We start from the raw sequence: 56906 nt of genomic DNA, 5'->3' as shown, positions 1-56906 counted from the left end.
CGTGCCCGCCGAGGCGTCCGCGAACTGCGTGGTGGTGGCCGCCAAGCGCGGCGGCGAGACCACGCTGGCGGCAGGGGTGGTGCTGGCCACCACCCGGCTGGACGTCAACAAGGCGGTGCGCGGTCATCTCGGCGCGCGAAAGGCCTCGTTCGCGCCGATGGACACCGCCGTCGGCGAGAGCGGCATGGAGTACGGCGGCATCACCCCCGTCGGCCTGCCCGCGCACTGGCCGCTGCTGATCGACGCCGCCGTCGCGGCCACCCCGTGGGTGCTGATCGGCAGCGGACGGCGGCGCGGCAAGCTGATCCTGCCCGGTGCGGCACTGGCCGCGCTGCCCGGGGCGCAGGTGCTGGACGGGCTGGCGGGCTGAACCTCTCGGGCCGTGGGAACACCGGACGGGCGGCGGAGGTTGGAGGGGATGGTCCCGCCGGGCGGTGCCCGGGCGGACGGGCCACGCACCGCACCAGGGGTGCGGACGTCCCACACGAGGAGTGAGAACGAGATGACCACGGACCGGGCTGTCCTGGCCGGCGGCTGCTTCTGGGGAATGCAGGAGCTGATCCGCAAACTCCCCGGCGTCCAGTCGACCCGCACCGGCTACACCGGCGGAGAGAACGCGCACGCCACCTACCGCAACCACCCCGGCCACGCCGAGGCGCTGGAGATCGTCTACGACCCGGCGCGGATCAGCTACCGCACGCTGCTGGAGTACTTCTTCCAGATCCACGACCCGAGCACCGTGGACCGGCAGGGCAACGACATCGGCAGCAGCTACCGCTCCGCGATCTTCTACGGCGACGAGAAGCAGCGGGCCACCGCGCTCGACACCATCGCCGACGTCGACGCGAGCGGCCTGTGGCCCGGGAAGGTGGTCACCGAGGTGACGCCGCTGGGCGACTTCTGGGAGGCCGAGCCCGAGCACCAGGACTACCTCCAGCACTACCCCAACGGCTACACCTGCCACTACCCGCGGCCGGGGTGGAGGCTACCGGTACGCGACGGCGCCGGCGCGGGCGCCTGACGGCGGGTCGGTGGCCGGGGTGGGGGCTGCTGCGGATAGGGGATGGCGCCTGACGGCGGGTCGGAGCGGGCGGTGATGGTCGGTGGCCGGGGTGGAGGCTGCCGGTACGCGACGGCGCCGGCGCGGGCGCCTGACGGCGGGTCGGAGGGGGCGGTGATGGCCGTCGGGTGGGGAGCGGGTCGGTGGCCGGGGTGGGGGCTGCTGCGGATAGGCGATGGCGCCTGACGGCGGGTCGGAGCGGGCGGTGATGGTCGGCGGCTGGGGTGGGGGCTGCTGCCGGTACGCGACGACGCGGGCGCCTGACGGCGGGTCGGAGGGGGCGGTGATGGTCGTCGGGCCGGGAGCGGGTCGGTGGTGGTGGTTCCTGAGGTCCGGGTGGAAGCTGCCTGGACGCGACGGCGTGTGGCGGGGGGCGGTTGGTGGCCGTCGGGCGGGGGCTGGGGGAGGCGGTGATGGCCGTCGGGCTGGGTGGGTGGGGCCGGGGTGGTGTCAGGTTTCGGCGTGGGTGCGCAGGAGGGTGTCCAGGGAGTCGATGATCCAGTCCCAGGACGCCTGTGGGTCGACCGGGGTGTGGGCGAAGCCTCCGGCGGTCTCCAGTTCGATGTAGCCGTGGAAGGCGCCGCCGAGGAGGCGTACCGCGTGGGTCTGGGCAGGTTCCGGCAGGTGGTAGCCGCGCAGGATTGCCCTGGTCAGTTGGGCGTGCCGGGGGGCAGCGCTGGCCGCCGCGGTCTCGGGGTCCAGTCGGAGTCGGGTGGCCTGGTAGCGGCCCGGGTGTTCGGTGGCGTAGCCGCGGTAGGCCTCGGCGAAGGCGGCCAGCGCGTCGCGGCCCGCCCGTCCGGCGATCGCGTCGGCGGCGCGGTCGGCGAGTTCGGTCAGGGCGAGCAGGGCGATCCGCACTTTCAGGTCGTGCGAGCTCTTCACGTGCGAGTACAGGCTGGCCACTTTGACGTCGAAGCGTCGCGCCAGCTCCGTCACCGTGACCTGTTCGAAGCCCACCTCGTCGGCCAGTTCCGCGCCCGCCTTGGTGAGGACTTCCGCGGACAGTCCCGCACGTGCCACCTGGACCCGCCTCCTGCTGTTCGATCATCCAGCTACCTAAGCAGCTTAGGCGAAATGGCGTTGTGTCTCGTGAGCGGACCGACCGGCCCCGTGATCGGCGCCGGGCGCCAGGTGGGTGGATAACGAGTTGACCGACTTTGCGGGATCCGGCCCCCGGGCCGACGGGCCGTCACCATAATCCTGGCTGTGACGGAGTTCATCGAGCTGGGTCTTCAGGACGGTACGTCGGTCAGGTTGCGGGTGTTCCCCGTGGACGCCGAGCGGGAGCGGCCTCCGGGTGCGCGGAGGCCGCCGGACCTGGCGGGCGGGGAGGCGGTGTCCTCCGGGGCGGGGCGGCGGACCGCCGCGCTCGCGCAGGACGCGCTGCGGACGGCGCTGCGACCGCTGGTGCCGCTGCTGCAGGAGGTGCACGACACGGTGACGGCCGTGCCCTCGCGCCCGCAGGAGGTGGCGGTGGAGTTCGGCGTGCAGTTCGGCGCCGACCTGAAGCTCGGCATTGTCGGCGGTACGGCCGAGGCCAGCCTGACCATCTCCGCGACCTGGAAGCTCCCCACGGCCGATCCCGCCCAGGCGCTACCGGCGCAGCCCGGAGCCGCGCAGGTCGGCGGGAACTGAGCACAGTGCGCAAGTGGTTCAGCAGCGGCCGCGCCGCCGAGGCCGACCTGCTGGCCTCGCACGTCTCGGTGCTCACCGAGGCCGGCGACCAGTCCGGTGCGGGCCTGTACCTGCGGGACGGGCTGGTGCTGACCTGCGCGCACGTCGTCAACGACGCGCTGGGGCGCGGCCAGTTCCAGCAGGACCACCCGGGTGCCGGGTCGGTGCGGATCGAGCTGGGCCGACGGGAGTTCGAGGCGCGCTGCCGCCAGTGGATCCCGCCGCGCGACGCGGACGGTGCGCAGGTGTCGCCGTGGGCCGAGTCCTGGGAGGGCGACCTCGCGCTGCTGGAGATCCTCGGGCCCGAGCCGCCCGGCACCGTCCAGCAGTACTGGCAGCAGCCGGGCCGGGACCAGCAGGTCCGGGCCTGGTTCAGCGCGGAGTCCGGCGCGAGCTTCGTGGACAGCACGATCTCGTCGGTGGAGCCGTCCGTCGCCTACCTCGACCGGTGGGGCACCGGGCCGCGAATCGGTCCGGGCTACAGCGGCGGCCCGCTCTGGTCGGGCGGTACGGAGGCGGTCGTCGGACTGATCCTCGGGCGGCTGCGGGGCGACGGCTTCATCAACCGGGCGTTCACCATCCCCTGGCGCACCATTCACCGCGAACTGGCCGACCGGCTCGGCGAGGCCGCGGCGGACAAGCTCCTGCCCGCACCGGCCGGAGGCACGCGGCCCGCGCACGGCCGGCCGTCGGACCCGAGCGCCCGCCGGACGGCGCAGCGCACCCTGAAGACCCTGATCAGCGGGCACCTGAAGGACAGCGTGCGGGCTCAGCACGCCAGGGCGGTGGCCGACGCGTGCGGGCTGACCGTCCTGGAGGGCGCCGGAGCCGCGCCGGATCCGGACGAGTTCGCCGAGGTGCTGCTCCACACGCCCCGCGGCCTGGCCGCGTTCGTCGAGTCGCTGCGTGACTCGCAGGACGCGACGGCCGACCTGCTGCTCGCCAAGATGCCCCTCCTCGGGGTGAGCGCGCTGCTCTCGCCCGAGGAGTACGCGTGGCTGTTCCAGCAGATCGGCGAGCCCGTCGCGGGTCTCCCGATCGGCCTGGCCGGCGTGGAGCCGCTGGCGGGGGTCCCGCTGCCGGAGGACCTCCGGCTGCCCCTCGAAGCGAACACCGAGGCGCTCGAACGGGAACGGTTGCCGAGGCTGATCGCGCACCTGGAGGGCCTGTACCGGCACTCCTCCCGGCTGGTTCCGCAACTGCTCCGGTTCACCGAGTACCGGGCTGCCCAACTCGCCGCCGACCGCCCGGAGGCGGCGGAGGAACTCAGGGACTGGGGCAGCCGCGTCCTGCGCCGCCTGGGCATCCCCGAGGCGGCGCTGCACGAGCACCGCGCCCTCGCCGAGCAGTGGGCCGAGCGGCGGGCCGAACAGTGGAGCGCGGGGCGGGTGGCCGTCAGCCTGAGCCTGTACGAGCGGCCCAACAACGGGGCGCCGGGCCGCTACCTGTGCCACGTGTGGGCGGCGGAGCCCGACGGGAGCCTGCGGCTGGCCACGGACGTCGCCCCGGAGCCCATGCCGCCCGACGCGATCGCCCGGCGGATCCGCTCGATCGCCGCCGTCCGGGGCACCGACGCGGTGATCGAATTCTTCCTCGACGACCACGAGCTGGCACTGCCCGTCGACACCTGGGACGGGGCCGACCCGGCAAGCACCGCCGGCCTGACCTCGGAGCCGCTCGGCCTGCGCCGCCGGGTGCTGGTCCGGCTCGGCCGCACCCTGAGCGGCGTCGATCTGGCCGAACGCACCGGCTCGCTGGCCAACCGCTGGGAGTACCGCGAGACGCCGCCCGCCCTCCACCTCGACGAGACCTGCACGGCCGACCACCAGGTCCAGTCCGTGCTCTTCCGCGACCTGACGGCCGCCCGCGTCCTGGTCCGCACGCCCGGCGCCGCCGTCCGGCAGCGCCACGCGGCGCTCTGCCTGCACGCCGGTATCCCGACGGTCCTGTGGGACCGGGCCGACCCCGAGGCGCTGCCCGCCGACCACTACGACCCGCTCGACCCCGACGGGCCGCACGACACGCTCGCCGAACGGGTCCGCCAGTACCGCGCGCTCGTACGCGGCGACGACACCGCGTACCCCCTGCGGCCGGTCCTCGCGCAGGAACGCCCCGACTGGCCCGCACCGATCGTGCCCGAACTCTTCGACCCCGAGGAGGAACCGGCCTGATGACGACCGACGATGCCGCGCCGGCGGCAGCGACCACGGACCGGCGCACGCCGGGCGGACGAGGGAGAACGGCTCGATGAGCTCGACGAGTGAGGACACCGGCCGGACCTCCTGGGGCCTGTTCCGGGGCGACGGCGTCAGCCGGCCCGTCGCCCGGATGCCCGAGGCCCCGCCCTGGCGGCGCTTCGGGGCCGCGACCGCCACCGACGGCCCGCCGGTCCACCCCTACCGGCTCGGCCCCGCCGAGGCCGACATCGTCAACGCGGCCCTGCACCTGCGCCGCCCGCTGCTGGTCACCGGCAAGCCGGGCACCGGGAAGTCCTCGCTGGCGTACGCGCTCGCCCACGAACTGGGGCTGGGCGAGGTCCTGCACTGGCCGATCAACTCGCGCTCCACCCTGCAGGCCGCGCTGTACCGCTACGACGCGATCGGGCGGCTGCGGGAGAGCGCCCGCCCGGCCGCCGAGGGCGCCGGGGCCGACGCCGACCCGGGCGAGTTCGTCCACCTCGGCCCGGTCGGCACCGCGCTGGTGCCCGGCGAGCTGCCGCGGGTGCTGCTGGTCGACGAACTCGACAAGGGCGACATCGACCTGCCCAACGACCTGCTCACCGTCTTCGAGAACGGCTTCTTCGACATCCCCGAACTCGCCCGCAGCCGCGAGGACGCCGCCAACGGCACGGCCGGCGCCGAGGTGACCGTCCGGACCGCCGACCCGGACGGCCCGCCCGCCCTGGTCCGCGCCGGACGGATCACCTGCACCGAGTTCCCCGTCGTGGTGATCACCAGCAACGGCGAGCGCGAGTTCCCGCCGGCCTTCCTGCGCCGCTGCCTCCGCCTCGACCTGCCCGAACCCGACCGCGACCGGCTCCTCGACATCATCGGCACCCACCTCGGCAGCGAGGCACTGGGCAGCGCCGAGGCCCTGCTCGACGACTTCCTGGCCCGCCGCGCCGAGGGCGAACTCGCCACCGACCAACTGCTCAACGCGGTCTTCCTGCGCCACGGCGGGGCCCCCGCCGACCGCGACCACGTGCACCGCGCGGTCCTGCGCAGCCTCGGCGAGGGCAGCTGACCCGATGACCGGGGGCGGAGGCGGGGACCGGGACACGGCACGGCGGGCGCTCGACGCGATTGCCGCGGCCGGCTTCACGCTGGACACGGACACCCTGCTCGACGTGCTCTGGCTCGCCGACCGCCTCCCCGCGCCCACCCGAACCGAACCCGACTCCCAGCCGCCGGCGCCCCCGGCCCCGCACCCCCTGCCCGCCGACCCCGCGCCGGTGCTCCCGCCCGCCGGACCCGCACCCGACGGCCCCGCGCAGCCCGACCGTCCGGCGCCCGGACCCGCCGCACCCGCCCCCGACCGCACCACCTCGCGCCGCACCCCGCACGGCCCGCCGACCGCCATGCCGCTGCACGCCGCCCGGCAGCCCACCGCGCCCGCATGCACCGCGCCCGGCGGCAGCCAGGCGATCCGCGTCCCCGAGCCGAAGGAACTCGACCAGGAACGCCTGCTCGCCCGCAGCCTGCGCCCGCTGCGCCTGCACCGGCCCAGCCGGCACGAACTGCGCCTCGACGAGACCGCCTCGGCCGAAGCGGTCGCCGAGACCCGGCTGCCCACCGTGGTGCTGCGCCCCGAGCGGGAACGCCGGCTGCGGTGCGTGCTGGTGGTCGACGACGGGGTGTCGATGCTGCTGTGGCGCCGCCTGGCCACCGAACTCACCGACCTGTTCCAGCACACCGGCGCGTTCCGGCAGGTGAAGGTGCTCGGGCTGCGCTCGCGCGGGCCAGGCCCGGTCGCGCTGCGGCCCAGACCGTTCACCTCCGCCCCCGGCACCGTCCCGCCCCGCGCGGTCACCGACCCCACCGGGCAGACCCTGATGGTGGTGGTCAGCGACGGCGCCGGGCTGGCCTGGCGCGACGGCCGGATGCAGCGCGTCCTGGACGACTGGGGCCGGGCCGGGCCGCTGGCCGTGGTCCATACGCTGCCCCGCCGGCTGTGGGCCGGCACCGGGCTGGCGGCCCGCCACCACACCGTCCGGGTCGAACGGCAGGGCTCACCCAACTCCGCCTGGCGGGTGCGCGACCCGCTGCTTCCGCAGGCCACCGACCGCCGGCCCGGCGACCGGGTGCCCGTGCCCGTCCTGGAGCTCACCCCCGCCGCGCTGTCCGACTGGGCCCGGCTCGCCGCCGGCACCCGCGCCGAGCAGGAGATCCCGCTCTGGCAGCCGCGCGACCCCAACGCCGCGCCCGGGCCCCGCACGAGGCGGCCGGCCGACCCGCTGGCCCGGTTCCGGCGCTTCACCGCCGCCGCCTCGCCCGCCGCGCACCGGCTCGCCGCGCACGTCGCCGGGCTCGCCCCGGTCAGCGTCCCCGTGATGCGACTGGTGCAGTCCGCCCTCGACCCGGCGGGCCGGGCCGGCACCCTGCCACTCGCCGAGGTCTTCCTCGGCGGCCTGCTCCGCCCGGTCGCCGCGCCGGGCCCGAACGGCGCCGAACTCCCGCCCAACCAGCGGATGTTCGACCTGGCGGAGGAAGTCAAACAGGAACTCTTCGAGGCCGTCCCCGCCGTCGGCCTGCTGACCGTCGCCCGCGACGTCTCGCACCGGGTCGCCGCCCTCCTCGGGCGCTCGCCGGACTTCCCCGCCTGGCTCGCCGACACCCGCCTCCCCAGCGACGTCGCCCCGGCCGGCGTCCCGTTCGCCCGGATCGGGCCCAGCCTGCTGCGCCACCTCGGGGTCACCCTGGAACCCGCCGGGCCGGCTGCCCCGGCCGGCCTTGACCGTGCAATGCAGCAGGCGGACGTCCGGCCCGCCGCCGGCCGGACCTCGCTGCCCGACGACGCTGACGCCTGGGAGGCGGCCGTCCCGGAGTCGCGCAGCGGAGTCGCCTTCGCCGGGTCGGGCGCCGGACGGTACATCCTGACGTACGGCGCGCACGGCCTGACGGCGTGGCAGTCCGGTACCGGGCGGACGGTGCTGATGCCGAGCGGCAGCCGCGGGATCACCCAGGTCGCCACCGCGATGCTGGACGGCCAGCCGTGGGCGCTGGTCGGCATGGCGGACGGATCCATCGGGATGTGGGACGTCGCCGAGGGACGGCTGCGGTCCACGCTGACCGGCCACACCGGCCCGGTGACCCACCTGGTGCCGACCGAGCTCGACGGCCGGCCGCACCTCGTCACGGCCGGCGCGGACGACATCCTCCGGGTCTGGGACCTCAGCACCGGGACGCTGCGCCACCGGACCGGAACGGGACGGGCGGTGACCCGGCTGACCACCGTCACCGCCTTCGACGACGTCCACTCGGTCACGGTCGAGGCGGGCGGCAGGTCGACGGTGCGGAGCCTGCGCAGCCTCGACCCGGTCGGCACGCTCGCCCACCGAGCCGCGGCGACCGACCTCACCGTGGCCGAATGGAACGATCTGCCGGTCGCGGTCACCGGCCACGACGACGGCAGCGTGGTGGCCAGGGACCTGCCACGCGGGGGCACCCCGGTGGTCCTGACCGGGCACAGCGGGCCGGTGCTCAAGGTGTTCGCCGGATCGGACCGCGAGGACCCGACCGTGGTCACCCTCGGCTCGGACGGGACGATCCGGCACTGGAGCCTCGCCATGGGCCTGGAGTTCCGGGTCCGGAGCGGAATCCCCATGCCGATCACGGACGCCGTCCTCGCCGAGCCCTACGCCGTGACCGTCCGCCCCGACGGGGCCGCCGAGGTCTGGGACCTGCTCAGCCTCGGCAATCCGCCCGTCACCGTCGAGCCGCCGCCGGGCGGCTCCGTGCATGCCGTGCCCGACGCCGGCACTCCGTGCGTGGTGACCGTCGATGCCGACGGCCGCCCCTCGCTGCGCACCGCCATCGACATCCTGCGGCCCGTCCCTTCGGTCGGCGTCGGCGAGCCGCTGACCCGCGAGCCCGCCGGGCCGGGCCCGGCCGCAGCGCCGCCGGCCCGGGTGCCCGCCGGGCCGCCGCACACCTTCGAGGTGCCCGAGGAGGTGCGAGTGGCCGGCCACCGGTACCGGACCGTCCGGCAGCTGGGCGGGCCGTGGATCGGCCGAAACCCGGCCACGGGCGATTGGGTGCTGATCAAGGCACGGCCGTGGCCCGTCGGCCGACCCGAGCCGCAGGAGAGCCAGGAGCCGTCCGCCGACAGCGAGCACCTGCTGCCGCTGCTCGCGGCGGGCGTGTCCGCGGGCCTCGGCTGCGTGGTCTCCGCCTGGGGCGAGGGCAGCCCGCTGGTCGAACTCCTCGACCGGCCGGACTCGCCCGTCCCGATCGCCGACGCACTGCGCTGGCTCACCGACCTCGCCGGCGCCCTGGACGCCCTCCACCGTCGGGGCCTGCACCACGGCAGCGTCTCCCCGCACGAGGTGCTGATCGGCCCCGACGGCGCCGCGCTGCTCGCCGCGCCCGGACCGGCCGACCCCGGCGGCGCGCCGCTCGCCCACGCCCTCCCGTACGCGGCGCCGGAGGTCCGGGCCGGCTCCACCGGACGGCAGGCCGACGACCTGTACTCGCTGGGCGTCCTGGCCGTGTCGCTGTTCACCGGCCTGGCGCGGCCGCTCCCGGACGAGGTCCTGGCGAGGCACTACATGCGGGCCGACGCCGTCTCACTGCTGCCCCTGGCCGTGCCGCTCGACCTGCGCCGGCTGGTCGGTGAACTGCTCGCCGACGACCGGGAGTCACGGCCCGCCGAGACCTGGCGGGTCGCCGCCCGCCTGCGCGAGCAGTACCTGGAGCTGACCCGCGTCCCCGACCCCGCCGCCACCCCGCTCGTCCTCGCGCACTGCGAGCCCACCGACGAGTGGGTGGACCGCATCCGGGAGTGCTTCGGCGAACTCCCGGTGCACGTCCACCGCTTCGACTCCACCGAAGGACGCTCCGAACTCCTCGCCGAGGCCGGCCGGGGCAGCAACGTCGTCCTGCTGCTCTCCCGAACCGCGATCACCTGGACCGACCGCCACCCCGCCTGGATGCCCCTGCTCGTCGCGGTCGCGGCCACCCGCCTGGTTGTCGTCGAGACCGACGGCCGGGCGACCGCGCAGGCGCTGCGCGGGGCCCCGGTGGTCTCGACGGAGGGCCTGAGCCCGGCGTCCGTCCGCGCCCTGCTGCGCCGCGCGGTGGCCGACCTCAGCCTTCCCCGCTGACCACGAGGCACCGGACGTCGGCCCGACGGCGGCGCAGTGGACCTGGCGGCTGCGCGAGAGTCTGGCAGGATTCGTGGCCGATGCGGGGCGGTCGAGATGCGGGAGGGTGCGGGGATGAGCGAGGTCGCCGAGGCGGAGGTGGACGCGTTCGACGCGCTGGAGCGCCGGATCTGGGCCAGGAGCACCACCGCCTACGCCGCGAGCGTCGCCCGGCTGTGCGCCCACCCCGTGCCCGCACTGCTCGACGCCGCCGAGGTCCGGCCCGGCAGCACGGTGCTGGACGTCGGCACCGGGACGGGCACCGCCGCGGTGGCGGCCTGCGCCCGCGGAGCCCGCGTCACCGCCGTGGACGCCGAACCGGGCATGCTGGCCGAAGCCGGGCGGGCCGCGCCCGAGGCCGAACTGCGCGTCGCGACCCTCCCCGAACTCCCGTTCGCGGACGGCGCGTTCGATGCCGTGGTCGGCAACTGCCGCACGCGGCCTTGCTGGTGTCGGGGCGGCGTTAGCCCGGGCGGTTCGGACGGCCGCCTCGCGGGTGCCCAGCAGTTCTCCCAGGTGGGCCTCGGCCCAGGCAAGGGCGGTGGCCAGCAGACCGAGGAGGCTGCGGCCGAGCGGCGTCAGCTCGTGCTCGACGCGGCGGGCTGGGCCGGTGTGGACGGTGCCGAGGACAAAACCGTCGCGCACCAGGGCTCGGAGCGACGCGGTGAGCACCGCCACAACCACCGGCCACTACGCCGTCGCGACCGGCGACTTCGCCGCCCGTGTCACCCACGGCGACGTCGCCCGTGCCCTGCTCGACGAGATCGAGACCCCGCGCCACCACCGAACCCACCTCGGTGTTGCCGGGGCCTGATCACCTTCAGTGCACCGCTATCTACACCTTTCTCTCTTCGTTGGTCGTGGTGTTGGGCGGTCAGGAGAAAGGACTACTTCTGTCGCGCCACCAACTTCGCCACAAGGTCCGTCGCCCTCGCATAGCGCGCCGGCTCACCCGGCTGAGCCTGCCCCGACGGCCCTGCGCTCTCACTGTGGGCGACGAGCCTGAAGATCAATGCCCGAATCAGCATCTGCTGCCACTCCGGGTGGTCCTCACCGGCCTTGAGCAGGCTGGACGGAGGATCGAACCAGAGCAGGCCGTCCGCCACCACGACGGCCTCGGCGAAGATCGGCGGCCGCCAGTACGGCGAGAAGTCGATCACGACAGGGGGTTCATCGGCGGCGAAGAGCACGTTGCCGGTCAGATCGCCGTGCACGAGCTGAGCTGCGTCCTGCTCCACCGGGCGCCTCAGCTCCAGCAGATTCGCAAACGGCGCGGCGAGATCCTCGATCACGGTCACCTCCTGCTCGCCCCAGGCGACCCGATCGCCCACAGCCCATGGATCGGTCCGCCGATCCAGGAAGCTGGGCCGGGGCAGATGCCGCAGAGCAGCGTGGAAGGCGCGGCCGGCACCGAGAACGCCAGCCCAGTGCCCCCGCGGACCGTGCTCACCGCTGAGGAACTCGCTGGCACTCCAGCCGTCCACAACGCTCCGCCCGTCAGCGGACCGCAGCGGGAACGGGACACGGAAACCGTCGGCAGGCGCGAGGTTCTCGGACAAGGACGCAGCCCACTCGACGAAGTCATCGGCTCCGTCAGCAGGCTTGTAGACGAAGCCGCCGACAAGAACGCTGCGTCCCTGCCCCCCGGCCAGTGGGACGGGGTCGCCTTCCACACCGAAGGCATCGAGGACGGAACGGGGTGGCACAGAGGAGCTCGGCAGGTCGGTCACGCTGAGGATCATGCCTACACCAGCCTGGCCGGCGCACCCGCTTTTACGGCCTACCCAAGGCAAGAGTCGGCGGCCACTCTTCTGGGTGAAGTCAGAGAAGCACCTCGATGGACACCTGGGTGCCGAGTTCGCTGAAGCCGAGCCGGGCCGCGACCCGGCGGGAGGCCGGGACGCGGGCCCGCCACTGGGGGAGAAGACCGGCGGCGAGGGCGTGGCGGGCGGCGGCAGCGGCGGTGTGGCCGGCGAGGCCGTGGCCGCGGTGGGCGGGGTCGGTGAGCACGCCGAGGTGGGCAATGTCGAACGGCCAGGTGCGGTAGCCGCAGGCGGCGATCGCGCGGTCGCCGAGGAGCACGGTGAACACGGGGGAGGTGAGGTCCTCGAGGCCCGATTCGTTGGCGTCCGCCTGTCCGGAGCGGTGCTCCAGGTCACGCAACCGGCTGTCGGTGGGCGGGAGTTGGCGCACTGTGAGGGTGCTGGGTGGCGGTGGGAGGAGCCCGTTCGGGGCGAGGTGGGCGAGCGCTGCCGGGCCCAGCACCTTACCGGTCGGCAGGAGTTGGCGCAGCTGCTCGGCGTCCCCGGCCACCTCCGCCGGACGCTCCCGCAACGCCGCTCGCACCAGCCGCGCCCGCCGCTCGTCCGGCGCCGTCGCGAGCACCGCACCGCCGAGCGCCACCAGCCCGACCCACCCCGGCGGGCACAGGCCGGAGCGCGGCTCGACCACGACGGTGGCCCCGCCGGGCGGCGGGAAGGTGGCCGGTACCCCGGCCAGTCCTTCCCAGCGACGCCAAACGGCTTGCAGCAGCGAAGAGTTCGTCATGGCCGCATCCTGCCCGGCCTGCGCCATGCCCGGCAGCCCGGTCGGCTGATCCGTGTCGGTAGCGTGACATCGTTCGTGGTCCGACGAGTGGGGGTGTCGCGGTGGCCGCAGAGGTCGTCGTCAGGACGGGGCTCCGGTACGGGGTCAGTGGAAGCTCATGGACGTCCACCGGCCTGCGGATGCGTCGGAGTTGTTGCCCGCAGTGCTGCTCCGGTACGGCCGGGGCCCCAACGAGCGGGACGTCCTCGCGCCCGTCGCGCGCGTTGCGGCGGAGCGTCGCGTCGTCGTCCTGGTGCCGGACTGGTACCCCGACGCGCCGGACGGCGGGCGAACGCACCTGAGGGAGTCGGCCGCCTTCGCACGGCAGAGCGCGGCCGACTCCGGCGGGGACCCGAGCGGATCGTGCTCGGGTCCCCTGAGGGAGTCGGCCGCCTTCGCACGGCAGAGCGCGGCCGACTCCGGCGGGGACCCGAGCGGATCGTGCTCGGCGGTTGGTCGCCGGGTGGCAAAGGGGCGCTGGTGTGGCGCTGAATCCCGCCGCATTCGGCAGTTGGCGGCCGCAGGCCGTCGTGGGCATCGCCGGCGCGTACGGATCGGCGGCACCGAGCACCGGCACCGTCCCGATCGACGACCCGGCGCCGCCGATACCGGTGTGGCTGGGCGCTCACGCGAGCTGCGCACGGCTCTCGCGGAACGAGGCCGGCCGGTGTCGCTCGACGAGGTCGCGACCGACCACGCCGGCGTCGTCATGACCGAGTTCGTCCCCGAGCGCGACCGCTGCCTGCGCAGCACCGCCGACCACGCCGTCCGGGCGGGCTCGCGGACCGCTGACGTCCTGGCCCGCGCGGCTGGAATCACTGGGCGGTACTCCGGCCGCTGATGGCGATCTCGCCGGTCGGCCGTGCCGCCGCTGCGCACGCCGCGCACACCGCTCGACGGGGTGGCGAGGGCATGCGGTGGGGGTTCAGTGGCCGCCGCGGGGGCGTTCGCAGCCGCCTTCGAGGTAGGCGCCGTGGACTTCGATGCGGGCGGGGGCGGAGAGGTTGCCGGTGAGACAGCCGCCGGAGCCGGGGACGGGGAGGGTGAAGTGGATGCCGTCGCCGTAGGGGGTGAGGGTGGCTTCGGGGTAGTCGAGGCCGGCCAGCAGGGTGCGGGCCTGGGTCTCGTCGGTGGGGGTGGTCCTGGTGGCGGCCGCGGTGATGCGGGCCGCGTGGGCCTCGCCCTGGCAGCGCTGATTGTCCGTCAGGGTCGCGGTCTGCAAGTAGGCGTGGTTCTCGGCGTACTTGGAGTTCTCCGGGTCCGACCCGGACGGGGCGGACGGCGGGGAGGGCTGCGCGGTGGACCTGCCCGCACAGAGTTTCGCCACGTCGGGGAACTTCCGGCCCACTTCGGCGAGTTGGCGCTGCCAGCGTTCCTGCGCCTCCTGCTGGGCCTTGCTGATGCTCGCCGACGACCGAGGCTTGGGCGCCGCTGCCGGGCCGGAGTCGGTCACGTGCCTGCTGCCGCAGCCGGTCAGTGCCCCGGTGGTGGCGCAGGCGACGGCGGCGAGGACCAGGACAGGACGTTTCACGGCGAGCACTCCAAAGGACGGCGGTGGGCCCCGGGCGGCCCGTCCCCTCGGCAGGGAGTCCTCCGCGCGCGATGGACCGTTCGACAGCGTACTCGTACTCAGTTCGGGGCCCGAAATTCGGTGGAGCGGCCGGAGCGGGGCTGTCACGATCGTCGGATGGATGCATGGGACGGCGCGGCGGCAGGAGCCGCGGGCATGACGGACGACGACCACCTGCGACACCGTTCGTCGTTCGGCGCCGCCGCCGGCGCGTATGCCGCACACCGTCCGGACTACGCGCCCGCCGCCGTCCGGTGGGCGCTCCAGCCGGCGCCCGGGCGGCGGGTGTTGGACCTCGGGGCCGGGACGGGCAAGCTCACCGGGTGCCTGCTTGCGGCGGGCGTCGAGGTGGTCGCCGTCGAACCCGACCCCGCGATGCTGGCCGAGCTGCGCCGGGAGCTGCCGCAGGTGCGGGCGCTGACGGGCTGTGCGGAGTCGATTCCGTTGCCGGACGGGTCGGTTGACGCGGTGCTGTCCGGCAACGCGATGCACTGGTTCGAGATGGACGCCGCCGGCACCGAGATCGCCCGGGTGCTGGCCCCCGGTGGGGTGCTGGCCGGGCTGTGGAACCTGTTCGACGACAGTGTCGCGTGGGTCGCCGGGCTTGCCGAGGTCGGGGGGAGTGCGGCGATCGGGCCGCGCGACGTCCCCGCGAGCTGGCGCACCGGGACGGCCCGGATGCACCTGCCTCCGGCCGGCGGGCCCGCCCGGTTCGGGGCCGCCGAGCAGGCCGAGTTCCCGCACGGGCAGCGCCGGACGGCCGAGTCGCTGGTGGCGACGCTCGGCACCAAGGCCGGGGTGCTGGTGATGCCGGAGCACGAACGGGAGTCGCTGCTGGCCCGGGCCCGCGACTTCCTGGCGGGCCGGCCGGAGACGGCCGGCGGCGAGTTCGTCCTGCCGATGCTGACCGGGGTGCTGCGGGCCCGCCGGCTGTGAGGCATTGTCAGTGCCGGTCCGGCCGGCCGTCGTGGAGGGGGATCGCGTAGACCGGTTCCGGGCCGAAACCAGTGAAGCCGGACTCGCGCAGGATCGGGCCGGAGGTGGTCGGGTTCGCCTTGACCAGCGCCATCGTCGCGCCGTGCGCCGCACCGTAGTTCAGCCGGGCGTCCAGCACCGCCCGGTACACCCCGCGTCCCCGCCAGGACGGGGCCGTCACTCCGCCCGTGAGCCGGGCCACGCCGTCCACGATCGCGACGCCGCCGGTGCCGACGGGCTCGCCGTCCACGTAGGCGACGAGCAGGCCGCCGAGGCCGGACGGGACGGTCTCCGTGTTCTTTGCCGCGACCGCCTCGATCCGTTCGGCGGGCGGGAGTTCGCCGCGGAAAGCGGCCGCCTCGATGGCGAGCCCGTCCCGGGCCGTCGCCACGTCCGTGGCCCAGCGCAGCTCGACGTCCACCGTCGGCGGCCGGAGCACGGGCGCGCCGTTGCTCAGGTCGGCGGCCAGGATCTCCAGTTCGAGCTTCACCCGCCCACCGCGCGCGGACAGTTCGGCCTCCAGGCCCTCCGGGGCGCCGAGCAGCACCTGCCAGTCCAGCACCGGCGGCCCGAAAGCGCGGGCCCGCGCCACCACCGCGTCAACGGCCTCGTTCAGCGGGCGAGTTGGCGTGAAGGAGACCACCGAGAGGTCGAAGGCGATGTAGTCGGGCAGGCGGAGGATCGTGAACTCCGGCTCCGCGACGACCTCGGCGTCGTCCGGCATCCACACCCAGGCCGCACCCGCGGCGGCAACGGCAGAAACTGTCAGGCTCATGCGGGGCAGCGTAGGCGGGTGGGTGGCGGTGACCCTGGCGCTGTTACGTGATCACGACGTGCTGGTGACGCGGCTGGTGCGCGGGGTGCAGGTCAGCGGCCGTGGGCGAGGCGCTCGATGTGGTCGCGCATCCGGGGGCGGTCCTCGGGGAAGCAACTCGTCCACGGGCGGTCGAGCGGCAGCCACGCCGCCGGCTGCCCGTCCTCGGGAGCGAGCGGGGTTGCGGCGTCGGCCAGTGCGACGTACGACAGGCCGAGCGTCGGCGGCAAATCCGGAAGGTACGAGCGGACGGTGGCGGCGGCCGGCTGCGGCAGCAGCTGCGCGACAAGGCCGGTCTCCTCGCGCAGTTCGCGGGCAGCGGCCTCGCGCGGGGTCTCCTCGGCCTCCACCTCGCCACCCGGCGGCACCCAGCCCCGGAGGCGGTGCTGCACCAGCAGGACCTGGGTCAGGGTCGGGTCGAAGACCCAGACCTCGGCGCCCAGCGGTTCGACCCGGCCGGTGCGCAGTGCGGTGGCGAACCAGTGGCGGGCGTTGGCGTACTCGGCGGCGGCCGACGCGGCGTCAGCGGCTGCTGCGGCCAGGGATCGACCTCGGGGTGTCTGCTGGGCGGCCATCGCGGCACCCTACGACGCGGGTCGGACAGTTCTGCCGGTGGCAGCCGTCGAAAGCGATGGGGCGCGGTCGCGCAACTCCGGGTTCGGGCCGAAGCCGTCCCGACGCAGTGCGGCCCGCGTGGCTGCCGCCGGAATTCTCGCTGTCCTCGCCTGCACCAGCGTCGTGGCGGGACCGTGGCCCACCGAGTGACGGGCGAGGGCATCGAGCCGGACGGCACGGTGCGGGTCGGGAGCGATCGGCGGAAGTCCCGGGGGACCGTCCGGAAGATCGACCGGACGTTTGTGCACCCCGGCCACGTGAACAGCGAGGGCACGGGCCTCAGCTCCGGGCGCCGGAGCGGGTTTGCGATCCGGGGGTCTTCAGCGGTTCAGCGCAGCGGGAGGGTGGCGAGGAGCCCACCGTCGCACCCAGTGGTTCTGTTCACGAGTCGCGGTCCTGGGCCACCTTCACTGACGATCCGGAGCGCAATCCCAGAGCGCTGGGCTCCACCACGCCTGCGGGAAGATCGCTCCTTCCCGTAGCCCTGGCAGTCAACTCGGCGAGGCCGTACCGGAGTTCGGCGGCCGCCAGGGCGTCGAGCCGGCCGGGCGTCGGTTTCGGGTGATCACACAGTGCCGACAGGAGGTCGTGCGCGCCGCGGAGCCTTGGGCGGGGTTGGGTCGGTCCGGCGTGGGATTTGTCGGTGCTGTTCGCTTCAATTCCGGGGACGGAAAGGGGGCGCCGGGATGGGGTGTCTGGGAGTGCTGTTCGCGCTGGCGGAGGGGGAGCGGGCGCGGCTGTTGGCGTGTGAGGGGGATGAGGAGGTGATGGCGCTGGTCGAGGAGGTGGAGGAGGCCTGGGACGGGGCGCGGGTGTGCGAGTTGGACAAGGCGTGGGACGCGCTGCACCGGTGCCTGACGGACGGTCGCCTGGAGTACGGGAACGGGGAGTTCCCGCTGTCCCGTGCGGTGCTGGGCGGGCGGCCGCTGCTGGGCGGGGAGGACTACGTGGTCTGCTACGTGGATCCTGGGCAGGTGCGGGCGGTGGCGGCCGCGTTGGAGCCGGTCGACGAGGCGTGGTTGCGGAGGCGGTACGCGGAGCTGGAGTTCGAGGACTACGAGGGTGTGCGCGGCGAGGAGGACCTGGCGTACACGGTGTGCTTCCTGCCGGACCTGCGGGAGTTCTACCGGCGGGCGGCCGAGGAGGGGCGGGCGGTGGTGTTCACCGTCGATCAGTGACGGAGAATGTCGTCGGCCTTCACGACTTTGCCATCAAATGATCATTCGTTTGCCAAGGCGAGGACCACGGGCAGACCACCAGGACGGATCGAATCTCCTTCGCACGCCGACCCGTCCAGCGAAAGGTGCCCCGTCCGATGAGCAGCAGTTCCGCCCGTCCCACGCCCGACCAGCAGTTGCTCGCCGCCGCCGGGCGGCTCGACCGGCGCCGGTTCCTGACCGTCACCTCGGCCGCCGCCGCGCTCGCCTTCGGCGTCAACCTGCCCAGCGCGCACGCCGACGAGAAGGAACTCGCGCCGCGCAGCCTCACCGAGAACCCGTTCACCCTCGGCGTCGCCTCCGGTGACCCGCTGCCGGACGCGGTGGTGCTGTGGACCAGGCTCGCGCCGCGTCCGCTGGAGCCCGGGGCCGGGATGCCGCCCGCGGGGAGCGTCAAGGTCGGCTGGGAGATCGCCCGGGACGAGCGGTTCCGCCGCGTCGAGCGGCGCGGCACCGCGCGGGCGCACGCCGAGTTCAACTGGTCGGTGCACGTGGACGCGGACGGCCTGGAGGCGGCCCGCACGTACTGGTACCGGTTCACCGTCGGCCAGTGGACCAGCCCCGTCGCCCGCACCCGCACCGCGCCCTCGCACGGCCGCAAGCTCGACAGCACGAAGCTCGGGCTGGTCTCCTGCCAGGCGTACGAGGACGGCTACTTCACCGCCTACCGTTACCTCGCCCAGGAGGACCTGGACGCGGTGTTCCACGTCGGCGACTACATCTACGAGTACGGCATCGACTCCGTCGGCGGCGACCGCAAGTACACCGACCGCGTGCTGCCCGCCGCTCTCGGCCACGAGACCACCACGCTGGAGGACTACCGGCTGCGGTACTCGCTCTACAAGACCGACCCCGACCTGCAGGCCGCGCACGCCGCCCACCCCTGGTACGTCACCTGGGACGACCACGAGGTGGAGAACAACTACGCCGCCGGCATCCCCGAGAAGAACCAGGACCCGGCGCCGTTCGTCGCCCGCCGCGCCGCCGCCTACCGCGCCTACTGGGAGAACCAGCCGCTGCGGATGCCCAAGCCCAACGGCACCGACCTCACGCTCTACCGCCGCTTCCAGTACGGGCAGTTGGCGCAGTTCGACATCCTCGACACCCGCCAGTACCGGGACGACCAGGCCAACGGCGACGGCTGGCAGTACCCCACCCCCGACTCCCAGAACCCGAACCGCACCCTGATGGGCGCCACCCAGGAACGCTGGTTCGCCGACGGGCTGCGCCGCTCCAAGGCGCTGTGGAACGTCGTCCCGCAGCAGGTGGTGTTCTCCCGCCGCAAGAACACCACCGCCGCCAGCTCCAAGCTCTCCATGGACGCCTGGGACGGCTATCCCGCCGCCCGCGAGCGCTTCCTGACCGCCGTCGAACAGGCCGGCGTCAAGAACCTGGTGCTGCTCACCGGTGACGTGCACGTCGCCTACGCGCTCGACGTCAAGCGCGACTTCGACGACCCGAACTCCCGCACCGTGGGCGTCGAGTTCGTCGGCACCTCGATCAGCAGCGACGGCGACGGCGAGGCCCACCCGTCCAACTGGGCCACCCTGACCGCCGCCAACCCGCACATGAAGTTCTACGACGGCCGGCGCGGCTACACCCTCGTCACCCTCGACCGCCACCACGCCCGCGCCGACTACCGGGCCGTCACCCACATCACCCGCCCCGACGGCACCCTCCTCACCGCCGCCTCCTTCGTCACCGAGGCCGGCAACCCGGGCATCCGCCCCGCCTGACACCTGCGACGGCCCGCCCGGCACCTGCGGCGGCCCGTCAGGCGCCGTAACGGCGTCGGCGGGCCGCGTAGGCGCGCAGGGCGCGGAGGAAGTCGAGTTCGCGGAAGGCGGGCCAGTAGGCCTCGCAGAAGTAGAGCTCGGCGTAGGCGCTCTGCCAGAGCAGGAAGTTGGACATGCGCTGTTCGCCGCTGGTGCGGATCACCAGGTCCGGGTCGGGGCGGCCCGCGGTGTAGAGGTGGCGGGCGATGTCCTCGGCGGTCAGGGTGTCGGCGACCTGGCGGGTCGGGCGGCCGGCGTCGGCCTGTTCGTGCAGGAGGTCGCGGACGGCGTCGACCAGTTCCTGGCGGCCGCCGTAGCCGACGGCCAGGGTCAGTTGGGCGCCGGTGGGGCAGTCGGCCGTCGCCTCCACCGCGTGTTTCAGGGCGCGGGCGGTGGAGTCCGGCAGGGTGTCCAGGTCGCCGGCCAGGTGGACCTGCCAGCGGGGGCGGGGGACGGCCAGGTGGGCGGTCAGGACGTCCTCGATCACCCGCATCAGGAAGGTGATCTCGTCGTTGCCGCGCCGCTGGAGGTTCTCCGCCGAGCACACGAACACCGTCACGTGCCGAATGCCCAGCGTCTCGCACCAGTTCAGCACCGAGCCCACGTGCTGCGCGCCGAACCGGTGCCCCAGGCGGGTGTCCGCGAGGCCGCGTTCGCGGGCCCAGCGGCGGTTGCCGTCCATGATCAGGCCGATGTGCCGGGGGAGCTCGGCGCCGGTCAGACGGCGGCGCAGGCGGCGGGTGTACAGCGCGTACAGCGGGGCGGTGAGGCGCATGTGACGGTCCTTCAGGGATCGGCCGGTGCATACTGGGACATGAATAGCACGCGTCGCGTGCTATCGGGAATTCGGAACGGAACCAGGTGCGCACCAACGACGCCCAGATGCTCGTACTGACCGCGCTCGCCGACGGCCCCCTGCACGGCTACGCCGTCAACACCGCCATCGAGCGGATGACCGGCGCCCGGCTCGGCCGCGGCAGCCTCTCCGGCGCCCTCGCCCGGCTGCGCGGCAAAGGCCTGATCGCCTACCTGGACGGCGACGGCCGGCGCCGCCCGATCCGGCTCACCGAGGACGGACGGGCCGCGCTGGGACGGGAGTTGGGCGCGCTCGCCGACGTCACCGGCCGGCTCTTCGAGACCGTCGTCCCCGACCGGATCGCCTACCAGGAACGGCTCGCCGCCACCGACCAGGTCCGCGCCTACAAGCAGATCCTGCTGGACGCGCTCGACGCCCGCCCCGGGCAACACGTGCTCGACTGGGGCTGCGGCCCCGGCACCGACCTGGACGCGCTGGCCCGCGCCGTCACCGCCCGCGGGCGGGTCCTCGGCATCGACCACGATCCGGCGATGGTCCGGGAGGCCGCCGAGCGGGCCCGGGACCTCCCGGGAACCCGGGTCCTGCATGCCGACGTGCACAAGCTCCCGCTGGCCGCCGACTGCGCCGACCGGGTGCGCGCCGAGCGGCTGCTGCAACACCTGGCCGAGGTGCCCCGGGCCCTCGCCGAGGCCCACCGGGTGTTGCGCCCCGGCGGGAGGCTGGTCGCCGCCGAACCCGACTGGGACACCCTGGCCGTCGACCACCCCGACCTGGACATCGCCCGCGCCTGGACCAGCCACCTCGCCGACCGGATCGTCCGCAACCCGGTGATCGGCCGCCAACTACCGAGGCTGGCCCAGCAGTTCGGCTTCGACGTGCGGTCGGTCGTCCCCGTCACCTCGGTGTACCGCGAGGTCCGCGCCGCCGACCAGGTGCTCGGACTGCACCGCAACACCGAACGCGCCGTCGCCGCAGGTTACCTGAGCCGCCGCCAGGCCGGGGACTTCCTCGACCACCTTGCGCGCGGGCCGTTCCTGGCCTCGGTCACGCTGTACGTGGTGACCGTCGAGAAACCCTGAACGCAGACCGCCCCGCTCGGACGGGGAGCGGGGCGGTGCGGCGGGTCAGGACTTCGGGCCGCAGAAGGTGAGGTCGATCAGGCCGAGGACGGCCGGGGTCAGCTCGGCGCCCTTCTGCGGGTCGTACGGGTTGGCCGAGATGGCGATCTGGCGGGTGCCGGCGCGGTCGCCGAACAGGTAGGTGACGTAGCCGTGGATGCCGCCCGGGTGGCCCCAGACCTCGCCGCAGGAGGTCCGCAGCTGCATCAGGCCCAGGCCGTAACGGGTCGGCGGCTGCTCGTCCGCCGCGACCGTGGTGGTCATCTCGGCGAGCTGCGCCGGAGCCAGCAGCCGGCCGCCGAGCAGCGCCGCGTTGAAGCGCGCCAGGTCGTCCGTGGTGGAGATGATCTCACCGGCCGCGCCCGCCATCGACGGGTTCAGCTCGGTGATGTCGGCCGGCCCGTCGGACAGCGCCAGGTAGCCGTGGCTGTGCGGCCCCGGGACGGTGGTGGAGGTGCCCGGCAGGAAGGTGTGCCGCAGGCCCAGCGGCTGGAGCACGCGGCGGTCGACCTCCGTGCGCCAGTCGTTGCCGGTCACCTGCCGCACCAGCTCGCCCAGCACCAGGTAGTCGGTGTTCGAGTAGTGCCAACCCTGGCCCGGCGCGAAGTACGGCTCGTGCGAGACGCCGATCGCGATCAGGTCGCGGGCCGCGAGGGTCTTCCACCGGTCCACGGCGAGCAGTTGGCGCAGCGCCTCGTCCGACTCGTACGCGAAGCGCGGGTCCTCCAGGAAGTCGAACAGGCCGGCGGTGTGGTTGAGCACCTGACGGACCGTGATGTTCGCGCCGTTCGGGATCATGCCCGGCAGGTGGCGCTCGATCGGGTCGTCCAGGCCCACCCGGCGTTCCGCCGAGAGCTGGAGCACGACGGTGGCGACAAAGGTCTTGGTGATGCTGCCCGCCCGGAACTCCCCGTTCACCGGCGCGGGTTGCTGCGTGGTCAGGTCCGCGACGCCCGAGGTGCCGCGCCACACCGCCCGCCCGTGGTCGCGCACCTCGGCGACCGCGCCACTCGCGCCCGCCCGCACGGTCAGCGCGTCCAGCCCCTGCTGGAGCGCGGCCCGCTGCGGCACCGGGGTGCTCGGGGTGGCCGCCCCGGCCGTGGGCGCGAGGGCCAGCACCGACGCACCCGCCAGCAAGGACGCGGCCAGCCGCAGTGCGGATCGGTAGTTCTTCACACGAGTCTCCTTCGACAAACGCTCAGATCGGAAGGGGGTTCGTCGCCCGACAGCCTCACGGCTGCACCGTTCGCACGGCATCGCTCGCCGGGAGGAGAGACCGCACCGGAAGATCATTCTCCGGACGGAAGGTGACGCATCGAGACCCCGTCGATCGACGGGGAGGATGAGCTTGTCAGGGGCGCCCGCTAACCTCCCGGGCATGAGCGACTCTTCGCAGTACCGCCCCGTCGTCACGCGCCTGGTGGACGACCGGATCTGCGCCTACCGGCCCGACGGGGACACGGTGGGCGAGCTGGTGCCCGCCGCCGTGTTCCGGCCGGTGGCCGGGGACGAGGTGGTGAGCCGCGCGGTGGCGGCCGATCTCGGCCGGGCGTCCTACGCCACGCCGGACGGGGTGGTGTGCGTGAGCGCGGACGGGGAGCAGATGTGGCGCTTCGGGTTCGGGCCGCAGAAGGACGGGACGTGGAATCACACGCCCAACTGCGCTCTGGCGCCGGACGGGCGGAGCGTCTGGGTGTACCAGCCGGACGCGATGGCCGGGCGGGGCGAGGCCGACCGCTGGACGGTGCTGGACGCCGGGACGGGCGAGGTGCTCGGGCAGGCCGGGCTGGAGACGGCCGGCCACGGGGGCGAGCAGTGGGCGGACCGGACGGGCGGGGCGATGCTGCTCGATGTCGGTGAGGGCCAGGACGGCACCACCGTGTACCGGGGCACACTGAGCGCGGACGGCCTGAAGGTCGAGCACCTGCCGTGGGACGACCGGTGCCCGATCGGCATGTCGCCGGACGGCCGCCGGCTGCTGACGGTCGATCACAGCCAGGAGGACGCCACCGTGCTGGCGCTTCCCGGCGGCGAGGTGCACCTCACCCTCGCCGTGGGCGACTTCGGGTACGACGCCGAGGAGCTGGAGGCCGTCGTCGAGTGGAGCGGCGGCTACCTGGACGCGGACACCCTGCTGCTGGTCCTGGTCGGCGAGACGGAGGACGAGCAGGAGTGGTTCCGGACCTACCGCGTCGATGCCCACGACGGCCGGGTCCTCGGTGAGCTGACCACCCACGGCGAGCACGCCTACGACCTGCACCCGCTCGGCGACGGCAGCTGGCTCACCACCGGCCCGGCCGGGCACCCCGTGCGGTGGCTCGCCTGACGGGGGGTCAGGCTGCGGGCTTGCGGGCCTCGATCAGGGTGCGGGAGGTGGTGGAGACGAACACGCCCTCGCGGGTGATGTGCTCGTGCAGCTCGCGCAGGCGCTCGCGGTAGCGCTCCACGGTGAAGTCCGGCACCGCCCAGACCACCTTGCGCAGGAACCAGACCACGGCGCCGACGTCGAAGAACTCCAGCCGCAGCCGCTCGTTGCGGCACTGCACGATCTCCAGCCCCGCCGCCCGGGCCTGCGCCGACTCCACCTCGGGCTCGCGCGCGTCGCCCACCTCGAACGGGCCGAGGAAGTACGCGCTGAGCTCCACGTTGGAGCGGCCGCCGACGTGCTGTGCGAAATAGCTGCCGGCGGGGGTGAGGACGCGGGCGATCTCCGGCCACTGCACCGCGATCGGGTGGCGGCTGGTCACCAGGTCGAACGCGCCGCCGCAGAACGGCAGTGGCGTGCCCTGCTCGTGCGTCACCAGCGTCGCGCCGATCGGGTGCAGCAGCCGGGTGGCCCGCGCGGCGTTCGGCGGCCAGCCCTCGGTGGCGGCCAGCGTGGGCGGGAAGTTCTTCACTCCGGCGCCCGCCAGCACCTCGCCGCCGCCGGTCTGCAGGTCGAGCGCGGCCGTGGCGGCCGCGAGCCGTTCGCCCAGCAGCCGCTGGAAGCCCCAGGAAGGGCGCTGCTCGGTGGCCCGGCCGTCGAGCCAGGAGAAGTCCCACCCGTCGACCGGGGCGGTGGCGGCCTCGTCGAGGAGGGCGTCGAAGGAAGCGTCCATGCCAAGCATTCAAGCACTCGGGAGCCGCTGCGGGCGAGGGAGTTGATGTTCGGGGAGGGTTTCCCGACAGGGTGTCGGCAACGAGCTTGGTTAGGTTAGGCTCACCTATATCATTGGGGGAATTCGATCTCTGGAGGCCCTTCCTCATGCCCAGCTCCGCCCTGCTGCCCGTCCCGTTCTCCGCCCAGCTCCGCACCGCCAGCGCGGAGGAGCACCAGGCGGCCGAACAGTCCTCCTTCATGAGCGACCTGCTCGGCGGACGGCTCGGCATCGAGGCCTACACCGACCTGACCGGCCAACTGTGGTACGTCTACCGCGCGCTGGAGGCCCACCTCGCCACCCTCGCCGAACACCCCGCGGCCGGGCCGTTCATCGACCGCGCCCTGCTGCGCACCGCCGCGATCGAACGCGACCTCGACCACCTGGCCGGCCCCGACTGGCGCGACACCCTCGCCCCGCTGCCCGCCACCACCGCCTGCGCCGAGCGGATCCACGCCCTGGCGACCGGCTGGCCGGCTGGCTACCTCGCCCACCACTACACCCGCTACCTCGGCGACCTGTCGGGCGGTCAGATCATCCGCGGCGTGGCCGAAAGCACCTGGGGGTTCGAGCGGAAGGGCGACGGCGTCCGGTTCTACGTCTTCGAGGAGATCGACAACCCCGCCGCGTTCAAGCGCGACTACCGGGCCAAGCTGGACGCCGCCGGGGAGTTGATGGACGAGACGGAGCGCCGGCGGGTCGCCGAGGAGTGCAAGCGGGCCTTCACGCTCAACGGCGCGATATTCGCGGAGCTCGGGCAGCGGCACCCGGGGCTTGTCTGACGTATCGCCAATTGCTTGTTGTTACTCGGTTGTTCTTCCGGAGGCCGGGACGGGGTGACGTCGCCGCTGTTCGCTCGGGCATCATCGACGCCATGAGCGACACGCACCCCGACCGGCTGGACCAGCTGTGGCAGGACTTCCTCGTCCTGCCCTTCCCACGCAGCTGCTACCGGCAGGCCCCCGCAGGCGAAGACCTGGTCCTGCTCGACAGCCACCTGGCCGGCTGCGTGTCCTCCGCCCTGACCGGCCCGCTCGACCAACGCCGCCGCGAGGCCCTCCGGAACGGCATCGCCGCCGTCCACCGCGTCCTCCCCGCCCTCGCCGCGGACGCCGGGGCCCGCGAGTACTTCACCCGCCTGCGCGAACTCGCCGTCCTCGCCGCCGAACGCCAGGCCCCGAACGGGCAGGACTGAGCGGAACCGGGCGAGGGCGCAGGGCCATGGCCTCCCGGCTCCACCGGCGGTGCGGCGCGCGGCGACTCGTTCGACCGCCTCATGGACGGGCGTGGAGCCGGAGATGAGCTCCAGGACGCGCGGGGCGGTGGCGGGCAGGGCGGGCAGGCCCGCCAGAACGGCCGCGACGTCCACGCGGTCGCTCTCGCCGGGGCCGGTGTGCTCGGAGAGATCGACCAGCCCGGTGCCCGGCCCGTCGCGGAACCAGGCCGGGCGGAGGACGGTGCAGTCCAAGGCCGGACGGGACAACAGCCTCCGATCGGTCCGGCCCCTGGCCCGAAGGAAGGTCTCCACCAGCGGATCGGCCGGATAGCGCCGGGCGGGATCCGCGCCCATGACGGAGAGCATGACGAAACGGCGCACCCCCGCGAGTCGGGCCGCGTCCGCGAGGGCGAGGATCGCGTCGTGGTCGACCGGGTTCGCCTGCTCCGGGGAGTCCCCGCGACCCGCGCCGGCGGCGAAGAGCACGGCGTGTGCGCCGGCAAGCACCTGCGCGAGCTCCCCCGGGGTGGCCCGGACGAGATCGGCGACGACCAGCACGGCGCCGGCGGCCCGCGCCCCCGTGGCCTGCTCGGGGCGGCGGATGATCCCCACCACCCGGCGGCCCCGATCCGCGAGTGGACGAGACGTCAGAAGCGCGACCTGCCGTGGCCGCCCGCGATGACAATCGGCATGCCCGCCACCCTACGAGCGGTCACCCGCTCACCGGCCGCGCCGCGCACCGGAAGGCCCGAGGGCCCGGGCGGAGTTGAGGCTCCCGCCCGGGCCCCGAGGGCTTTCAGCCGGTGGTGCGGCGGCGGACCAGGACGGTGGTGGCGCCGCCCAGCAGGACCAGGCCGGCGGCGGTGGCGAGCAGGGGCAGCGAGTTGCTTCCGCCGCCGGTGAAGGCGAGTTCGCCGTTGGTGCTGGTGAGGGTTGCGCCCGTGGTACCGGTGGTGTCGGTGGTGTCGGTGGTGGAGGTTCCCGAGGTGCCGGTGCTCGGGGCGGTGCCCGGCGTCGGGAGAGTGGCGTTGCGGTCGAAGGAGAGGGTGACGGTCAGGGCGTCGAGGGCCTCGCCCGCGCGGTAGGTGCCGAACGCCGGGACGCCGTCGGCGGTGAGCTTGGCGGGCACCTGGCGGAGTGTCACCACGCCGTTGACGGGCTTCAAGTCGGCCTTGGAGAGGTCGAGTTCGGCGAGGCGCACCCCGCGGAGGGAGACCGGCGCGCCGCCCCCGCGAGTGGCGGCGGCCACGTCGGCGACCAGGTACGCGCCGGAGCCGTCCACCCGCAGGCCCAGGTGGGAGAGCCGGGTGTCCAACTCGTAGTGGCCGTCAGCCGCCTGGTGGCCGAGGAAGCGGACCGAGCCCGCGAAGTCGGCCGTCAGCGCGTGGGTGTCGGTGCGGTAGCTGCCGGTGGCCGACCCGAAGCGATAGTCGTTCGCGCCGCCGTCGAACTGCACCTGGCCACCCGCGATCGGCCCCGTCACGTAGCTGCGGAACCCCTCCTTGACGCCCCACTCCAACCGGCCGTCCACGACTGCCAGTTCGTTGGTCGCCGGGGTGGAGGGGGAGGGGCTGCTGGAGGTGGAGGTGGAGGCGGAGGTGGAAGGGGAGGGGGAGGGAGTGGTGGAGGGGCTGGCGGACGGTGCGGCGGTCGGTTCGGTCGAGGGCTGGGTGGACGGCTTGGTGCTGGGTTCGGTGCTCGGGGTCGGGGACGGCGAAGTGGTGGACTGCTTCAGGACGACGGACAGCGGGTCCAGTTCGGTGCCGGCCTGGTAGAAGCCGGCGAAGGCCTTGGCGCCCTCTGCGGTGAGCTTGGCCGGGGTGGCGGTGCCGTTGGTGGTGTCGCGGGCGACGGTGAAGGTGGCCAGCGGGACGTCCTGGCGGAGCGTCGGGGTGGGTGCGCCGACGGTCTCCTTGGAAGCGGTGTCGGCGGTGAGGGTGCCAGTGGTGCCGCTGGTGGTGATCCGCAGGTCGCTGAGGGCCACGTCGAGCGCGCCGCCGTGAGCGAGGAAGCGGACCCCGCCGTCGAAGGCCGCGTTCAGCGAGTGGGTCGTCATGTCGTAGCCGGCGGAGGCCAGGTTGAAGTGGTACGAGCCGTCCGCGTTGAGCGTCGCACCGCCGGTCAGCTCGACGCTGCCGCCGCCCGCCGGACCGGTGACGTAGGTGCGGAAGCTCGCCTTGACGCCCCAGTCGAGCGAGCCCGTGTCGTACGTGACGGCGGGGGGTGCGCCGGCGCCGAACGCGAGGCCCGGCAGGCCGAAGGCGGTCAGGCCGAGGCCGGTGGTGACGGCGGCGAGGGCGGCCAGGCGGGTGCGATTGCGGTGGGACGTGGTGGTTCGGGACATGGGTGAAGGACTCCAGGTGAAGGGGGAAAAGGGGGACAGGTGGTCAGGACGGCGAGCGTGGTGGCTGGCGCAGGGGCGGGGAGGGTGCTGCGGACGGCGGGCGTGTTGGCGGACGGGCCGCCGCTGTCGGTGTGGGCGGCGAGCGTGGTGGCTGGCGCAGGGGCGGGGAGGGTGCTGCGGACGGCGGGCGTGTTGGCGGACGGGCCGCCGCTGTCGGTGTGGGCGGCGACCGGGGTGCGGTGGCGCTGGGGGCCGGGCTGCCCGGATCGGGGAGGTGGTCAGTGGCGGCGTCGGCGGACGATGAGCGTGGTGGCCGTAGCGGCGGCAAGCAGGGCGCCGAGGGCGGTGAGCGTGAGGGTGGCGGACGGGCCGCCGTTGCCGGTGCGGGCGGCGGCCGGGGCGGGGCTGGGGGCCGGGCTGCCGAGGTCGGGGAGCGGGGGGAGGGGGGCGGTGGGGTCGAGGGCGATGGCGAAGGTCAGTGGGTCGAGTTCGGTGCCCGCCGGGTAGAGGGAGCCGAAGGCCTGGGCGCCGGAGGTGGTCAGGGTGAGGGGGAGGTCGGTGGCGGTGAGCAGGCCGTTCTCGGCCTTGAGCGCGGTGGCGGGGAAGGTGGCGAGTTCGGTGGCGGGCGAGGTGCGGGTGGAGCCGTCGGGGGTGCGGCCGTTCACGTCGGCGAGCAGGCGGCCCTGACCGTGCGTCACGGTCAGCCGGGGATTGGCGAAGGTCAGGTCGAGGCCGAGGGTGTCGCCCTGGCGCAGGCCGGTGAAGTGGACGGCGCCGGTGAAGGCCGCGTCCAGGGTGCCGGTGGTGGCGTCCCAGGTGCCGTGGCCGGGCGTCCAGCGGAAGAACGCCCCGCCGTCCGCCGCGCCGTCGGTCGGCTGCCAACTCCCTTGGGCGATCGAGCCGGTGACGTAGTCGCGGAAGGTCCGGCGGACGCCCCAGTCGAGTGCGCCGTTGCTGAAGGAGGTGGCGGCGGGCGGGGCGGTGCTCGACGAGGGAGCGGAGGGGGAGGAAGAGGAGGCGGGGGGTGTGGACGGCGGGGCGGACTTGAGGGTGACGGAGAAGGTGAGCGGGTCGAGCGCCGTCCCTGCGGTGTAGAAGCCGCCGAAGGCGTTGGCGCCGGCGGAGGTGAGGGTGGCGGGCACCTGGCTGAGCGTGACGGTGCCGGACGCGCCCTTCAGTGAGACTCCGGCCAGCGAGAGGTCGGCCAGTCGGGCTTGCTCGGTGGACGAAGTGCGGCCGCTCTGGCGGGACTTGGAGCTGACGTCGGCGTACAGCGCGGCGCTGCCGTCCTCGGCGGATCTGACGGTGAGCCGGGAGATGCTGAGGTCCAGCGCGTTGCCGCCGTTCTCCTGGTGGCCGGTGAAGCGGGCGCCGCCCTGGAAGGTGGCGGACAGCCGGCCCGTCGTCGGGTCGTAGGCGCCGGTCGCGGAGTGGAAGCGGAACACTGAGCCGCCGACCGTGGACGCGCTGCCGGTCAGGGCCCATTTGCCGTTCGCCACCGGGCCGGTGACGTAGCTGAGGAAGCTCGCCTTGATCCCCCAGTCCAGCCGTCCGCCGGAGACCGGGGACTCGGCTGCGGCGGCCCGACCGGGGAGGCAGAGGAGCGTCAGCAGCAGGGCCAGCGGCATGGTGAGGGCGGCGCGCAGGCGGCTGCGGGGAGCGGGGGGCCGTCCGGAGACGGGCATGGCGAATCACTCCTCGGGGAGGGAAGGGAAGGGAGGGGGTTGCTGAAGTGAGGTAAGGCTAACCTAATATATGGGTCAAGTGTTCCGCCCCCAGCCCCTTGGTTCGGCCCGGCCGGGACGTCAATGCACCTGGAAAGGCCCGAGGTTGAGCAGCCCCCGCAGCCCCCGCAGCCCCCGCAGCCCCCGCAGCCCCCGAAGTCCACGCTGTCCGCGCCGCCCACGCAGCCTGCGCGTCCGCGCGGGAGCCGCCCTCGGCGTCCTCGCCCTGCTGCTCGGCGCGAGCGCCTGCGCCACCGGCGCACCCGCTGCCGCGCCGGCGACGGCCGGTGCCGCGAGCCCGGACCGGATCGAGGCGCTGCCCGGGACGCCGACGCCCCGACTGCCCGTCACCGTGCCGTCCGCCGACGGCCGCCAGGTGACCGTCAGCAGCGCCGAGCGGATCATCCCGCTGACCGGGAGCCTCGCCGAGCTGGTCTTCAGCCTCGGACTCGGCGCCAACGCGGTGGCCCGGGACGTGTCCACCACCTTCGAACAGGCCGCGCGGCTGCCGGTGATCACCCAGGCGCACGAGGTCTCCGCCGAAGGCGTGCTCTCGCTGCGCCCCACCGTCGTGCTCGCCGACCGCAGCACCGGCCCGGCCGAGGCGGTCGAACAGATCCGCGCCGCCGGCGTCCCGCTGATCGTGCTGGACGACGCGAAGAAGCTCGACGACATCGGCGCCCGGATCGACCGGGTCGCGGCCGCGCTCGGCGTCCCCGAGGCCGGGGCGGAGCTGAAGTCCCGTACGGCGCAACAGATTTCCGAGGTGCAGGCGCAGATTCCGGTGACCGGCGCGGCCCGGCCCAAGGTGGCGTTCCTCTACCTGCGCGGCAGCGCCTCGGTGTTCCTGCTGGGCGGCCCGGACTCCGGCGCGCCCTCGCTGATCGAGGCCGCCGGCGGCGAGGACGCCGGCACCGCCGCCCACCTCACCGGCGACTTCACCCCGCTCACCAGCGAAGCCCTGGTCAAGGCCGCACCCGACGCGATCCTGGTGATGAGCAAGGGGCTCGATTCGGTCGGCGGCATCGACGGCCTGCTCGCGCTCCCCGGCGTCGCCCAGACCCCCGCCGGACTCGACCGCCGGATCATCTCCGTGGACGACGGACGCCTGCTGTCCTACGGGCCGCGCACCCCGCAGGTGCTGCACGAGATCGCCACCCAGCTGCACCGGGACGCCAAATGACCACGACGCTCGAAAAGCATTCAACTACTGTGCAGGCAAAGGCGGTTCGCGACCGGCGGCCGCTGCTGCTGGCCGTCCTCGGCGTCGCCCTGCTGGCCTGCGCGCTGCTCGCCGCCGGCACCGGCGCGTACCGGATCCCGCTCGGCGACATCCTCGCCTCGCTTGCCCACCGCGCGCACCTCGGCGGCCACCCGCTGGAGCGGGTCCCCGAATCGGTGCTGTGGAACGTCCGCCTGCCCCGGGTGGTGCTCGCCCTGCTGGTCGGCGCCGCGCTCGGCTGCGCGGGCGCGCTGATGCAGGGCGTGTTCGGCAATCCGCTCGCCGAGCCCGCCGTGATCGGGGTGTCTTCCGGCGGCGCGGTCGGCGCCGTCAGCTGCATCGTGCTCGGCCTGGACGCCCTCGGCAGCTGGACCGTCACCGCCGCCGCGTTCGCCGCCGGACTGCTCACCGTCGGCGTCGTCTACGCGATGTCGCGCAGCGGCGGCCGCACCGAGGTGGTCACGCTGCTGCTCACCGGCGTCGCCGTCAACGCGTTCTGCGGCGCGCTGATCGGCCTGCTGCTGTTCACCGCCGACACCGCCGCGATCAGCCAGGTGACGTTCTGGCAGCTCGGCTCGCTCTCGCAGGCGAGTTGGAGCAAGGTCCTGGCCGTGGTGCCGTTCGCCGCCCTCGGACTCGCCGTCGCCCCGCGCCACGCCCGCCGCCTCGACCTGCTCACCCTCGGCGAGCGCCCCGCCCGCCACCTCGGCGTGGACGTCGAGCGGATGCGGATCGTGCTGATCACCGTGGTCGCGCTGCTCACCGCCGCCGGCGTCGCCGTCAGCGGCATCATCGGGTTCGTCGGCCTGGTCGTCCCGCACCTGCTGCGAATGCTCGCCGGACCGGGCCACCGCTTCCTGCTGCCCGCCTCCGCCCTCGGCGGCGCACTCGTGCTGGTCGCGGGCGACCTCGCCGCCCGCACCCTCGCCGCACCCGCCGAACTCCCGCTCGGCGTCCTCACCGCACTCCTCGGCAGCCCGTTCTTCTTCTGGCTGCTGCGCCGCACCCGACGCCGCCAGGGAGGCTGGGCATGACGGAACTGCTGCACGCGCACGCGATCGGCTGCGCGGTCGGTGGCCGCCCGCTGCTGACGGACGTCGGGCTGACGGTGCGCCGGGGCGAGATCCTCGCACTGCTCGGACCGAACGGTGCCGGGAAGTCCACGCTGCTGTCCGTGCTGGCGGGCGACCGGAGGCCGAGCAGTGGCGAGGTGCGGGTGGACGGTCGTCCGCTCGCCGGGTACCGGCCGGCCGAACTCGCCCGCCTGCGCGCCCTGTTGCCGCAGCACCACGAGGTGTCGTTCCCGTTCGCGGCCGGGGAGGTGGTCCGGATGGGCCGCGCGCCCTGGGCCGGTACCCCCGCCGCGGGCGAGGACGAGCGGGTGGTGGCCGCTGCGATGGCCGCCACCGACTGCGCCCACCTGGCCGCCCGTCCGTTCACGGCGCTCTCCGGCGGCGAGCGGGCCAGGGTCGCGCTGGCCCGGATCCTGGCCCAGGACACCCCGCTGCTGCTGCTCGACGAACCCACCGCCGCGCTCGACCTGCGCCACCAGGAACTGGTCCTGCGGATCGCCCGGGAGCGCGCGGAAGCGGGCCGGGGCGTGATCGTGGTGCTGCACGACCTCACGCTGGCCGCCGCGCATGCCGACCGGATCGCCCTGCTGGACGCCGGCCGTACCGTCGCCCTCGGCCCGACCGGCGAGATTCTGGACGCCGCACTGCTCAGCAGGGTCTACCGGCACCCCGTCGAGGTGCTGGCGCACCCTCGCGGGGGCGCGCCCATCGTGCTGCCCGAGCGCCCCCGCGAAACAGATTGACGGATCGTCGGCCCGGGGAGATCCACTGCTGGGCGACGACCGACCGGGGGAGATCCGGATCGCGAGGCGGTCCGGGCGGGTGATCCCGCGCCGGCGGCCCACATGTCCGGGCCCGGCACGGGAACGGCCACCAGCAGTAACCGGACCACCCGGAGGCACGGTATGCACCTGACCATGGTTCTGCTGCTCACCCCCCTCGTGCTGGCCGGCGCCGTCAGCGCCACCCGCGCCCCCGCCCGGCGCGGTCGGCACCGCGCCGGGCCGCGCCGTCCGCACCCCTGATCCGCGCCGCCCGTGCCGGTGCGATCGTCGGATCCGATGCTCCGGTTGGCGGTTGCCGGGATGACAAGGGCCGTCAGGGATGCTGGGCCCGGCGGTCGATGAGGGCGGCCAAGCCGTCCAGGATCCGTTCGATGCCGAAATCGAAGGCGTTGTCGCGGCCCTCGCCCGGCTCGGCCAGGGCGGACGCGAGGGCCGGGTAGCGCTCGGCGTGGGCCGCGACCAGCCCGCCGAGCGCGCGCAGCAGCTCGGCCTCCGGCGAGCCCTCCCGGGACTGCCGCTGCTGGGCGGCGATCGCCCGCACATGGCCGACCAGCAGAACGGCCGCGTCCATCCGCTCCGCGCCGCTCAGGCCCTGGCCGTCGAGCGCCGCCACCACCCGCTCCAGCCAGGCCAGTTCGCGCGGGCCGGTGAGCCGGGGGCCGGACAGCGCGTCCAGCACCCACGGGTGGGCGGCGAACAGGGCCGCCATCCGGTGCGCCCAGTCGGTGAGTTGGTCCCGCCACGGGGACGCGCTGGGCGGCGGGGGCTCGCCGACGGTGTACTCGACCATCAGGGCGATCAGTTCGGCCTTCCCCGGCACGTACCGGTACAGCGACATCTTGGTGTACGCCAGCAGCCCCGCCACCCGCTGCATGGACACCGCCGCCAGCCCCTCGGCGTCCGCGATCTCGATCCCGGCCCGGGCGATCGACTCCAGGCTGAGGGCCGGCTTCGGCCCCCGGGTCGGCCGGGCCGGTGGGCCCCACAGCAGCCGTACCGCCGCCTCGTGCTCCGCCTGCTCCGGGTGCTTCTCCACGGGCCCTCCCTGGTGCCGTGCCGGGCCCGCCTTGCGCCCGGCCAGAAACTGCGTCTACCGTACACAGCAGCAAACAGTGTCCGCGAGACACACTTTTGCTCCGGGCCCGGGGAGGGCCCGTCGGACCTGCCTTCCGAGGGGGAAACACCATGCAGATCCTGATCTCCGGCGCCGGCATCGGCGGACCGGCGCTCGCCCATTGGCTCGGCCGGTACGGCCACCGGCCCACCGTGGTCGAACTCGCCCCCGCGCTGCGCGCCGGCGGCCAGGCCGTCGACTTCCGCGGGCCCACCCACCTGACGGTGCTCCAGCGGATGGGCCTGCTGGAGGAACTCCGCACGCTCGACACCGGCGGGAACCCGATGACCTTCACCGACCGGCACGGCCGCGTTCGGCTCCGGCTGCCCGCCGACTTCGCCGGCGGCGAGATCGAGATCCCGCGCGGCGAACTCGCCCAACTCCTGCACCGGCACAGCGAATCCACCACCGAGTACCTGTTCGGCAACACCGTCACCGCGCTCCGGCAGGACGACCGGGGCGTCCGGGTGGCCTTCCGGTACGGCCCCGAACGGCGCTTCGACCTGGTGATCGGCGCCGACGGACTGCACTCCCGGATCCGCGCCCTCGCCTTCGGCCCCGAACGGGACTACGTCCGCCACCTCGGCTACTACGCCGCCACCTGGCAGCTCCCCAACACCCTCGGCCTGCCCGCCGGCAGCACCGGCATCAACACCCCCGGCCGGCTCGCCGCCGCCGGCGCCGACCCCCGCGACCCGGCGCGGGCCGGGGCCTTCCTGCTGTTCGCCTCGCCGCAGCTCGACCACGACCGGCACGACACGGAGGCCCTCAAGTCCCTGCTGCAGCAACGTTTCGCCGACCTCGGCCGCCCCGTCCCGCACCTGCTGGACACCCTGCGCGACGCCGAGGACCTGTACGTCGACTCGATCAGCCGCGCCGACGTGCCGAACTGGTCGAACGGCCGGATCGCGCTGCTCGGCGACGCCGCCTGCGGTGCCACCATCGGCGGCATGGGCACCGGCACCGCGCTGGTCGCCGCGTACGTCCTCGCCACCGAACTCGCCCGCGCCGACGGCGACTTCCGCACCGCGTTCACCCGCTACGAGCGGGCCGTCCGCCCCTACGCCGAGCGCTGCCAGCGCGGCGGCGACCGCACCGGCCCCTTCCTCGCCCCGCGCACCGCCGCCGGCCTGCGGGCGCGCAACGCCCTGCTCGGCCGGCGCCGGATCCTCGACCGGATGCTCCAACTCGGCCAGGACGTCGCCACGATGGAGCTGCCGGAGCCCGTGTGAGACCCCGCCGGTGCGGCAATGCGCTTGCCCGCCGTCCCGGGGCTCGCCGAAGATCGTGCGCATGAACCACGTGATACGAGCCACCACTGCCGAGGACTGGCAGGACGCCAAGGAACTCCGGCTGGACGCGCTGCGCGATCCGGTGGCGAGCATCGCCTTCCTGGCCACCTACGAAGCCGAGGCCGCCAGGCCGGACGAGTTCTGGCGGGACCGTGCGGCAGGCGGCGGCGAACTGCTCGCCCGCCAGTTCGTCGCCGAGCGGGCCGACGGCGGCCTGGACGGATCGGTGACGGTGCTGGTCGAGCGGGCCGGTCGGGACGTCTTCGGCGGGCAGGCCGAGGCCGACCAGGCCCACCTGGTCGGCGTGTTCGTCCGCGCGGAGCAGCGCGGCAGCGGCCTGGCCCGCGCCCTGTTCGACGCGGCGATCGCCTTCGCCGACGGGCTCGACGAGCCCCGGATCTCCCGGGTCCGCCTGTACGTGCACCAGGACAACCGGCGTGCGGAGGCCTTCTACCGGAAGATCGGCTTCATCCACAGCGGCCGGACCTTCCTCGTCCCCGGTGACGAGTCGGCCGTGGAGTACGAGATGGTCCTCGACCGGCGCGTCTGAGTCTCGACTCACGCTCGCTGCACGGTCGTTGCCGGGCGGTGGGCGAAGGCGCTGCGGTACGCGGCCGGGGTCATGCCGAGCTGGCGGTTCAGGTGCTGGCGCAGGGACTCGCCGGAGCCGAGGCCGCTGCGGTCGGCCACCTGGTCGACCGTCAGCCCGGTGGTCTCCAGCAGTTCGCGCGCCCGCAACAGCCGCTGCTGGAGCAGCCATTGGAACGGTGTGACACCCAGTACCTCGGCCCCGGCGCCGCCACATGTCCGACCGCCCGTTCCAGGTGGACGACAGCGACATCCGCGACACCTTCGGCCTCAAGGCCTCGACGCTGCGCGAAGCGCTGACCGCCTGACGGTGCCCGGCGCGACGCTGCGCGAAGCGGTGACCGCCTGACGGTGCCCGTCCGGGCCGGGGGCGGGGGGAACGCGGTGCGGGGGAAGCGGGCCATACTTGGGCGATCCATTTGTCGAGAGGCGTCGTCCACATGGCCAAGAACTCCGCCGCACCGCCCGCCACCGCGCGCAAGGCACTGCTCCAACTGACCGGGGTGAGCCGGTCGTACGGCCTCCGGGAGGTACTCCATCCCGTCGACCTCGACCTGGCGGCCGGAGAGTGCGTGGCGCTGCTCGGGCACAACGGGTCCGGAAAGTCGACCCTGCTGCGGATCGCCGCCGGACGCGACCTGCCGACCAACGGGACCGTCCGCTTCGACGGCCTGGCGATGAACGAGAACGACCCCCGGATACGGGCCCGGGTCGCCGTCGTCGGCGACACCGTCGCCTGCTACCCCGACCTGACCGTGCGGGAACACCTCCTGCTGGTCGCCGTCGCCCACGGCGTCGCCGAGGCCGCCGACTGGGTCGAGCAGGTCCTGGAGATGCGCTCGCTCACCGAACGGGCCGACGCCCTGCCCTCCGCCCTCTCCTCCGGCCAGATGCAGGCCCTGCTGCTGGCCTGCGCACTCGTCCGCCCCCGGGACCTGCTGCTGCTCGACGAGCCCGAGCAGCGGCTCGACCCGGAGGCGCGGCGGCGGCTCGCCGAACTCCTGAAGGCGGAACTCGCCGACGGGGTCGCGGTGCTGCTGGTCACCCACCACACCGACCTCGCGCTGGAGGTCGCCGACCGGGTGGTGATGCTGGAGGAAGGACGGATCGTCCGGCAGGGCGCACCCTCCACGGTCCTCGCCGCCTCGGCCGGCGCCCGGTGAGCGGCAAGGCCGTGGCCGAGGACGCCTCGGTCGCCGAATGGACGGCGGACGACGACTGGACCGACGAGGCACTCGCCGTGCTGCGCGCCCTGCGCGCACCGCACCGGCGCAACCGGGCCAAGCAGGCCGCCTTCGCGCTCTACTGCACCGTGCTCATCCTGGTGATCTGGGGCGGCATCCCCAGCTTCGGCCTCTTCCTGCACGCCTCGCTGGGCGCCGACTACACCGGGCACGGCCCCGACCTGCTCGCCGCCATGCCCAGCGGCATCGCCGCCGCCGGCCTCGCGACCCTGCTGCTGGCCGTCCGCGACGGACTGTGGCGCGGACCGGTCGTGCCACCCCGCGCCACCACCGACTGGCTGCTCGCCCACCCCGTCCGGCCCCGGCCGGTGCTGCGGCCGTGGTTCTGGCTCTCCTGCGGGCTGGCCGTCCTCCCCGGACTGGTGATCGCCGTCGGCGGCATGGTGGCGCTCGGCCTGACCGTGCGTGTCGGCCTGCCCGCGGCCCTCGGCTGGTGCCTGGTCGGCGGGCTCTGCCTGCCGCTGCTGGGCGTCTGCGCCGGCCTGCTGGTGCAGAACAGCCCACCGGCCGCCCGCTGGGCGCGGCGCCTGACCCCCTACGCGGCCGTGCTGATCCTGGCCCTCGCCACGCAGAGCGCGCTGGCCGTCGCCGGCCACCCCGTCCCCTGGCTGGAACGCGTCGAACTCTGGTCCGGCCCGTGGGGCTGGGCGGCCCTCGCCGCGCTGGCGCCCACGCCCGCCGCCGTCCCGGGAGGCATGGTCGCAGCCGTCCTGCTGGCCGTGCCCACCGTGCTGTTCCTGGTGCTCGCCGACCGTGCCGTCGCCACCCTCCCGCTGCCGCTGCTGCGGGAGCGCGCCCGGACGGCCGCCGGAGTACTGGCCGCGCTGCGGACGGTCGAACTGCGCGCCGCGAAGCTGACCGTGGCCGGCGCGTCCGGCGGCGACCGCCAGTTCCGGGTACGGCTGCCCGCACCCCGGCAGCCCTGGCTGATCCTGTACTGGCGGGACGTGCTCTCGCTGCTCCGCGCGCCCGCCCGAGTCGGACGCGCCGTCCTGCTGACCGTCCCGGCCGTGCTCTGCGCCGTGCTGGCGCACGACACCCGGGGCGTGCTCTCCTGGGCCGTCACGGTCGTCGCCCTGACCTTCGGCTACCTGGCCGTCGCCCAACTCCTGGAACCCGCCCGGATCGAGACCGACGACGTCCGCCGCGCGTCCTGGTCCCCGTACCCCTTCGCCGGCCTCATGCTGCGCCACGCGGTGGTACCCACCGCCCTCGGCCTCCTTCTGGCGGCAGCCGGGTCGGTGGCGGTGCTCGCCCTCGGCGGCGGCCCGACCGCCTGGCTCGCCCCGTTCGCGGTTCCACCCCTGGTCGCCGCCGGCCTGGTGAACGCCTGCCGCGGTGCGGCCCGCCAAGACCTGCTCTACCGCTCCGCGGGGGCCGGCGGGAGCGGCGGCGTCGCGTTCTTCACCGCCTGGTACGCCGCAGGCCCGGCCGTGGCCGTACCGGTGCTGGCGCTGCCGTTCTCGGCGGCCCTGCGCAGCGGCTCGGCGGGCTCGCTGCCCCAATCCCTGGCCATCGCGCTGACGGTGGCCGTCGCCCTGTTCCACTGGGCGAAGGGCAGAGCGGGCAGACTCCCCGCCCAGGCCCGGCCCGGCACGGTGGGACGGCCGTAGCGGGTCGCAGGCCGGGAGGCGGCGGGCACGGCCTTCCGGCCCTGCGGTGTGTGGTGGCGTCGTCGCTGTCCAGGGTCACGGGCCGACGGGGCCGGCAGGGTCGGCGGGGCCGGGCGGGGTCGGCGGCCGGTCTCGGCCGGGTTCGGGCCCGGGTGGGGAGTACCCTTATTCCATAGAATTACCGAGAAGGGGGCCGCAGCAATGGCGGACCGGGCCGCGAAAACCGAGCTCTACGAGGCGTTCGCCGCCACCGGGAAAGCCCTCTCCAGCGGCAAACGGCTCGAACTGCTCGACCTGCTGGCCCAGGGTGAACGCACCGTCGACGCACTCGCCAAAGCCGCCGGCCTCAACCTCACCACCGCCTCCGCGCACCTCCAGACCCTCAAGCAGACCGGCCTGGTCGCCACCCGCCGCGACGGCGTCCGCATCCACTACCGCCTGGCGGGCGGGGACGTCGCTCAACTCCTCGACCTGCTGCGCCGGGTCGCCGAACGCCACCAGGCCGCCGTCGCACCCGCCCGGACCGCCTACCTCGGCCCCGAGGCCCCCGACGAGCCGGACGTCGTCACCCGCGAGGACCTGCTGACCCGGATCGCCGCCGGCCGGGCCGTGGCCCTCGACGTCCGCCCCGCCGAGGAGTACGCCGCCGGGCACATCCCCGGCGCGCTCTCCATCCCCGTCGAGGAACTCGTCGAGCGGATCGGTGAACTCCCCGAGGATGCCGAGGTTGTCGTCTACTGCCGCGGCGCGTACTGCGCCCTCGCCTACGACGCCGTCCGACTGCTCACCGCGCGCGGGCGGCGGGCGATCCGGCTGGACGACGGGATGCTGGAGTGGCGGCTCGCCGACCTCCCCGTCGATGCGGGGGAGACGGTGGGTTGACGGCCCGTCGGGGTGGTGGGCGCGCGGTGGGGTTGTGGGGGAATTGTGGGTGAGTGGTGGGGCTTTGGGGGTTGGCGTCACCTCGGTCGGCCCGGAGCTTCGTCGGTGGAACACCGGGGCCGACCAAGGCCGACGGGCTCCGGGCCGGTGATCGGGGGAGCGATCGGGGAAGTGCGGGCCACCGGCCGGGCGGTGGAGGAGTGGTGGCGAGCTTTTGCACAGTCGGCAGACAGCATGGCTCGGCAATGATTCCGGTCCTATGATGCAGACACCAAAACGGACCCACAGCCGCCGAAACCGGCCCGAGGGTCCCGAACTTACGGGGTCGGCAGTGCGAGCGGACCTCGGCGGTCCGAGTCGGGGGCGGGCATGTCTCAGCAGATCGTGGTCGATTCGGCGAGTCTCCGGACAGAGGGCAGGAACATGTCCGCCGTCGGCCAGGACTTCCTCGCCGCCCTCCAAAACCTCTCCGGCCGGCTCGAATCGCTCGAACAGGGCGACACACCCCCCTGGGGCGACGACGACCTCGGTGAAAAGTTCGGCATCGTCTACGAGGGCCTGCGCGACGGCATGAAGGAGTCGATGGACTCCCTCGGCACCCGGCTCGGCGAGATCGGCGACAAGTTGCAGGGCATGGCCGACCGTCACGAGGCCAACGAGAGCCGGACCGAGGGCGACATTTACACCCTGGAAGCCCGCGAGGGTGAAGTCGGCGGCCAGATCCGGTCGTTGTACCGGCCGCGGGTCTACTGACCCGCCCCGCGCGGCGCGACGGGCGTGCAGCCCGAAGCCGCGCCCGTACCGGCGTCCGCCGCGGCGTCGATTGACGGTCCGCTTGTCCGGTGGTCCAGCTGCCTGTTGGTCCGCTCGTCCGTTCGTTTCCGTAAGGCGCAGGGGGTTTGACGAAGTGTCGCTGATGTTGCCGGACAGTGTCGAGTGGGTCCTGGAGATGCTCGGCTTCGACTGGCCGACCGCGGACGAGGACAAGCTCCGGGAGTCCGCGCAGGTCTGGCGGGACTTTGCGGACCAGGTCGACGAGCTCCACTACCGGGGCGTGAGCGCCGCGAACGGTGTGCTGTCGAGCAACGCCGGTGACAGCATCGACGCGTTCGGCAAGACCTGGGAGAAGTTCTCCGGCGGCGGCTCGAACGGCTACCTGGCGGATGCGGCGACGGCGGCCCGGATGATCGCTGTCGCGTTCGACGCGGCGGCCGTCATCGTGGTCACCTGCAAGGTCGCGGTGATCGCGCAACTTGTCGCGTTGGCAGTTGAGTTGATTGCTGCTCAGGCGGCTGCGCCGTTCACGCTCGGTCTGTCGGAACTGGGTGCGGCCGGTGCGACGACCGCGACGAAGATGATCGTGCGGCGGTTGCTGAAGGAACTCCGTCAGGCGCTGATGGAAGCGATCATGGAGACCCTGAAGGAGCCGGCGGTGTCGGCGATCCAGGGGATGATCAGCGACCTGATCGCGCAGACGGTGAACCAGAACTTCGGTGCGCAGAGCGGGTACGACCTGGGTCGTACGGCGAAGCGCGGCGCGGAGGACTTCACTGACGCGGTGAAGAACTCGGGCCAGACCTTCACCGAGGCCCTGCGGGACGGAGTGGGCTCGCGCGCCGGTGGGCATGCGCGCAGTGGCATCGATCACGCGGCCGGGCACGGCGATTCGTCGGGTGGCGGGCATGATTCGAGCGAATCCGGTTCCGGGGGCGGCGAGCGTTCCGGGGGCGAACGCTCGGGGAGTGACCGTTCGGGGAGTGACCGGTCGGGGAGTGGGGGAGGGGACTCGTCGGGTTCGGGCTCGGGCTCGGGTTCCGGGTCCGGGGTGGGTGCCAGTACGGGTGGCGGTGGGTCGGTGCCGTCGAGTGGGCACGTGAACTCGCCGTCCGGTAGCGGGAGTTCGTCCACCGGCGGGCCTTCGCAGCACGGTGGGAGCGGCAGCAACGGTCCGACGCTCAGTTCGTCCGGCAACGCCGATTCGACCGGCAACGGGTCGGACCACGCGTCGAACGGCGGAACCCAGCCCACTCCGCCCCGCCCGCCGCGCGCTGACAACGGCCCGGCACTCGACCCGTTCGGCACCCGGCTCGGCACCGACCACCAGCCCCCCACCCACGACGCCACCCCCGCCCCGTCCTCGCACGACGGCGCGTCGCGTGGGGCTGGGCCGGATGTGGGTCGCCCGGCGGGGCATGACGGTTCGTCGCATGGGGCTGGGTCGGATGTGGGTGGTCCGGCGGGGCATGACGGTTCGTCGCGCGGGGCTGGGCCGGAGGTGGGTCGTCCGGCGGGGCAGGACGGTGCGGGGCGTGGGCCTGAGCATCATGGGTCGTCGCAGGATGGCACTTCACGGACAAGTACGGATGGGCGTCCGGCCGGGCATGACGGTTCGCCGCATCGGTCGGAGCCGGATGTGGGTCGTCCGGCGGGGCATGACGGTTCGTCGCGTGATGGTTCGTCGCAGACGGGTACGGATGGTGCGCCGCATCGGTCGGGGCCGGATGGTGGGCGGCCCGCCGGGCACGATGGTTCGTCGCACCGGCCGGATGCTGATTCGGGTCGTCCGGCCGGGCACGAGGGCGCGGGGCATGGGCCTGAGCATCACGGGCCCGCGAGTGATGGCTCGTCGCAGACCGGTACCGACGGTGGGCGTCCGGGTGGCCCCGACGGTCCGTCGCGTGGGCCCGATCACAGGTACCAGCTGTCCTTCGACGAGCATTCGCTGGACGGCGAAGTCGTCAAGGACTCCAACGGTGTCAAGGTCACCCCTGACCAGATGAGTTCCCCCTACCACGGCGGTGCCGCCATCGACTTCGGCGACGCCGCCGACAAGCCGGGCTTCACCGTGCATCAGCCGACCGCGCATCAGCCGGGGGTAGGCGACAGCTTCGGGTCCGAGTCGGTGCGTGGGGGTGATTCGTCCTCGGGCCCGTCGCACGGGGCCACCCCGATTCCCGGGTCGCGGACCGGGGAGGCGCCGAACCACGAGCGGGCCGGGATCGCCGTGAACGAGCCCGCACCCTCGGGCGGGACGCCCGGGCCGCAGCACGCGCCGGGCCCGGACGGGGCGCAGCACGGAGGTTCCGGCGGGGCCGACATGCGGCCGCCTGTCGGGGCCACTGCCTCGGCCGGGGGTGTGCCACCGTTCCGGGGCGGCGAGCAGCGGAACGGTGATTCCGACCCCGGGACGCACACCAGCCAGGTGCCGCCGCGCCTGGACGTGGCCGGCCTCGGTGCCACCGCCACGGCGCCGCCGCCGTCGCACGCCGGTCCCGATCAGCGGCCCGGCGCCGGTGGTGCTCCGACGGCCGGTCCGGACGGTACTGGCGCCGGTGTCGGCGCCGGGGGCGGGGCCGGCGTTCCGGGTGGTGGCATGCCGATGGGCGCTGGTGCGGTGCCGGGCGGCGGCGCTCCGTCCGGTTCGGGCGCGGTCCGGCCGACTTCGGGACCGAGTTCCACCCCGACGGTGCCGGGCCAGGGACCCACCCGCCAGGGCCAACAGCCCGACGGCAACTCCACGTTCACGCCGCGCCCGGCCGCCGACCGCCCCGACCCGCGAGCGGCCTTCGGCCAGCGCTCGGGTGCCGACACGGCCCGCCCCGACACGGCCCGCCCCGACGCGAGCGGCCCTGGCGGAGGACGTTCGGATGCGGCTGCCCGTCAGGACGCGGGTCGGCCGGGCCCGGTGCGCCCCGAGGGCGGGCGCCCGGACACGGCGCGGCCGGACAGTGCACGTCCCGACGCGAGCGGCCCTGGCGGGGGTCGTCCCGAGGCGGCGCGCCCGGATGGCGGACGCCCCGATGCGGGCCGTTCGGACTCGATCCGTCCCGACACGGCACGGCCGGACACGGCCCGGCCGGACATGGCGCGCCCTGACGTGGCACGGCCGGATGCGGGTCGTCCGGACTCGGCCCGCCCTGATGGTGGGCGTCCCGATGCCGGTCGCCCGGATTCAACGCGACCGGATACGGGCCGTCCTGACGCCGGTCGTTCCGACGGTTCGCGTCCCGATGCTGTTCGTCCCGACACAGGTCGCCCAGAGACGGCGCGCCCCGATGCCGGTCGCCCGGACTCAACGCGACCGGATACGGGCCGTCCTGACGCTGGCCGTCCGGACGGTTCGCACCCCGACACGGCCCGCCCGGATGCGGCTCGTCCGGACTCGGCGCACCCCGACACCGGCCACCCCGACGGCGCACGCCCCGACACGGATCGGCCCGACGCGGATCGTCCCGACACCGACCGTCCCGACACCGACCGGCCCGACGCGGGCAGTTCGCACCCCGACGCGTCGAACGCCGACCCTGCACACCCCGCCGACCCCTCGCAGCACGACGGTGCCGCGGACGGCCACGCGCCCCGGCCGGAGGCGCTTGCGGACAGTCGTCCGTACGACACTCCGGGTGGGTTGGACCGGCCGGATCCGCAGCATCAGGTGGATTTGGAGAGCCGGGTGCCGCGGAATCCGGACGGGACGCCGCAGCGGCATCCGGATCCGAACGGGGACTGGCCCGGGGCGGTCAATGGGGACGGGCATCGGGCGCCGGGGCGGGACAACAACTGCCTGGACGTGGCGCTTTCGACGGCCGACACGTACAGCGGGAACCCGACGGCGGCGGCGCCGCGCAGTGATGGTGGGCCGGAGGGCGAGCGGGGCGGCCGCGACCGGGCGGAGAGTCAACTCGGCGCGCCGTTCCGGGACATGGGCAACGGAGACGCGGCGTTCCGCCGGGTCGAGGACCAGTTGCGCGGGGACGGACACGGCTCGCAGGCGGTGATCATCACGCAGGACGCCAACGGGCGGGCCCACGCGTGGAACGTCGTCAACCACGACGGGAAGATCACCTATCTGGACAATCAGACCGGACAACGCAGCGACCGGCCGCTGCACAACGGTGACCACGGCGTGTTCGCGATCACCCTGGATCCGGACCGCAACCCCACCAACAGCCACGGCACCCCCGACCACGGCACCCCCGACCACGGCACATCCGACCACGGCACATCCGACCGGCGGCCGGAGGACCCGGCCGGCAAGAAGAACAAGGCGGAGGACGACCCCGAGGGCGGCGCGGCCAAGAAGAAGGCGAAGCACGGGGACGGCGACGGAGACGCCGAAGCGGGGCCGTCGCACAGCAACGAGAAAACGCCCCCCAAGACCGACAAGGAGGTCATCGAGGAGCGGCGGGCGAACGACCCCGACCACCCGATCCACGAAGCGGCCCGCAGCGAGGAGAACCTCGGCCCGAAGGAGGGGAAGAACGACACCATCTACAACCTCCCGCCCGACGAGGCCCAGGGCCGGCTGCGGGAGACCAACGACGTCCGCCAGGTCGACATGGACCGCGTCTACGACAACCTGAACGACTGGGCGAGCAGCGGCGATCTCGCCAAGGTGCTGGACGAGAGCAAGGGCAGCGCGGGCACCAACCCGAAGACGTTCAACCGGGCCGACCTGGAGGCCAAGCTGCCCGGGTTCAAGGACATGAACCCGGGCGAGCAGGGCGCGGCGGTCGCCGCCATGGGCCGGATGAGCGACGCGTTCCACCAGAGCCACGGCGTGGGCGCCAGCCCCGAGTCGATGGCGTACCCGTACAACGCCGACCCGCGGGTGGCCGGTACCGCTCCGGGCGAGGCGGACACGGCGAGTCGCGGTGGTGCCGACCACGGCACGTCCAAGGGCGAGGCAGGACTGAAGCAGTCGCAGAACTACCAGGACCTCCGCAAGGACATCAAGGACGCGTTCGGCACGCGCAGCATCCAGGCCGCGGTCAACCAGGCCGTGCACCGGCCCGACCTCACCGGCCGCAACTACGCGGTGATCGAGGTGTACGACCCCAAGACGGGGCAGGTCGGCTTCGTGGTGGACAGCTCGGTACCGCCCAGCAGCCCGCGGGTCGGGGTCACGCCGCTGCACTCCGAGACCCACCTCGGCGGGTGGATGGAGCACCTGAAGGCCACCCGTGGCCAGGAGGACAAGCCGGAGGTGCTCAGCCTCTACACCGAGCGCGAGCCGTGCGGCATCGGCAAAGGTCACGCGGACTGCTCCGGCTATCTGGGGCGTGAACAGACCGGCGTGCCGGTCTACTATGCGACCGGGTACCGCACGGATCCGGCGGCCGGAACGACGCCTGCCGACGGCGGGCTGACGGGCAAGCAGAAGATGGACCGGGACTTCGGCGACCACGTGGCGGAGGTGGGCCGGGCCTGGATGGAGATGGAGCAGAACCGCCAGCCCGGAGTCCCCGGGCCGCCGCAGCTGTGAACGAACATGAGCCAGTGAGCAAGGGAGTGGCCGGATGGCCGGGCGCGACGAGACGGCGGTGACGGAGGCGATCGCCGCCGCCACCGAACGACTGCAGGGCGGCAGCCGGGGTCGGCTCCACGTGACCGGCCCGGCCGGCAGCGGGAAGAGCGCGGTGCTCGCCGGGATCGCCGAGGCCTTCCCGGCGGCCCTCCTGATCGACGTCGCCGGGCGCAGCGCCGACTCCGTGGTGCAGGAACTGATCGACCGCACCGGCGTGTTGCGGCGGCGCGCCTTCGGCACCCTGGACGACCTGGAGCGGGCGCTGCGCCGCGACCGGACGGCCCGCACCGTGCTGCTCGCCAACACCCAGCTGGCTGGCTCGCTGGCCTGCGGCGGCGAGGCCGACCGGGCCCGGGCGGTGGTCGCCGCGCTCGCCACCTCCGCCCAGGAGGGCCGGCTGCAACTGGTCGTCGAACAGTCCCAGCCCCCCGAGCCGCCCCCCGTCGAGCCCACCGCGTACTGGCTGGAGGTCCTTCGTCTGCCGGGCGGGCCGGGCCCGGAGGAACTGGCGGCGCTGACCGCGGCCGCTCCGCCGCAGGCCCTCGCCGCGCTGCGGGCGCTGGCCAACGCCCAGCTGCGCCGGGTGCCGGTGGCCGCCTGGGCCGAGCTGTGCCGGGCCGCCGATGTGCCGTTCGGTGAGGCGGAGTTGGCGGCCCTCGCGGCCGATCCGCTGGTGCGGGAGCCGGACGGGACGGTCGGCTTCGACCGTCCCGCGCTGGTCGAGGAGTTGCGGTACGCCCCGGCCGAGGCCGCCGCGTTCCACGGCCGGATGACGGACCGCCTGCTGACCACCATCGATCTGACCGCCCCGTGGGCGGCCCGGTCGCTGCCCGGCCACGCGGCCGCCGCCGGACGCTTCGACGAACTGGTCGAGGACGCCCGCGCCCTCGCGCACGTCCCGCAGGACGCGCTGACCGAGGCCCTGCGCACCGCGTACGGCCGCAGCGGCGGCTTCCGGTACGGCACCCCCGCCGCCGCCCTGCGCTACCTCACCGGCTACGGCCTGGCCGGCGCGCCGCACGGCGAGTGGGTCGCCCGGCTCGCTCACGACGCCCACACCCGAGGGCAGTTCGACCGCGCCGAGGCGCTCGCCGCGGCCTGCCCCGAACCGCTGACCTTCCGCACCGTCTGGTCCCGGTGGCGCCCGATCGGCGCGTTCACCCCCCGCACCGAGCCCTGGCACACCGAGGAGATCGACCTGGTGCAGGCTGCCGAACTGCGCGGCACACCCGTCGTCCTCATCGAGGACGAGGAGGAGAACCGCTTCCTCCGGGACGCGGCCACGGGCGCGTCGATTCACCAGGAAGGCGACGAACTCGGGCCGGGCAGCGCCGAGTTGACGGTACGCCAGAAAGTCGGCTATGCCGAGATCCTGGACGGCCCCGACGGCGCCCCGCTCGGACTGTTCCACCACCCCGACGCGGACGCCGCCGGCGCCGTCGGCGACCTGCTGGTGCTGGCCGGGGTACGCGGCGCCTACGCCGTCCGGCCGGACGTCAAGCTGCTGCGCGACGCGCCCGAACACCGACTCGTCGCGCTGGTCGGCTCGTTCGGCCGCCAGCTGCCCCGGCCCTACGACCCCGCCGACCTGCCCGACCTGCGACAGCTGCTGGAACAGGCCTTCGGCGCCGGGCAGTTGCACCGGATCGACCCCGTCCCGGACGGCATCACCCACCGGCCGACCCGCGAACTGCTCGCCACCGTCGGCCTGCCCGCCATCGACAGCCCCACCGGCTACTGGCTCACCCCCGCCGACCACCTGCCCGCCCGCCCCTGGCCGGACGGCGTCGAGCCCGCCGGCCGCGGACCGTTCCACCTGCTCGGCGGCTGGCTCGGCGCCGACCTGGTGCTCGACGGCAGCGACGGCCGGGTCCTGCGGATGATGCCCGCCCACTGGCCCGACACCAGCCGCCCCCGCGAGCCGCTGATCGGTACCACCCTGGAACGCTTCCTCACCCTGATCGCCGTCCAGGCCCAGTACCTGTCGGCCTACTGGCCCCGCGAGGCCGACAGCCACGACCTGCTCTCCGAACTCCGCACCCGCCTCGCCGGAATCGACCCCGACGCCGCCGCCACCGACAGCTGGCAGCACGTCCTCGAACCCGACACCTGGGCCTGATCCCCGCCACCCCCTCCCCGCCGCCCCCTCCCCCCGACCGGAGAGACCCGACGTGACCGACACCACCGTCGCGCACCAGCCCCACCCGCACCTCGGCGGCCGGGCGGCAGCGCTGCGCGCCCTGGCGGCCTGGCGGTCCGGCACGGCCGACGCGCCGCGCACGGTGCTGATCACCGGCGACAGCGGCAGCGGCCGCACCCGGCTGCTCACCGCCTTCCTGATGCTCTGCGACCCCGCCCACCGCACCCGGATCGACACCGCCGCCCTCGACCCGGCCACCGTCCCGCCCGCCGAGCTGCCCGCACCCCCCGTCCTCGACGCCACCGGCCTGACGGCCGTCCAACTGCGCTGGCTGCTCGCCGACACCTTCGCCCCCGGCGCCGACCGGGCCGACCACCTGCCCGCCGTGCTCGCCGGAATCGGCACCCCCCAGCAGCCACAGGCCGTGGTCGTCGCCGACATCGACCGGGCCGGCCTGCTGACCGGCACCGACGAGGCCGCCAAGGTCACCACCGAAGTGCTGCTGCCACTCGCCCTCAACCCCGGCGTCCGCCTGCTCGCCGACCTGCCCCGCGCCGAGGCCGACCGGCTCGCCGAGGACATCCCCGACGGCCAGGTGCAGATCCTCGACCTCGACCAGGACCCGTGGCGCGACCCGGACGCCCTGCTCCGACAGGCCGAACTCGCCGTCCCCACCCCCACCGTGGCCCGCCAGCTGGCCGCCGTCGCCGGCACCCCGCTGGTGGTCCGGCTGGCCGGCTGGTCCGTCCAGGCCCACCCCACCGGACCACTGCCGCTGCCCCGCAGCCCCGGCGACGCCCTCGACCTGCACGCCGAACGCTGCGGCAGCGACGAACTCACCCTGCGCCGCCTGCTCGCCCCGCTCGCCCTGGCCGGTCCCGGCGAACCCCTGCCGTTCCACCTGTGGGCCCCCGTCGCGTCCGCCGTCGCCGGCAAGGACCTCGGCCCCGCCCTCGCCGCCGGACGCGACCTGCTGCTGCCGTTCTTCGACCTCGCCGCCACCGAGGACGGGACACCCGGCGCCCGCATCGTCCACCCCGCCGTCGCCGAGGAGATCCGCGAACGCCTCGGCCGCACCGCCCGCGAAGTCCACCGCCGGATCGCCACCGCCCTGCTCGCCACCCTCGACGCCGACCGGCCCGGGCGCTGGGCCGACGCCCCCCGCTACGTCCGCGAACAACTCGCCGGACACGCCCTCCACGGCGGCCTGCTCGACCAACTCCTCACCGACCCCGGCTTCCTGCTGCACGCCGAACAGCACCGGCTGCGCGCCGCCGTCGACCGGCTCGACGCCGCCGCGCTGCCGCCACTCGGCCGCACCTGGCTGCGCCTCGCCCCGCTGTTCGCCCGCCAGGAACTCGACATCGAACTGCGCGCCGCCCTGCTCGACCACGCCGCCCGCCAGGACGGCCTGCCCGGCCTCGACACCACCGGCCTGGACGTGCCCTGGCACACCCTGTGGGCCCGGCCGCTCACCGGCGTCGGCGCCGTCACCGCCGCCGTCCGCCCCGACGGCAGCCACCTGCTGGTCGCCCACCGCCCGGGCCGGCAGCCCGAGTTGGCGGTCTACGACGCCCGCACCGGTGAACCCGACACCACCGACCCCGAGCAGCTCGCCCGCCCCGGCGACGAGCAGCGAGCCACCGGCACCCTCGCGCTCAGCACCGGCAGCGACTACGTCCGGCTCTGGTCACGCAACCCCCTCGACGGCACCGTCACCGGACCGATCGCCGCGTTCCTGTCCGCCGCACCACTGGCGGGCGCCGACGTCACCCCCGACGGCCTGCTGCTGATCGCCGACGCGCACGGCGTCGCGGCCCTGCAACCGGCCGGCCGGTGACCGGTACCCGTCCACTACTGTGAACACCGACCAACCGGCTCCGAAGGAGAACGACCGCGTGACGACCCGCGAACAGGCCATCGAGACGGCCCACCAGTGGATCAACGGCGCCCGGCCCGAGGAGCAGTGGCACCGGATCGGCGTGCACGAGTTCGACCTCGGCTGGGTGCTCTGGCCGATCCCCGACGCCGAACCCGACCGGCCCGTCGGCGAACGCCGCGCCCCCGCCGAGATCGGCACCGCCTGCGCCGTGGTCGACCGGGAGACCGGCGAACTCACCCACTGGCCGTCGGTGCCCGTCGAGGAGGTCGTCCAGCTCTACCGCGACAAGCTCGGCGCGGGCAGTTACGACCCGTCCCGCCCGCCGGTGGTCGGCCCCGGCACCTCCGTCGTCCTCACCTACCGGGACGCCGCCGGCGAGCAGCAGAGCCTGTTCCAGCTCTCCACCCCCGGCGCCGGACACCCCGAGGTCCGCGCCTGGCGCACCCTCCAGCAGCAGGGCGTCCGCCCCGAGGACGTGCTGTCCGTCTACACCGACCTGCGGCCCTGCGAACTGCCCGGCGGCTACTGCGCGCCCGTGCTGCTCGCCGAACTCCCCAACGCCACCTTCGACTTCGGCCACGCGTACGGCCCGCGCTACGACCGCCGGGCCGCCGCCGTCCGCGCCCTCACCGACGCCACCGAGGCCACCTTCAGGCGGGCCGGGCGCCCCGCCCCGCCGCGTCCCAACCGGATCCCGTTCCCGCGTGCCGTGCCCGCCGCCGCCCCCGAGAGCGACCGCGAACTCGGCGCCCGGCTGGACGCGCAGTTCGGCGCCGAGCGGATCCACCGCGTCACCGGCGCCGCGCCCGCCGACGGCCCCGCACCCGCCGCACCCGCCGCCACCGCGGCCACGTTGGCCGAGGCCGGGCTGCCCGCCGAGGTCCCCGGGTTCTTCCACCACCGCCCCGGGCTGCCCTCGGTCGCCGCGCACCTGGCCGCGACCGGCCGCGGCGCCCGCGTGCCCGAGCGGACCCGCGCCCTGCTCGCCTCCTACCTGGTCCTCGGCGACGACGGCCACGCACTGATCGCCGTCCAGTGCGGCGACGGCGGCACCGGCACCGGTGCGGGCATCGGCCGGATCTGGGCCGTCGACCCCGACACCGGCACCGGCCGCTACCTCAACACCGACCTCGCCGCATACCTGCGCTGCCTCTCCCTGCTCGCCACCCGCCACCCCGCCCTGCGCGGCCTCGACCCGCAGGTCGCCGGGCTCGCCGTGGACGCCTTCCAGCGCGAACTGGCCGCGCTCGACGGCACGGTGTTCGGCGACCCGGAGAACTGGTGGGCCGTCATCGTCGAGCAGCTGTGGGACGGCCTGCTCTGAGCGACCGTCAGTACCCCGGCGTCATTGCCCTGCCCGTCAGTGCCCCGGCGTCAGTACCCCGGCGGCAGGGTCGCCACCGCGAGCGCGACGGCTTCTTCGGCGGTGGCGGCCGGGCCCGCGTCGCTGACCAGGAAGGTCCCGTCGCGCAGGGGCTCGATGGCCGTCCGGCCGACCGGCTGGTACGGGTACTTCGGTGTGGCGGAGAACCACAGCGTGAAGTGACTGGTCACCGGCGTCAGTCGGCGCAGCCTCGGCTCGGCGAACGCCGCCTCGAACAGCGCCCGGTAGCCGGGCGGTTGGTAGTGGGGTGCCTGGGTGTCGAACCGGCCCAGCCGCTGACGCCAGACCAGCTCCGCCTCGTCCAACGGCTCGCTTTCGTGGGCGAACGCCCAGTCGTGCACGACCAGGAACGGCGTGGCCGCTCGCGCCGCCGCCAGGTCGGCGCCCGCCAGCCAGGCCACCACCGCGCGCACCGCCGCCACGAGGTCCGGGGCGTGTCCGTTGGCGAGCGTCACTCCGCCGCGGGCCAGTGAGACGGACGGCCCCGCGTCCGGAGTCCAGTCCCGGATCCACGCCCGGTCGCCGGTCGCCGCGTCATGGAAGTTGGCGTAGGCGGGGCCGAACCTCTCCGGCGCGGGCAGTGCCAGCCCCTGGTCGGCGGCGATTTGATCGAGAACGGCCCTGAAGTCGGCAGTGGCGGGTGTGTCGGTCATGGCGCGCAGTGTAGGGGCGCGGGTGCGAACGTGCCTGGCGGACTGGGCAGTTGTTGCCCGGATCTGCCGGGTCCCCATCTTCTGGCGCTGTCTCACACTTGATCCGAGCGTCACCGTGAGCGGCTTGCCGCCAAGTATTCCGATATCGTACTATCCGAAACCGTGAAGTCCGAGTCCGTGAAGTCCGAATCCGTATCACCGGGTCGGTCCGCGCTGCTGGCCCTGCAACGCGCGACCCACGCCACCTTGCACCTGATCGCCACCGAACTCGTCGACCTCGACCTGACCGCCTCCGAGATCAACGCGCTGGCCAACCTCGCCGACGGTCGGGGCCGTACCGTCTCCCAGCTGGGGGCCGCGGTCGGCACCCGCCCCACGACGCTCACCAGCGTGCTGGACCGGCTGGAACGCCGCGGCCACATCACCCGCGGTACCCGCGCCGGCGACCGCCGTTCGGTGCTCATCGAGCTGACCGACTCCGGGCGCGCGGCGGCCGCTGCCATCACCCAGTCCCTGGCCGAGATCGAGAACCGCGCACTGGACGGCCTGCCCGCCGAAGCGGTCGCCGGCTTCCACGCCGTCCTTGACGCGCTCGTCAAGGAGAGCTCATGACCACGCACCACCACGGCGCGCACAGCGCGGAGGGGGAGTCCTCGCCGTTCGCCGAGTTGCTGGGGGAGGTGATGGCGACCGCCGAGCGCTTCGGGCACCGCCAGCACATCCAACTGACCTGGCTGGCCGTCCGACACCACGGCACCAGTGCGGCGGTCGAGCTGGTCAGCGACGGCATCCGGCGCACCGCCCGCGACGCGGGGGCCCCGCAGAAGTACAACGCCACCGTCAGCCGGGCCTGGGTCGAACTGGTGGGCCACCATGCCGAGCAGTCGGACACCGCCGACTTCGACGCCTTCGCCGACCAGCACCCCACACTGCTCGACAAGAACTTGCTCACCCGCTTCTACCGGTCCTCGACGCTGACAAGCGACCCGGCCAGGACCGGCTGGGTCGAACCGGACCTCGCTCCGTTCCCCTGGCGCCAGGCCGGCGGCTGAAGCGCGGGTCGCCCCTCGGCCCTGCCTGCCGGACCGGTCGGCCTGCGGGGGCGGCCGGCGCTCCCGCCGCGATCGGCAGCGGGCTCAGGACGCGTCGCGAGTTGCTGACCGCCATCGAAGCGGCGGGCCTGCACGTGGTGGACAAAATCGACACCAGGCCGCAACATCCGCGGGCTTCGGACCGCACCGACCCCCTCCACGCTGCCCGCGCTGCGGAGGTCACATCGCTGTGGCGTCTGGCCGGCGGTTGACCACGGCTCACGCACGCGGCAACCCCGGCGCCGACGGCCTGCAGCTGCCTGCCGGCCGGGCTCTGGCGGTCAGCCCGGGGGCGACCAGGGCGAGCCAACGGGCCCGGGCTGCGGGTGGTTGATCGGTGGGGGCGGTGGAGAGCAGCAGGTAGATGTCACCGACGGTGACGTCCGGGTGGATGTCGCCGTCGGCCTGGCCTGCTCGGATGAGTGCGGCGAGGGCGGCGCCGGCACGGTCCTCGTCGGCGCGGTCGCCCGGCTCCGCGCCCAGCGTCCGGGCGGCCGCCTTCACGGCGCGGTCGGTTACGGACTTTTCGATGACGCGGCCGAGGAAGGCGGTCAGCTCGTCCGCGGCCCGGGCTCCGTCGGCGACGCGGGCGAGCACGGCTTCGGCGTCGTCGGCGACACGGGCGACGTACTCGGCGACGACGGCGGCGACGAGGTCCGTCTTGGTGAGGAAGTGCCGGTACAGAGTGCCCACGGCCACACCCGCCGCGGCGGCTATCTCGTCCATGCCGACCTCGGGGCCGTGCTGGGTGATCTGCTCACCGGCGGCGGCGAGAATCTTCCTTCGATTGCGCACCGCGTCGGCGCGCGGTGCCCTGGCCTGGGTCACGGGGACTCGCCTGCCCTTCCACTTGCATGAAGGGAACCAAGGTTCAGGATGGATGGTGAACCACGGTTCATCTTACGTGTGAGGACTCCCGCCATGCCCGCCAAGATCGCCCTTGTCACCGGTGCCTCCTCCGGCATCGGTGAGGCCACCGCGTTGAAGCTCCACGAGCTCGGCCACACCGTCTACGGGGCCGCCCGCCGCGCCGACCGCCTGGCCGAACTCGCCGACCGCGGCATCCGCCCGCTGACCATGGACGTCACCGACGACGCCTCCATGCGGACCGGCATCGACAAGATCATCGCGGAGACCGGCGGGATCGACGTGCTGGCCAACATCGCCGGCTACGGCTCTTACGGCGCCCTCGAGGACGTGCCCCTGGACGAGGCCCGCCACCAGTTCGAGGTCAACGTCTTCGGCGCGGTCCGCCTCACCCAGCTCGTCCTGCCCCACATGCGCGCCCAGCGCTCCGGCACCGTCGTCAACGTCACCTCGATGGGCGGCAAGATCTACACCCCGCTCGGCGGCTGGTACCACGGCACCAAATTCGCCCTCGAAGCCCTCAGCGACTGCCTGCGCCTGGAAGCCAAGCCCTTCGGCATCGACGTCGTCGTCATCGAGCCCGGCGGTATCGCCACCGAATGGGGCGCCATCGCCGCCGACAGGCTGAAGAAGTCCTCCGCCGACGGCGCCTACGCCACCCAGGCCGCCGCCGTGGCCTCCTCCCTGCGCTCCGAAGCCAACGCGAAGCGCAACTCCCCGCCCGGCGTCATCGCCGACGCCATCGGAAGGGCCGTCACCGCCCGCCGCCCCAGGACCCGCTACGCCACCGGCTTCGGCGCCCGCCCCCTCATCGCCCTGCGCCGCCTCCTGCCCGACCGTGCCTTCGACGCCGTCATCTCCCGCGCCGTCGGCCTACCGCGCTGAACCACCCGGGAAAGTCGTCGAGGCCCGCAAGGTGCTGTCGAATCAGGGTCGTTCGCCTGCGGTCGGGCGGCCGAACAGCAGGGCGTAGCCGGGCGGCAGCTGGAGCAGGACGCGCCCGGTGAGGTCGTCGCCGGCGGCGTCGGCCAGCGTGGACAGGACGGCGCCGATGTCCCACAGGGCCGTGGCCTCGGTGGCGCCCTCGATCCAGGCCGCGGTCGCGCGCACGAACCGCTCGGCGCTGAGGGGCTCGGCGGCCTGCAGCGGGTTGAGCAGGATCAGGGCCATGATCTCCGGCAGGCGGGCGGCCAGTTCGGCCCGCACCTCACCGACCAGGTGGGCGCCGAGCAGGGCCAGGACGACCCGGGCGACCCGCTCGGCCTCCTGCGGGGTGTCGTACTCACCGCGTTCCTGGACCTCCTCCAGGAACGCCTCCCATCGAAGCGTCATCGCGGTTCTCCCTCCGTCCCGGCCTGCCCGGCACGCCGCCAGTCAGGGCTCGACGGCCAGGCGCCGGTGCAGGCCCGTCAGCCTGAGCAGCCGCACCACGCAGCGCCCGGCCCCCCGCAGGACCAGGTGGGCACCGCACCGGTCGGCCTGGTTGCGGGCCCGGACCAGGGCGCCCAGGCCCGCGCAATCCATGAACGTCACCTTCGACAGATCCAGCACCACCTCCCGGTGCGACTCGAGCGCGGTGGCCAGAGCACGGCCCAGCGAGGGTGCGGAGTCGAGGTCGATCTCGCCGGTCAACCGCACGGTGAAGGGTTCGTTGCTCTCGCCGTTCATGGCGTTTCCGCGTCGCTGCGGGTAGGCCGGTCCGGGCGAGGCCGGCCCGGCGGTCGAGGGGTGTTCCGGCCGCCCCTTTCGATCGAGGGGGGAGAGATCACGGGCGGCCGGAACGGCATCGGGGAACGCGTCAGGCCTGGATCTGTTTGCGGCTTCCGCTGTGGCTGATCGCGACCTTGCGGGGCTTCGCCTTCTCCGCGACCGGGATCTTCAGGGTCAGCACCCCGGCGTCGTAGTCGGCGGTGATCCCGGCGGGGTCGAGGGTGTCGGAGAGCATGACCTGGCGGGAGAACACGCCGAGCGGGCGCTCGGACAACTCCCACTTCACGTCCTCGCCTTCCTGGCGCGGGCGGCGCTCGGCCTTGACGGTCACCATGTTCCGCTCGACGTCGATGTCGATCGCCTCCGGGTCAACTCCCGGCAGGTCGAAGCAGATCACGTACTCGTCGCCGGCCCGGTAGGCGTCCAACGGCATCGGCGTCGGACGCGACCATGTGCCGGTCGTGTTGAGGAACTGCTGGGTCAGCCGGTCCAACTCGCGGAACGGGTCAGTGCGCAGCAGCATCGCGAAACACCTCCACTGATCGAATGGGTGCCAGTGCGCTTCACCTGATTCCTTTCTAGCGCGTCATCCATCCGATGACAAGTCGTGTTGTCGCCTATAGAGTGACTGCATGAGCGAGAAGTCCCGCAGAGCCGCCCCCGACGCCTCCCCGCCGGTCGAGCCCGCCTCGTTCCTGGCAGCCGCGGCCGCGCTGGCCGCCATCGACGATGCCGTCCGCACCGCCCAGAATCCCGCGTCCCGGCCCCCGACCACCCCTGACGAGCACGGAGGCCCCGAGCAGGCCCTGGCCGCACTCGTCCTGCTGCGCGAACTACGCGGCCAGCTCGCCGGCTGGGAAGCCGGCCTGGTGGAGACCGCCCGCGAGGCCGGTGCCACCTGGGCCGACCTCGCCCGGCCCATGGGCGTCGCCAGCCGCCAGGCCGCCGAGAACCGCTACCTGCGCCTCAAACCCGCCAAGGGCACAACGCGGTCCGGTACCGGCGCGGAACGCGTCAAGGCCGTCCGCGACCGGCGGGCCGCCGACCGGACGGTCAC

At 74.1% G+C, this 56906-nt stretch carries 49 protein-coding genes and 4 pseudogenes (2 of these 53 only partly in view); 33 read left to right on the top strand and 20 right to left on the bottom strand.

Translation table 11 applies throughout. From position 1 onward, the window contains the following. Both ACFV18_RS02815 and msrA read left to right on the top strand, forming a co-directional pair. Positions 1 to 370, top strand: the 3' portion of a protein-coding gene (locus tag ACFV18_RS02815) for a YbaK/EbsC family protein (RefSeq protein ID WP_380478509.1). Its footprint begins 209 nt before the window's first position; only the last 370 of its 579 coding nucleotides appear in the window; its start codon lies off the left edge, out of view; its stop codon occupies positions 368 to 370. Positions 371 to 502: 132 nt separating this feature from the next. Further along, positions 503 to 1021, top strand: coding sequence for a peptide-methionine (S)-S-oxide reductase MsrA (gene msrA / locus ACFV18_RS02810; RefSeq protein ID WP_380478507.1), 519 nt, complete (start codon positions 503 to 505; stop codon positions 1019 to 1021). A 489-nt stretch (positions 1022 to 1510) separates the two neighbouring features. Here the strand turns inward: msrA and ACFV18_RS02805 are convergent, their stop codons facing one another. Beyond that, on the bottom strand, positions 1511 to 2080 hold the full coding sequence (locus ACFV18_RS02805; protein ID WP_380478505.1) for a TetR/AcrR family transcriptional regulator: 570 nt from the start codon (positions 2078 to 2080) through the stop codon (positions 1511 to 1513). Between the two features lie 186 nt (positions 2081 to 2266). Between ACFV18_RS02805 and ACFV18_RS02800 the strand changes: the two genes are divergently transcribed. The 5 genes and pseudogenes from ACFV18_RS02800 to ACFV18_RS02780 all read left to right on the top strand — a co-directional run. After that, on the top strand, positions 2267 to 2695 hold the full coding sequence (locus ACFV18_RS02800) for a CU044_2847 family protein (RefSeq protein WP_380478503.1): 429 nt from the start codon (positions 2267 to 2269) through the stop codon (positions 2693 to 2695). Between the two features lie 5 nt (positions 2696 to 2700). After that, positions 2701 to 4905 carry a trypsin-like peptidase domain-containing protein gene (locus ACFV18_RS02795; protein ID WP_380478501.1) on the top strand — a complete coding sequence of 735 codons (2205 nt, stop codon included), beginning with the start codon at positions 2701 to 2703 and terminating at the stop codon, positions 4903 to 4905. Between the two features lie 76 nt (positions 4906 to 4981). Beyond that, positions 4982 to 5977: an AAA family ATPase gene (locus ACFV18_RS02790; RefSeq protein ID WP_380478499.1), complete on the top strand. Its 996-nt coding sequence runs from the start codon at positions 4982 to 4984 to the stop codon at positions 5975 to 5977. A 4-nt stretch (positions 5978 to 5981) separates the two neighbouring features. Then, positions 5982 to 10055, top strand: a complete 4074-nt coding sequence (locus tag ACFV18_RS02785; protein ID WP_380478498.1) for an SAV_2336 N-terminal domain-related protein — start codon at positions 5982 to 5984, stop codon at positions 10053 to 10055. A 114-nt stretch (positions 10056 to 10169) separates the two neighbouring features. Continuing rightward, positions 10170 to 10523: pseudogene (locus ACFV18_RS02780) on the top strand (class I SAM-dependent methyltransferase); the annotation flags it as partial. A 144-nt stretch (positions 10524 to 10667) separates the two neighbouring features. Here ACFV18_RS02780 and ACFV18_RS02775 read toward each other — a convergent pair. From ACFV18_RS02775 to ACFV18_RS02765, 3 genes and pseudogenes are all read right to left on the bottom strand, one after another. Next, positions 10668 to 10739 (bottom strand): annotated as a pseudogene (locus ACFV18_RS02775) (transcriptional regulator); the annotation flags it as partial. A gap of 242 nt (positions 10740 to 10981) precedes the next feature. Further along, complete coding sequence (locus tag ACFV18_RS02770) at positions 10982 to 11824, bottom strand: aminoglycoside phosphotransferase (protein ID WP_380478496.1); 843 nt, start codon at positions 11822 to 11824, stop codon at positions 10982 to 10984. A 91-nt stretch (positions 11825 to 11915) separates the two neighbouring features. Further along, positions 11916 to 12641 (bottom strand): GNAT family N-acetyltransferase, encoded by a 726-nt coding sequence (locus ACFV18_RS02765; protein WP_380478494.1) that lies wholly within the window; start codon positions 12639 to 12641, stop codon positions 11916 to 11918. Between the two features lie 706 nt (positions 12642 to 13347). Between ACFV18_RS02765 and ACFV18_RS02760 the strand changes: the two genes are divergently transcribed. Further along, on the top strand, positions 13348 to 13521 hold the full coding sequence (locus ACFV18_RS02760) for a hypothetical protein (protein ID WP_380478492.1): 174 nt from the start codon (positions 13348 to 13350) through the stop codon (positions 13519 to 13521). Positions 13522 to 13605: 84 nt separating this feature from the next. Here ACFV18_RS02760 and ACFV18_RS02755 read toward each other — a convergent pair whose 3' ends face one another. Further along, on the bottom strand, positions 13606 to 14211 hold the full coding sequence (locus ACFV18_RS02755; RefSeq protein ID WP_380478490.1) for a hypothetical protein: 606 nt from the start codon (positions 14209 to 14211) through the stop codon (positions 13606 to 13608). A gap of 195 nt (positions 14212 to 14406) precedes the next feature. Here ACFV18_RS02755 and ACFV18_RS02750 point away from each other — a divergent pair, with 195 nt between their 5' ends. Then, positions 14407 to 15186 (top strand): class I SAM-dependent methyltransferase, encoded by a 780-nt coding sequence (locus ACFV18_RS02750; protein ID WP_380478488.1) that lies wholly within the window; start codon positions 14407 to 14409, stop codon positions 15184 to 15186. A gap of 7 nt (positions 15187 to 15193) precedes the next feature. Here the strand turns inward: ACFV18_RS02750 and ACFV18_RS02745 are convergent, their stop codons facing one another. Continuing rightward, positions 15194 to 16000 (bottom strand): GNAT family N-acetyltransferase, encoded by an 807-nt coding sequence (locus ACFV18_RS02745; RefSeq protein WP_380478486.1) that lies wholly within the window; start codon positions 15998 to 16000, stop codon positions 15194 to 15196. A 92-nt stretch (positions 16001 to 16092) separates the two neighbouring features. Continuing rightward, positions 16093 to 16614: an NUDIX domain-containing protein gene (locus ACFV18_RS02740; RefSeq protein ID WP_380478484.1), complete on the bottom strand. Its 522-nt coding sequence runs from the start codon at positions 16612 to 16614 to the stop codon at positions 16093 to 16095. A gap of 726 nt (positions 16615 to 17340) precedes the next feature. Between ACFV18_RS02740 and ACFV18_RS02735 the strand changes: the two genes are divergently transcribed. Beyond that, complete coding sequence (locus tag ACFV18_RS02735; RefSeq protein ID WP_380478482.1) at positions 17341 to 17832, top strand: YfbM family protein; 492 nt, start codon at positions 17341 to 17343, stop codon at positions 17830 to 17832. Between the two features lie 137 nt (positions 17833 to 17969). After that, positions 17970 to 19607 (top strand): alkaline phosphatase D family protein, encoded by a 1638-nt coding sequence (locus ACFV18_RS02730; protein ID WP_380478480.1) that lies wholly within the window; start codon positions 17970 to 17972, stop codon positions 19605 to 19607. A 37-nt stretch (positions 19608 to 19644) separates the two neighbouring features. Here the strand turns inward: ACFV18_RS02730 and uppS are convergent, their stop codons facing one another. Then, complete coding sequence (uppS, locus tag ACFV18_RS02725) at positions 19645 to 20421, bottom strand: polyprenyl diphosphate synthase (RefSeq protein WP_380478478.1); 777 nt, start codon at positions 20419 to 20421, stop codon at positions 19645 to 19647. 86 nt (positions 20422 to 20507) lie between these two features. On the opposite strand from uppS, the gene ACFV18_RS02720 reads away from it, so the two are divergent. Continuing rightward, entirely contained in the window at positions 20508 to 21542 is a 1035-nt protein-coding gene (locus ACFV18_RS02720; protein ID WP_380478476.1) for a methyltransferase domain-containing protein, read from the top strand. A 45-nt stretch (positions 21543 to 21587) separates the two neighbouring features. On the opposite strand, the gene ACFV18_RS02715 is transcribed toward ACFV18_RS02720, so the two are convergent. After that, the gene (locus ACFV18_RS02715; protein WP_380478474.1) at positions 21588 to 22757 is read right to left on the bottom strand and encodes a serine hydrolase domain-containing protein; all 1170 of its coding nucleotides are present in this window, start codon (positions 22755 to 22757) and stop codon (positions 21588 to 21590) included. Positions 22758 to 22959: 202 nt separating this feature from the next. Between ACFV18_RS02715 and ACFV18_RS02710 the strand changes: the two genes are divergently transcribed. Beyond that, entirely contained in the window at positions 22960 to 23907 is a 948-nt protein-coding gene (locus tag ACFV18_RS02710) for a hypothetical protein (protein ID WP_380478472.1), read from the top strand. Between the two features lie 7 nt (positions 23908 to 23914). Here ACFV18_RS02710 and ACFV18_RS02705 read toward each other — a convergent pair whose 3' ends face one another. Next, entirely contained in the window at positions 23915 to 24679 is a 765-nt protein-coding gene (locus ACFV18_RS02705; RefSeq protein WP_380478470.1) for an SAM-dependent methyltransferase, read from the bottom strand. A gap of 146 nt (positions 24680 to 24825) precedes the next feature. On the opposite strand from ACFV18_RS02705, the gene ACFV18_RS02700 reads away from it, so the two are divergent. Together ACFV18_RS02700 and ACFV18_RS02695 are read left to right on the top strand one after the other, a co-directional pair. Further along, entirely contained in the window at positions 24826 to 25500 is a 675-nt protein-coding gene (locus ACFV18_RS02700) for a heme oxygenase (biliverdin-producing) (RefSeq protein ID WP_380478468.1), read from the top strand. A 92-nt stretch (positions 25501 to 25592) separates the two neighbouring features. Beyond that, positions 25593 to 25913, top strand: a complete 321-nt coding sequence (locus tag ACFV18_RS02695; RefSeq protein WP_380479267.1) for a hypothetical protein — start codon at positions 25593 to 25595, stop codon at positions 25911 to 25913. 210 nt (positions 25914 to 26123) lie between these two features. Here ACFV18_RS02695 and ACFV18_RS02690 read toward each other — a convergent pair. From ACFV18_RS02690 to ACFV18_RS02680, 3 genes and pseudogenes are all read right to left on the bottom strand, one after another. Next, a pseudogene (locus ACFV18_RS02690) lies at positions 26124 to 26546 on the bottom strand (NAD(P)H-binding protein); the annotation flags it as partial. Positions 26547 to 26730: 184 nt separating this feature from the next. Continuing rightward, positions 26731 to 28278, bottom strand: a complete 1548-nt coding sequence (locus ACFV18_RS02685) for an HtaA domain-containing protein (RefSeq protein ID WP_380478467.1) — start codon at positions 28276 to 28278, stop codon at positions 26731 to 26733. A gap of 278 nt (positions 28279 to 28556) precedes the next feature. Then, positions 28557 to 29963, bottom strand: coding sequence for an HtaA domain-containing protein (locus ACFV18_RS02680; protein WP_380478465.1), 1407 nt, complete (start codon positions 29961 to 29963; stop codon positions 28557 to 28559). A gap of 145 nt (positions 29964 to 30108) precedes the next feature. Between ACFV18_RS02680 and ACFV18_RS02675 the strand changes: the two genes are divergently transcribed. Genes ACFV18_RS02675 through ACFV18_RS02665 form a run of 3 tightly spaced genes read left to right on the top strand, consistent with a single transcriptional unit; the run spans position 30109 to position 33040 of the window. Next, positions 30109 to 31185: a hemin ABC transporter substrate-binding protein gene (locus ACFV18_RS02675; RefSeq protein WP_380478463.1), complete on the top strand. Its 1077-nt coding sequence runs from the start codon at positions 30109 to 30111 to the stop codon at positions 31183 to 31185. Continuing rightward, on the top strand, positions 31182 to 32258 hold the full coding sequence (locus ACFV18_RS02670) for a FecCD family ABC transporter permease (protein ID WP_380478461.1): 1077 nt from the start codon (positions 31182 to 31184) through the stop codon (positions 32256 to 32258). Before ACFV18_RS02675 ends, ACFV18_RS02670 begins: the two co-directional genes overlap by 4 nt. Continuing rightward, on the top strand, positions 32255 to 33040 hold the full coding sequence (locus ACFV18_RS02665; protein WP_380478459.1) for a heme ABC transporter ATP-binding protein: 786 nt from the start codon (positions 32255 to 32257) through the stop codon (positions 33038 to 33040). The genes ACFV18_RS02670 and ACFV18_RS02665 overlap by 4 nt, the downstream gene beginning before the upstream one ends. A 355-nt stretch (positions 33041 to 33395) precedes the next feature. On the opposite strand, the gene ACFV18_RS02660 is transcribed toward ACFV18_RS02665, so the two are convergent. Next, positions 33396 to 34118 (bottom strand): TetR/AcrR family transcriptional regulator, encoded by a 723-nt coding sequence (locus tag ACFV18_RS02660; protein ID WP_380478457.1) that lies wholly within the window; start codon positions 34116 to 34118, stop codon positions 33396 to 33398. 149 nt (positions 34119 to 34267) lie between these two features. Here ACFV18_RS02660 and ACFV18_RS02655 point away from each other — a divergent pair, with 149 nt between their 5' ends. Then, positions 34268 to 35428 carry an FAD-dependent monooxygenase gene (locus ACFV18_RS02655; protein WP_380478455.1) on the top strand — a complete coding sequence of 387 codons (1161 nt, stop codon included), beginning with the start codon at positions 34268 to 34270 and terminating at the stop codon, positions 35426 to 35428. A 61-nt stretch (positions 35429 to 35489) separates the two neighbouring features. Next, positions 35490 to 36038, top strand: coding sequence for a GNAT family N-acetyltransferase (locus ACFV18_RS02650; RefSeq protein WP_380478453.1), 549 nt, complete (start codon positions 35490 to 35492; stop codon positions 36036 to 36038). 8 nt (positions 36039 to 36046) lie between these two features. On the opposite strand, the gene ACFV18_RS02645 is transcribed toward ACFV18_RS02650, so the two are convergent. Further along, positions 36047 to 36268 (bottom strand): helix-turn-helix domain-containing protein, encoded by a 222-nt coding sequence (locus ACFV18_RS02645; protein ID WP_380479231.1) that lies wholly within the window; start codon positions 36266 to 36268, stop codon positions 36047 to 36049. Between the two features lie 248 nt (positions 36269 to 36516). On the opposite strand from ACFV18_RS02645, the gene ACFV18_RS02640 reads away from it, so the two are divergent. The 8 genes from ACFV18_RS02640 (at position 36517) to ACFV18_RS02605 (ending at position 51468) form a co-directional block, all read left to right on the top strand. After that, on the top strand, positions 36517 to 37239 hold the full coding sequence (locus tag ACFV18_RS02640; RefSeq protein ID WP_380478451.1) for an ABC transporter ATP-binding protein: 723 nt from the start codon (positions 36517 to 36519) through the stop codon (positions 37237 to 37239). After that, positions 37236 to 38933, top strand: coding sequence for a hypothetical protein (locus ACFV18_RS02635; protein WP_380478449.1), 1698 nt, complete (start codon positions 37236 to 37238; stop codon positions 38931 to 38933). Before ACFV18_RS02640 ends, ACFV18_RS02635 begins: the two co-directional genes overlap by 4 nt. 201 nt (positions 38934 to 39134) lie before the next feature. Further along, on the top strand, positions 39135 to 39815 hold the full coding sequence (locus ACFV18_RS02630) for an ArsR/SmtB family transcription factor (RefSeq protein WP_380478447.1): 681 nt from the start codon (positions 39135 to 39137) through the stop codon (positions 39813 to 39815). A 423-nt stretch (positions 39816 to 40238) separates the two neighbouring features. After that, entirely contained in the window at positions 40239 to 40568 is a 330-nt protein-coding gene (locus tag ACFV18_RS02625) for a hypothetical protein (RefSeq protein ID WP_380478446.1), read from the top strand. Positions 40569 to 40731: 163 nt separating this feature from the next. Continuing rightward, entirely contained in the window at positions 40732 to 46080 is a 5349-nt protein-coding gene (locus ACFV18_RS02620; protein WP_380479228.1) for a toxin glutamine deamidase domain-containing protein, read from the top strand. A 34-nt stretch (positions 46081 to 46114) separates the two neighbouring features. After that, entirely contained in the window at positions 46115 to 48241 is a 2127-nt protein-coding gene (locus ACFV18_RS02615) for an SUKH-4 family immunity protein (RefSeq protein WP_380478444.1), read from the top strand. Positions 48242 to 48293: 52 nt separating this feature from the next. Further along, complete coding sequence (locus ACFV18_RS02610; protein ID WP_380478442.1) at positions 48294 to 50102, top strand: ATP-binding protein; 1809 nt, start codon at positions 48294 to 48296, stop codon at positions 50100 to 50102. Positions 50103 to 50160: 58 nt separating this feature from the next. Then, positions 50161 to 51468, top strand: coding sequence for an SUKH-4 family immunity protein (locus tag ACFV18_RS02605; RefSeq protein WP_380478440.1), 1308 nt, complete (start codon positions 50161 to 50163; stop codon positions 51466 to 51468). Positions 51469 to 51518: 50 nt separating this feature from the next. Here the strand turns inward: ACFV18_RS02605 and ACFV18_RS02600 are convergent, their stop codons facing one another. Beyond that, on the bottom strand, positions 51519 to 52181 hold the full coding sequence (locus ACFV18_RS02600) for a DUF6193 family natural product biosynthesis protein (protein ID WP_380478438.1): 663 nt from the start codon (positions 52179 to 52181) through the stop codon (positions 51519 to 51521). A 162-nt stretch (positions 52182 to 52343) separates the two neighbouring features. Here ACFV18_RS02600 and ACFV18_RS02595 point away from each other — a divergent pair, with 162 nt between their 5' ends. The 3 genes and pseudogenes from ACFV18_RS02595 to ACFV18_RS02585 all read left to right on the top strand — a co-directional run. Then, positions 52344 to 52793, top strand: a complete 450-nt coding sequence (locus ACFV18_RS02595) for a MarR family winged helix-turn-helix transcriptional regulator (protein ID WP_380478436.1) — start codon at positions 52344 to 52346, stop codon at positions 52791 to 52793. After that, positions 52790 to 53233 carry a hypothetical protein gene (locus tag ACFV18_RS02590; RefSeq protein WP_380478434.1) on the top strand — a complete coding sequence of 148 codons (444 nt, stop codon included), beginning with the start codon at positions 52790 to 52792 and terminating at the stop codon, positions 53231 to 53233. The genes ACFV18_RS02595 and ACFV18_RS02590 overlap by 4 nt, the downstream gene beginning before the upstream one ends. Before the next feature lie 80 nt (positions 53234 to 53313). Beyond that, a pseudogene (locus tag ACFV18_RS02585) lies at positions 53314 to 53484 on the top strand (methyltransferase); the annotation flags it as partial. Between the two features lie 7 nt (positions 53485 to 53491). Here the strand turns inward: ACFV18_RS02585 and ACFV18_RS02580 are convergent. Then, positions 53492 to 54100 (bottom strand): TetR/AcrR family transcriptional regulator, encoded by a 609-nt coding sequence (locus tag ACFV18_RS02580; RefSeq protein WP_380478432.1) that lies wholly within the window; start codon positions 54098 to 54100, stop codon positions 53492 to 53494. Positions 54101 to 54193: 93 nt separating this feature from the next. Here ACFV18_RS02580 and ACFV18_RS02575 point away from each other — a divergent pair, with 93 nt between their 5' ends. Next, complete coding sequence (locus ACFV18_RS02575; RefSeq protein ID WP_380478430.1) at positions 54194 to 55024, top strand: oxidoreductase; 831 nt, start codon at positions 54194 to 54196, stop codon at positions 55022 to 55024. Positions 55025 to 55066: 42 nt separating this feature from the next. Here ACFV18_RS02575 and ACFV18_RS02570 read toward each other — a convergent pair whose 3' ends face one another. From ACFV18_RS02570 to ACFV18_RS02560, 3 genes are all read right to left on the bottom strand, one after another. After that, entirely contained in the window at positions 55067 to 55471 is a 405-nt protein-coding gene (locus tag ACFV18_RS02570) for a DUF2267 domain-containing protein (protein WP_380478428.1), read from the bottom strand. Positions 55472 to 55513: 42 nt separating this feature from the next. Next, a complete protein-coding gene (locus tag ACFV18_RS02565; protein WP_380478426.1) occupies positions 55514 to 55807 on the bottom strand; it encodes an STAS domain-containing protein in 294 nt (97 codons plus the stop codon). Between the two features lie 130 nt (positions 55808 to 55937). Further along, on the bottom strand, positions 55938 to 56372 hold the full coding sequence (locus tag ACFV18_RS02560) for an Hsp20/alpha crystallin family protein (protein WP_380478425.1): 435 nt from the start codon (positions 56370 to 56372) through the stop codon (positions 55938 to 55940). 109 nt (positions 56373 to 56481) lie between these two features. On the opposite strand from ACFV18_RS02560, the gene ACFV18_RS02555 reads away from it, so the two are divergent. Continuing rightward, positions 56482 to 56906, top strand: the 5' portion of a protein-coding gene (locus ACFV18_RS02555; protein ID WP_380478423.1) for a hypothetical protein. 262 nt of this gene lie beyond the right edge of the window; 425 of the gene's 687 nt are visible here — the first part of the coding sequence; its start codon is at positions 56482 to 56484; the stop codon falls past the right edge of the window.

Source organism: Kitasatospora sp. NPDC059673 (assembly GCF_042734215.1).
Classification (GTDB): domain Bacteria; phylum Actinomycetota; class Actinomycetes; order Streptomycetales; family Streptomycetaceae; genus Kitasatospora.
The sequence above is the reverse complement of the archived record's forward strand: the minus strand, read 5'-3'. Positions and strand labels throughout refer to the sequence as shown.

Coding starts and splice junctions, on each gene's coding strand:
- msrA (WP_380478507.1), top strand. CDS start 503: ATGACCACGGACCGGGCTGTCCTGGCCGGCGGCTGCTTCTGGGGAATG.
- ACFV18_RS02790 (WP_380478499.1), top strand. CDS start 4,982: ATGAGCTCGACGAGTGAGGACACCGGCCGGACCTCCTGGGGCCTGTTC.
- ACFV18_RS02785 (WP_380478498.1), top strand. CDS start 5,982: ATGACCGGGGGCGGAGGCGGGGACCGGGACACGGCACGGCGGGCGCTC.
- ACFV18_RS02765 (WP_380478494.1), bottom strand. CDS start 12,641: ATGACGAACTCTTCGCTGCTGCAAGCCGTTTGGCGTCGCTGGGAAGGA.
- ACFV18_RS02750 (WP_380478488.1), top strand. CDS start 14,407: ATGACGGACGACGACCACCTGCGACACCGTTCGTCGTTCGGCGCCGCC.
- ACFV18_RS02745 (WP_380478486.1), bottom strand. CDS start 16,000: ATGAGCCTGACAGTTTCTGCCGTTGCCGCCGCGGGTGCGGCCTGGGTG.
- ACFV18_RS02740 (WP_380478484.1), bottom strand. CDS start 16,614: ATGGCCGCCCAGCAGACACCCCGAGGTCGATCCCTGGCCGCAGCAGCC.
- ACFV18_RS02735 (WP_380478482.1), top strand. CDS start 17,341: ATGGGGTGTCTGGGAGTGCTGTTCGCGCTGGCGGAGGGGGAGCGGGCG.
- ACFV18_RS02730 (WP_380478480.1), top strand. CDS start 17,970: ATGAGCAGCAGTTCCGCCCGTCCCACGCCCGACCAGCAGTTGCTCGCC.
- uppS (WP_380478478.1), bottom strand. CDS start 20,421: ATGCGCCTCACCGCCCCGCTGTACGCGCTGTACACCCGCCGCCTGCGC.
- ACFV18_RS02710 (WP_380478472.1), top strand. CDS start 22,960: ATGAGCGACTCTTCGCAGTACCGCCCCGTCGTCACGCGCCTGGTGGAC.
- ACFV18_RS02705 (WP_380478470.1), bottom strand. CDS start 24,679: ATGGACGCTTCCTTCGACGCCCTCCTCGACGAGGCCGCCACCGCCCCG.
- ACFV18_RS02700 (WP_380478468.1), top strand. CDS start 24,826: ATGCCCAGCTCCGCCCTGCTGCCCGTCCCGTTCTCCGCCCAGCTCCGC.
- ACFV18_RS02695 (WP_380479267.1), top strand. CDS start 25,593: ATGAGCGACACGCACCCCGACCGGCTGGACCAGCTGTGGCAGGACTTC.
- ACFV18_RS02685 (WP_380478467.1), bottom strand. CDS start 28,278: ATGTCCCGAACCACCACGTCCCACCGCAATCGCACCCGCCTGGCCGCC.
- ACFV18_RS02680 (WP_380478465.1), bottom strand. CDS start 29,963: ATGCCCGTCTCCGGACGGCCCCCCGCTCCCCGCAGCCGCCTGCGCGCC.
- ACFV18_RS02670 (WP_380478461.1), top strand. CDS start 31,182: ATGACCACGACGCTCGAAAAGCATTCAACTACTGTGCAGGCAAAGGCG.
- ACFV18_RS02665 (WP_380478459.1), top strand. CDS start 32,255: ATGACGGAACTGCTGCACGCGCACGCGATCGGCTGCGCGGTCGGTGGC.
- ACFV18_RS02655 (WP_380478455.1), top strand. CDS start 34,268: ATGCAGATCCTGATCTCCGGCGCCGGCATCGGCGGACCGGCGCTCGCC.
- ACFV18_RS02650 (WP_380478453.1), top strand. CDS start 35,490: ATGAACCACGTGATACGAGCCACCACTGCCGAGGACTGGCAGGACGCC.
- ACFV18_RS02640 (WP_380478451.1), top strand. CDS start 36,517: ATGGCCAAGAACTCCGCCGCACCGCCCGCCACCGCGCGCAAGGCACTG.
- ACFV18_RS02630 (WP_380478447.1), top strand. CDS start 39,135: ATGGCGGACCGGGCCGCGAAAACCGAGCTCTACGAGGCGTTCGCCGCC.
- ACFV18_RS02625 (WP_380478446.1), top strand. CDS start 40,239: ATGTCCGCCGTCGGCCAGGACTTCCTCGCCGCCCTCCAAAACCTCTCC.
- ACFV18_RS02620 (WP_380479228.1), top strand. CDS start 40,732: ATGTTGCCGGACAGTGTCGAGTGGGTCCTGGAGATGCTCGGCTTCGAC.
- ACFV18_RS02615 (WP_380478444.1), top strand. CDS start 46,115: ATGGCCGGGCGCGACGAGACGGCGGTGACGGAGGCGATCGCCGCCGCC.
- ACFV18_RS02600 (WP_380478438.1), bottom strand. CDS start 52,181: ATGACCGACACACCCGCCACTGCCGACTTCAGGGCCGTTCTCGATCAA.
- ACFV18_RS02590 (WP_380478434.1), top strand. CDS start 52,790: ATGACCACGCACCACCACGGCGCGCACAGCGCGGAGGGGGAGTCCTCG.
- ACFV18_RS02575 (WP_380478430.1), top strand. CDS start 54,194: ATGCCCGCCAAGATCGCCCTTGTCACCGGTGCCTCCTCCGGCATCGGT.
- ACFV18_RS02570 (WP_380478428.1), bottom strand. CDS start 55,471: ATGACGCTTCGATGGGAGGCGTTCCTGGAGGAGGTCCAGGAACGCGGT.
- ACFV18_RS02565 (WP_380478426.1), bottom strand. CDS start 55,807: ATGAACGGCGAGAGCAACGAACCCTTCACCGTGCGGTTGACCGGCGAG.
- ACFV18_RS02560 (WP_380478425.1), bottom strand. CDS start 56,372: ATGCTGCTGCGCACTGACCCGTTCCGCGAGTTGGACCGGCTGACCCAG.